The sequence below is a fragment of the Tateyamaria omphalii genome (genome assembly GCF_001969365.1).
GTDB lineage: Bacteria > Pseudomonadota > Alphaproteobacteria > Rhodobacterales > Rhodobacteraceae > Tateyamaria > Tateyamaria omphalii_A.
In genome coordinates this window covers 1075859-1131993 of the sequence record NZ_CP019312.1, presented here as the reverse complement: position 1 = coordinate 1131993, position 56135 = coordinate 1075859, and the positions used below count along the sequence as shown (strand labels likewise).

57 protein-coding genes and 1 pseudogene (2 of these 58 running past the window's edge) are annotated in these 56135 nt (G+C 62.3%); 29 read left to right on the top strand and 29 right to left on the bottom strand.

What is annotated here, in order from left to right; all coding sequences use genetic code 11:
- Nucleotides 1-252, bottom strand: the start of a protein-coding gene (locus BWR18_RS05595; RefSeq protein WP_076627081.1) for a sigma-54-dependent transcriptional regulator. The gene continues 978 nt to the left of window position 1, outside the view; 252 of the gene's 1230 nt are visible here — the first part of the coding sequence; its start codon is at nt 250-252; the stop codon falls past the left edge of the window.
- On the bottom strand, nt 249-1982 hold the full coding sequence (locus tag BWR18_RS05590) for a sensor histidine kinase (RefSeq protein ID WP_076627080.1): 1734 nt from the start codon (nt 1980-1982) through the stop codon (nt 249-251). Before BWR18_RS05590 ends, BWR18_RS05595 begins: the two co-directional genes overlap by 4 nt.
- Nucleotides 1983-2048: 66 nt before the next feature.
- Between BWR18_RS05590 and BWR18_RS05585 the strand changes: the two genes are divergently transcribed.
- Nucleotides 2049-3212: a cytochrome P450 gene (locus BWR18_RS05585; protein ID WP_076627079.1), complete on the top strand. Its 1164-nt coding sequence runs from the start codon at nt 2049-2051 to the stop codon at nt 3210-3212.
- A gap of 222 nt (nt 3213-3434) precedes the next feature.
- Here BWR18_RS05585 and BWR18_RS05580 read toward each other — a convergent pair whose 3' ends face one another.
- Nucleotides 3435-3902, bottom strand: coding sequence for an Lrp/AsnC family transcriptional regulator (locus tag BWR18_RS05580; RefSeq protein ID WP_039687413.1), 468 nt, complete (start codon nt 3900-3902; stop codon nt 3435-3437).
- A gap of 140 nt (nt 3903-4042) precedes the next feature.
- Between BWR18_RS05580 and cysG the strand changes: the two genes are divergently transcribed.
- The 6 genes from cysG to BWR18_RS05550 all read left to right on the top strand — a co-directional run bounded on the left by cysG (nt 4043) and on the right by BWR18_RS05550 (nt 9550).
- Nucleotides 4043-5458 carry a siroheme synthase CysG gene (gene cysG / locus BWR18_RS05575; RefSeq protein WP_076627078.1) on the top strand — a complete coding sequence of 472 codons (1416 nt, stop codon included), beginning with the start codon at nt 4043-4045 and terminating at the stop codon, nt 5456-5458.
- Nucleotides 5458-5757, top strand: a complete 300-nt coding sequence (locus tag BWR18_RS05570) for a DUF2849 domain-containing protein (RefSeq protein WP_076627077.1) — start codon at nt 5458-5460, stop codon at nt 5755-5757. The genes cysG and BWR18_RS05570 overlap by 1 nt, the downstream gene beginning before the upstream one ends.
- Nucleotides 5757-7421: a nitrite/sulfite reductase gene (locus BWR18_RS05565; RefSeq protein ID WP_076627076.1), complete on the top strand. Its 1665-nt coding sequence runs from the start codon at nt 5757-5759 to the stop codon at nt 7419-7421. The genes BWR18_RS05570 and BWR18_RS05565 overlap by 1 nt, the downstream gene beginning before the upstream one ends.
- A gap of 66 nt (nt 7422-7487) precedes the next feature.
- A complete protein-coding gene (locus BWR18_RS05560; protein WP_076630146.1) occupies nt 7488-8186 on the top strand; it encodes a phosphoadenylyl-sulfate reductase in 699 nt (232 codons plus the stop codon).
- A complete protein-coding gene (locus BWR18_RS05555; RefSeq protein WP_076627075.1) occupies nt 8183-8593 on the top strand; it encodes a DUF934 domain-containing protein in 411 nt (136 codons plus the stop codon). Before BWR18_RS05560 ends, BWR18_RS05555 begins: the two co-directional genes overlap by 4 nt.
- A gap of 105 nt (nt 8594-8698) precedes the next feature.
- Entirely contained in the window at nt 8699-9550 is an 852-nt protein-coding gene (locus BWR18_RS05550; protein ID WP_076627074.1) for a ferredoxin--NADP reductase, read from the top strand.
- Nucleotides 9551-9563: 13 nt separating this feature from the next.
- On the opposite strand, the gene BWR18_RS05545 is transcribed toward BWR18_RS05550, so the two are convergent.
- Nucleotides 9564-10412: an aminoglycoside phosphotransferase family protein gene (locus BWR18_RS05545; RefSeq protein WP_076627073.1), complete on the bottom strand. Its 849-nt coding sequence runs from the start codon at nt 10410-10412 to the stop codon at nt 9564-9566.
- A gap of 110 nt (nt 10413-10522) precedes the next feature.
- Nucleotides 10523-11494 (bottom strand): hypothetical protein, encoded by a 972-nt coding sequence (locus tag BWR18_RS05540; protein ID WP_076627072.1) that lies wholly within the window; start codon nt 11492-11494, stop codon nt 10523-10525.
- A 201-nt stretch (nt 11495-11695) separates the two neighbouring features.
- Here BWR18_RS05540 and infC point away from each other — a divergent pair, with 201 nt between their 5' ends.
- Nucleotides 11696-12244: a translation initiation factor IF-3 gene (gene infC / locus BWR18_RS05535; protein ID WP_076627071.1), complete on the top strand. Its 549-nt coding sequence runs from the start codon at nt 11696-11698 to the stop codon at nt 12242-12244.
- A gap of 90 nt (nt 12245-12334) precedes the next feature.
- Here the strand turns inward: infC and BWR18_RS05530 are convergent, their stop codons facing one another.
- On the bottom strand, nt 12335-12715 hold the full coding sequence (locus BWR18_RS05530) for a phasin family protein (protein ID WP_076627070.1): 381 nt from the start codon (nt 12713-12715) through the stop codon (nt 12335-12337).
- Between the two features lie 176 nt (nt 12716-12891).
- On the opposite strand from BWR18_RS05530, the gene BWR18_RS05525 reads away from it, so the two are divergent.
- Nucleotides 12892-13641 (top strand): SDR family NAD(P)-dependent oxidoreductase, encoded by a 750-nt coding sequence (locus BWR18_RS05525; RefSeq protein WP_076627069.1) that lies wholly within the window; start codon nt 12892-12894, stop codon nt 13639-13641.
- Here BWR18_RS05525 and BWR18_RS05520 read toward each other — a convergent pair.
- The 6 genes from BWR18_RS05520 to BWR18_RS05495 all read right to left on the bottom strand — a co-directional run bounded on the left by BWR18_RS05520 (nt 13638) and on the right by BWR18_RS05495 (nt 20157).
- A complete protein-coding gene (locus BWR18_RS05520; RefSeq protein WP_076627068.1) occupies nt 13638-14132 on the bottom strand; it encodes a hypothetical protein in 495 nt (164 codons plus the stop codon). The two genes, BWR18_RS05525 and BWR18_RS05520, sit on opposite strands and share 4 nt — an antisense overlap.
- A complete protein-coding gene (locus BWR18_RS05515) occupies nt 14129-14917 on the bottom strand; it encodes an FAD binding domain-containing protein (protein ID WP_076627067.1) in 789 nt (262 codons plus the stop codon). Before BWR18_RS05515 ends, BWR18_RS05520 begins: the two co-directional genes overlap by 4 nt.
- Before the next feature lie 100 nt (nt 14918-15017).
- A complete protein-coding gene (locus BWR18_RS05510) occupies nt 15018-17378 on the bottom strand; it encodes a xanthine dehydrogenase family protein molybdopterin-binding subunit (protein WP_076627066.1) in 2361 nt (786 codons plus the stop codon).
- Between the two features lie 227 nt (nt 17379-17605).
- Nucleotides 17606-18091 carry a (2Fe-2S)-binding protein gene (locus BWR18_RS05505; protein WP_076627065.1) on the bottom strand — a complete coding sequence of 162 codons (486 nt, stop codon included), beginning with the start codon at nt 18089-18091 and terminating at the stop codon, nt 17606-17608.
- Nucleotides 18092-18199: 108 nt separating this feature from the next.
- Nucleotides 18200-19192, bottom strand: coding sequence for a molybdopterin-binding protein (locus BWR18_RS05500; protein WP_076627064.1), 993 nt, complete (start codon nt 19190-19192; stop codon nt 18200-18202).
- A complete protein-coding gene (locus BWR18_RS05495) occupies nt 19189-20157 on the bottom strand; it encodes an XdhC family protein (RefSeq protein WP_076630145.1) in 969 nt (322 codons plus the stop codon). Before BWR18_RS05495 ends, BWR18_RS05500 begins: the two co-directional genes overlap by 4 nt.
- A 162-nt stretch (nt 20158-20319) precedes the next feature.
- Between BWR18_RS05495 and BWR18_RS05490 the strand changes: the two genes are divergently transcribed.
- Genes BWR18_RS05490 through grxD form a run of 3 tightly spaced genes read left to right on the top strand, consistent with a single transcriptional unit; the run spans nt 20320 to nt 21231 of the window.
- On the top strand, nt 20320-20559 hold the full coding sequence (locus BWR18_RS05490) for a BolA/IbaG family iron-sulfur metabolism protein (protein WP_076630144.1): 240 nt from the start codon (nt 20320-20322) through the stop codon (nt 20557-20559).
- Complete coding sequence (locus BWR18_RS05485) at nt 20559-20867, top strand: hypothetical protein (protein WP_076627063.1); 309 nt, start codon at nt 20559-20561, stop codon at nt 20865-20867. The genes BWR18_RS05490 and BWR18_RS05485 overlap by 1 nt, the downstream gene beginning before the upstream one ends.
- Before the next feature lies 1 nt (nt 20868).
- A complete protein-coding gene (grxD, locus tag BWR18_RS05480) occupies nt 20869-21231 on the top strand; it encodes a Grx4 family monothiol glutaredoxin (protein WP_076627062.1) in 363 nt (120 codons plus the stop codon).
- 96 nt (nt 21232-21327) lie between these two features.
- Here the strand turns inward: grxD and BWR18_RS05475 are convergent, their stop codons facing one another.
- Nucleotides 21328-21732: a cell division protein ZapA gene (locus BWR18_RS05475; RefSeq protein WP_076627061.1), complete on the bottom strand. Its 405-nt coding sequence runs from the start codon at nt 21730-21732 to the stop codon at nt 21328-21330.
- Complete coding sequence (locus tag BWR18_RS05470; RefSeq protein WP_076627060.1) at nt 21725-22216, bottom strand: hypothetical protein; 492 nt, start codon at nt 22214-22216, stop codon at nt 21725-21727. Before BWR18_RS05470 ends, BWR18_RS05475 begins: the two co-directional genes overlap by 8 nt.
- Before the next feature lie 277 nt (nt 22217-22493).
- Here BWR18_RS05470 and tkt point away from each other — a divergent pair, with 277 nt between their 5' ends.
- A complete protein-coding gene (gene tkt, locus BWR18_RS05465) occupies nt 22494-24509 on the top strand; it encodes a transketolase (protein WP_076630143.1) in 2016 nt (671 codons plus the stop codon).
- A 407-nt stretch (nt 24510-24916) separates the two neighbouring features.
- Here the strand turns inward: tkt and BWR18_RS05455 are convergent, their stop codons facing one another.
- The gene (locus BWR18_RS05455; RefSeq protein ID WP_076627058.1) at nt 24917-25891 is read right to left on the bottom strand and encodes a DUF808 domain-containing protein; all 975 of its coding nucleotides are present in this window, start codon (nt 25889-25891) and stop codon (nt 24917-24919) included.
- Between the two features lie 205 nt (nt 25892-26096).
- Here BWR18_RS05455 and gap (BWR18_RS05450) point away from each other — a divergent pair, with 205 nt between their 5' ends.
- From gap (BWR18_RS05450) to BWR18_RS22020, 5 genes are all read left to right on the top strand, one after another.
- Nucleotides 26097-27098, top strand: coding sequence for a type I glyceraldehyde-3-phosphate dehydrogenase (gene gap / locus BWR18_RS05450; RefSeq protein ID WP_076627057.1), 1002 nt, complete (start codon nt 26097-26099; stop codon nt 27096-27098).
- Nucleotides 27099-27170: 72 nt separating this feature from the next.
- Complete coding sequence (locus BWR18_RS21870) at nt 27171-27314, top strand: hypothetical protein (RefSeq protein ID WP_172839358.1); 144 nt, start codon at nt 27171-27173, stop codon at nt 27312-27314.
- 143 nt (nt 27315-27457) lie between these two features.
- A complete protein-coding gene (gene gap / locus BWR18_RS05445; protein WP_076630142.1) occupies nt 27458-28462 on the top strand; it encodes a type I glyceraldehyde-3-phosphate dehydrogenase in 1005 nt (334 codons plus the stop codon).
- Nucleotides 28463-28590: 128 nt separating this feature from the next.
- The gene (locus tag BWR18_RS22025; protein WP_254684936.1) at nt 28591-28884 is read left to right on the top strand and encodes a hypothetical protein; all 294 of its coding nucleotides are present in this window, start codon (nt 28591-28593) and stop codon (nt 28882-28884) included.
- Nucleotides 28885-29172 (top strand): hypothetical protein, encoded by a 288-nt coding sequence (locus BWR18_RS22020; protein WP_254684935.1) that lies wholly within the window; start codon nt 28885-28887, stop codon nt 29170-29172. It begins immediately after the preceding gene.
- A 9-nt stretch (nt 29173-29181) separates the two neighbouring features.
- On the opposite strand, the gene coaD is transcribed toward BWR18_RS22020, so the two are convergent.
- From coaD to BWR18_RS05425, 3 genes are all read right to left on the bottom strand, one after another.
- Nucleotides 29182-29673 (bottom strand): pantetheine-phosphate adenylyltransferase, encoded by a 492-nt coding sequence (coaD, locus tag BWR18_RS05435; RefSeq protein ID WP_076627056.1) that lies wholly within the window; start codon nt 29671-29673, stop codon nt 29182-29184.
- An 81-nt stretch (nt 29674-29754) separates the two neighbouring features.
- The gene (locus BWR18_RS05430) at nt 29755-30189 is read right to left on the bottom strand and encodes a CBS domain-containing protein (protein WP_076627055.1); all 435 of its coding nucleotides are present in this window, start codon (nt 30187-30189) and stop codon (nt 29755-29757) included.
- 173 nt (nt 30190-30362) lie between these two features.
- Nucleotides 30363-31274, bottom strand: coding sequence for a LysR family transcriptional regulator (locus tag BWR18_RS05425; RefSeq protein ID WP_076627054.1), 912 nt, complete (start codon nt 31272-31274; stop codon nt 30363-30365).
- Between the two features lie 106 nt (nt 31275-31380).
- Here BWR18_RS05425 and BWR18_RS05420 point away from each other — a divergent pair, with 106 nt between their 5' ends.
- The 6 genes and pseudogenes from BWR18_RS05420 (at nt 31381) to mmsB (ending at nt 36780) form a co-directional block, all read left to right on the top strand.
- Entirely contained in the window at nt 31381-32880 is a 1500-nt protein-coding gene (locus tag BWR18_RS05420) for a CoA-acylating methylmalonate-semialdehyde dehydrogenase (protein WP_076630141.1), read from the top strand.
- 1 nt (nt 32881) lies between these two features.
- The gene (locus BWR18_RS05415; RefSeq protein WP_076627053.1) at nt 32882-33319 is read left to right on the top strand and encodes a hypothetical protein; all 438 of its coding nucleotides are present in this window, start codon (nt 32882-32884) and stop codon (nt 33317-33319) included.
- Between the two features lie 61 nt (nt 33320-33380).
- The gene (locus tag BWR18_RS05410; RefSeq protein ID WP_076627052.1) at nt 33381-34523 is read left to right on the top strand and encodes an acyl-CoA dehydrogenase family protein; all 1143 of its coding nucleotides are present in this window, start codon (nt 33381-33383) and stop codon (nt 34521-34523) included.
- The gene (locus tag BWR18_RS05405; protein ID WP_076627051.1) at nt 34520-34870 is read left to right on the top strand and encodes a RidA family protein; all 351 of its coding nucleotides are present in this window, start codon (nt 34520-34522) and stop codon (nt 34868-34870) included. Before BWR18_RS05410 ends, BWR18_RS05405 begins: the two co-directional genes overlap by 4 nt.
- A pseudogene (locus BWR18_RS22345) lies at nt 34867-35814 on the top strand (enoyl-CoA hydratase/isomerase family protein); the annotation flags it as partial. The gene BWR18_RS05405 and the pseudogene BWR18_RS22345, both read left to right, overlap by 4 nt.
- A 93-nt stretch (nt 35815-35907) precedes the next feature.
- Complete coding sequence (gene mmsB / locus BWR18_RS22340; RefSeq protein WP_368073648.1) at nt 35908-36780, top strand: 3-hydroxyisobutyrate dehydrogenase; 873 nt, start codon at nt 35908-35910, stop codon at nt 36778-36780.
- Between the two features lie 3 nt (nt 36781-36783).
- Here the strand turns inward: mmsB and BWR18_RS05395 are convergent, their stop codons facing one another.
- From BWR18_RS05395 to BWR18_RS05350, 10 genes are all read right to left on the bottom strand, one after another.
- The gene (locus BWR18_RS05395) at nt 36784-37038 is read right to left on the bottom strand and encodes a hypothetical protein (protein ID WP_157598659.1); all 255 of its coding nucleotides are present in this window, start codon (nt 37036-37038) and stop codon (nt 36784-36786) included.
- Nucleotides 37039-37185: 147 nt separating this feature from the next.
- Nucleotides 37186-37893, bottom strand: coding sequence for a head GIN domain-containing protein (locus BWR18_RS05390; protein WP_076627048.1), 708 nt, complete (start codon nt 37891-37893; stop codon nt 37186-37188).
- Nucleotides 37894-37966: 73 nt separating this feature from the next.
- Nucleotides 37967-40849, bottom strand: coding sequence for an excinuclease ABC subunit UvrA (uvrA, locus tag BWR18_RS05385; protein WP_076627047.1), 2883 nt, complete (start codon nt 40847-40849; stop codon nt 37967-37969).
- A 103-nt stretch (nt 40850-40952) separates the two neighbouring features.
- Nucleotides 40953-42104 (bottom strand): MFS transporter, encoded by a 1152-nt coding sequence (locus BWR18_RS05380; protein ID WP_076627046.1) that lies wholly within the window; start codon nt 42102-42104, stop codon nt 40953-40955.
- Nucleotides 42105-42213: 109 nt separating this feature from the next.
- Nucleotides 42214-42531, bottom strand: coding sequence for a hypothetical protein (locus BWR18_RS05375; RefSeq protein WP_157598658.1), 318 nt, complete (start codon nt 42529-42531; stop codon nt 42214-42216).
- A gap of 159 nt (nt 42532-42690) precedes the next feature.
- Complete coding sequence (lpdA, locus tag BWR18_RS05370; RefSeq protein WP_076627045.1) at nt 42691-44088, bottom strand: dihydrolipoyl dehydrogenase; 1398 nt, start codon at nt 44086-44088, stop codon at nt 42691-42693.
- Between the two features lie 144 nt (nt 44089-44232).
- Nucleotides 44233-44811: a DUF924 family protein gene (locus BWR18_RS05365; protein ID WP_076627044.1), complete on the bottom strand. Its 579-nt coding sequence runs from the start codon at nt 44809-44811 to the stop codon at nt 44233-44235.
- 89 nt (nt 44812-44900) lie between these two features.
- On the bottom strand, nt 44901-46169 hold the full coding sequence (locus tag BWR18_RS05360) for an MFS transporter (protein ID WP_076627043.1): 1269 nt from the start codon (nt 46167-46169) through the stop codon (nt 44901-44903).
- 94 nt (nt 46170-46263) lie between these two features.
- The gene (gene queA, locus BWR18_RS05355) at nt 46264-47316 is read right to left on the bottom strand and encodes a tRNA preQ1(34) S-adenosylmethionine ribosyltransferase-isomerase QueA (protein ID WP_076627042.1); all 1053 of its coding nucleotides are present in this window, start codon (nt 47314-47316) and stop codon (nt 46264-46266) included.
- Between the two features lie 21 nt (nt 47317-47337).
- Nucleotides 47338-50751, bottom strand: a complete 3414-nt coding sequence (locus tag BWR18_RS05350; RefSeq protein WP_157598657.1) for a hypothetical protein — start codon at nt 50749-50751, stop codon at nt 47338-47340.
- 72 nt (nt 50752-50823) lie between these two features.
- Between BWR18_RS05350 and bcp the strand changes: the two genes are divergently transcribed.
- Nucleotides 50824-51285: a thioredoxin-dependent thiol peroxidase gene (gene bcp / locus BWR18_RS05345; RefSeq protein ID WP_076627040.1), complete on the top strand. Its 462-nt coding sequence runs from the start codon at nt 50824-50826 to the stop codon at nt 51283-51285.
- Between the two features lie 24 nt (nt 51286-51309).
- Here the strand turns inward: bcp and BWR18_RS05340 are convergent, their stop codons facing one another.
- Nucleotides 51310-52452: a Hint domain-containing protein gene (locus BWR18_RS05340; protein ID WP_083957644.1), complete on the bottom strand. Its 1143-nt coding sequence runs from the start codon at nt 52450-52452 to the stop codon at nt 51310-51312.
- Nucleotides 52453-53057: 605 nt separating this feature from the next.
- On the opposite strand from BWR18_RS05340, the gene BWR18_RS05335 reads away from it, so the two are divergent.
- The 4 genes from BWR18_RS05335 to BWR18_RS05320 all read left to right on the top strand — a co-directional run.
- A complete protein-coding gene (locus tag BWR18_RS05335) occupies nt 53058-53867 on the top strand; it encodes a ferritin-like domain-containing protein (protein WP_076627038.1) in 810 nt (269 codons plus the stop codon).
- Nucleotides 53868-54050: 183 nt separating this feature from the next.
- Complete coding sequence (locus BWR18_RS05330) at nt 54051-55382, top strand: M23 family metallopeptidase (protein WP_076630139.1); 1332 nt, start codon at nt 54051-54053, stop codon at nt 55380-55382.
- Nucleotides 55372-55890 carry a bactofilin family protein gene (locus BWR18_RS05325; RefSeq protein WP_076627037.1) on the top strand — a complete coding sequence of 173 codons (519 nt, stop codon included), beginning with the start codon at nt 55372-55374 and terminating at the stop codon, nt 55888-55890. Before BWR18_RS05330 ends, BWR18_RS05325 begins: the two co-directional genes overlap by 11 nt.
- A 12-nt stretch (nt 55891-55902) precedes the next feature.
- On the top strand, nt 55903-56135 hold the 5' end (the start) of the coding sequence (locus tag BWR18_RS05320) for an MFS transporter (RefSeq protein WP_076627036.1). It continues 1234 nt past the right edge of the window; only the first 233 of its 1467 coding nucleotides appear in the window; its start codon is at nt 55903-55905; the stop codon falls past the right edge of the window.

The following is a 56135-nucleotide window of genomic DNA, read 5'->3' as shown; positions in this document are numbered from 1 at the left end:
ACCCTCGCCCGTGAGCAGGATCACAGGCAGGTCGGCGTCGATCTTGCGGGTGTGGGCCAGAAGGTGGAAGCCATCGCGGCCCGGCATGCGGATGTCGGACAGGATCACGCCGTCGAAGTCGGAGGCGATGTGGTCCTTGGCCACCACGAAGGACGCCGCAGGGATCGGTGTCAGGTCCGCCAGTTCCAGCGTTTGGGACAGCGCGTCGCGCACGGCGGCGTCGTCATCGACCAACAGAACGTGGGTGGTCATGCGGCGGCCTCTTGCGTCCAGGGTTGCAGGGTGACGGTGAATACGGCGCCGTCTGGGCCGTTGGACCCGTGAATTTCGCCGCCAAAGCTTTGGATGATGCCGTAGGAGATTGACAGGCCCAGCCCCATCCCTTCGGACGCGCCGACCTCTTTCGTGGAGTAAAACGGGTCGAACACGCGGTCGGGCGTTTCGATGCCGGGGCCGGTGTCGGCGATGGTGACGGAGGCGGTGTCGACCATGATGGTGAGTGTCCGGGTGTCCTGCCCCGCCATCGCGTCGATGGCGTTCGAGATCAGGTTGACGAAGACCTGGCCCAGACGCACTTCGCCGCCCGAGACCCAGATGGGCGTGTCGGGTGTGTCGAGGTGAAGCGTGACGTCTTCGTTTCGGATGCGTGGCGCGGTGAGTTCCACGGCGCTGCGCACGACGTGGGCAAGGTCTACGCGGACCGCCGGTTCGCTTTCCTGTCGCGAAAAGGCGCGCAGGTTCTTGATGATGCGGCCCATGCGGCGGGCCATGTCGGCGATGCGGCCAAGGTTGTCCTGCGTGCGGTCAGGTTTGCCACGGTCGAGGAAGGCCTGGGCGTTGTCGGCATAGGTCTGGATCGCCATAAGGGGCTGGTTGAGTTCGTGGCTGAGGCCCGCGCTCATCTGACCCAAAGCGCTGAGTTTGCCCGCCTGGACAAGGTCGGCCTGGGCGCGTGCGAGGGCGGCTTGCGCTTCCTCGCGTTCCTCGGCCTCGCGCCGGAGCCTTGCGTTGGTGTGCGACAGTTCGGCGGTGCGTTCGGTCACCCGCGCCTCAAGCTGGGCGTTTGCCTCCGCCAATGTGCGGCGGCGTTCGGTGGCGAGGAAGAGGAGCGCGCCGAAGGCGAGGCAGAGGCCCGCGACGGCAGCGGCTTGCAGGGTGGCGAGGCGGCGGGCGGGGGCGACGTCCACGAGTGCTTCGCCCGTCATGCCGATGACCGGGAGGGGCCGAACGAGGTGCAGTGCGTTTTGCGGCAGGTATGGCCCCCAGCCCAGTTGCCAGACCTCATGCCGGCCCAGTTCGTAGCTGTCGAAGGGCAGTGCCGGGCCGTCTGTGGGCTTGAGTTCCGCGCCCGTTTCGGAGCGTTGCCAGTAGACGATTTCGGAGCGGTTGGTGATAAAGACGCGGTCGCGTGCGTCGGTGAAGAAGACGGCGGGGTTGGAGCCGACCCAGTCCCATTCGATGCCTGCAAGGTCGACGGTGACGACGACCGTGCCGATCACGTTTGAGCGGTTGTTGAAGACGGGGGCGGCGTAGGCAAAGACACGCGTGCCTTGGGCGGTGCGCCCGTTGCCCCAGCCGAGCGCGCCTTGGGCCGCGCGTTTGACCAGAGCGCTTGCGTCAAGGCTGGGCACATCGGGGCGCGCGGCGGCGAGGATGAGGCCATCTGCGTCTGTCAAGCGGATGTCCTGTGCTGCTGTCTTGTCTGCGATATCGAGGAACAGCGCTTCGGCTTGGGTGATGTCTTCGCCAGCGAGGGCTGCGCTGACGCGCGGGTGGTCGGCGACAAGGACAGCGAGTTCGCGGTAGCGTTGAAGTTGCCCCGTGAGCCGGTCGGAGGCAAGCGCGAGGTCCGATTGCCCTTGGCGGGCCAGTTGGTCGAGCGCCTGGAAGTAGCCGTAGCGCCAGACGCCCGCGGATGCGGCGGCAACGAGGGCAATGAAGCCCAGCACCACGCTGATCCGTCTGACATATCCGTTCGACATGGCGCGCACCCTAGCCTTGGGCGTTGGCCCTTGCCAAGCAGTCCGGGGGTTGAGAGATGTTGCCGCATGTTGATCCAGTCGCCCCATGATCCTGCCTTTGTCCAGGACCCGTATCCGTTTTACGACCGCGCGCGGGACGAGGGGCCGGTGCATTATTGGCAGGACTACGGGATGCACGCCGCCTTTGATCACGCGACGGTGCATGCGCTGTTGCGCGACAAGCAGTTGGGACGGGCCGTGCCGGGGCGTGGGGCGGCGGCCCCGCATCTGGCGGACTTCGATGCGGTTGAGCGCTATTCGCTTTTGGAGTTGGAGCCGCCGGAGCATACCCGGCTGCGTCGGTTGGTGCTGCATGCCTTCACCTCGCGCCGGATTGCCGGGCTGGAGGGGGATATTCGTGACATATGCGCTGAGTTGATTGCCGGGTTACCGGAGGGGCCGTTTGACCTGATCCCGACCTATTGCCAGCTGGTGCCGGTGCGGGTGATTGCGCGGCTGTTGGGCGTGCCGGAGGAGATGGGGCCGGACCTTCTGCGCTGGTCGGCGGCGATGGTCGCGATGTATCAGGCGGGGCGTGACCGGGCGATTGAGGACGCGGCGAATGCGGCGGCGGGGGAGTTCTCGGCCTTCTTGCGCGGGTATATCGAGGAGCGGCGGGGTGATCCGCGCGATGACCTGATCACCGAGTTGATTGCTGCGGAGGATGGGGGCGAGACCCTGAGCCGGGAAGAGATGATCGGGACGTGCGTGCTGCTGCTGAATGCCGGGCACGAGGCGACGGTTCATTCCCTGGGCAATGCGGTGAAGGCGTTGGTGGAGCACGGAGCGCAAGAGGCGCTGGCGCATCCCGAGCGGTGCATTGAGGAGGTGCTGCGCTACGACCCGCCGCTGCATATGTTCACACGCCACGTTTATGAACCGATTGATGTGGGTGGTCATTCACTGGGCCCCGGCGATGAGATTGCGCTGATGCTGGGGGCCGCGGGGCGTGATCCGGCGGCGTTCGACCGGCCTGACCGGTTCGATCCGGCGCGCGTGAAGAACCCGCATGTCGCGTTTGGCGGGGGTCTGCATTTTTGCGTGGGCGCGCCGCTTGCGCGGCTTGAGATGCAGATCGCGCTGCCGATGCTGTTTGACGCAATGCCAGACCTCAGGATCGCGGAAACGCCCGAATACGCCGACAGCTACCACTTCCACAAACTCGATCGGCTGATCGTCTCGGCGACGTGAGTCGGGACCGGGTCAAGGATCGCGCAGCGACGGCGCCTTGCGCCGCTTGTCCTTGACGCGGGCGCGACTCGCATCACCCTCGAACGGGTCTGTTTAGGACGCATTGCGCCCTAAACGACCTCTCAGCAGACATCCCAAACCGATCAACCGGCACATACCCCAAAAGCAAAGCGTCGCCTTACCACTTGCTGTATATGGAATGCGCGGCAGCGCGCAATTTGGTCACGTCTCCAGGGGAAGCATCGTGGTGGACTTGATCTCTTCCATCGACAAGAGGGCCGTGACGTTGTGCACGCGCACCTCGGAAATCAGGGCCTGGTAGAACGCGTCATAGGCGCGGGCATTTTTCACGCGCACTTTGAGAATATAGTCGATGTCGCCAGCCAACCGGTGCGCTTCCTGCACCTCGGGGCGGTCGCGCAAGGCTTGCAGGAACTTGGCTTGCCAGTCGGCTTCGTGTTCGGACGTGCGGATGAGGACGAAGAAACACGCCTCGAACCCCAGCGCCTCGGCATCCAGAACCACGGTCTGCTGACCCACCACTCCGGCTTCGCGCAGCTTGCGAATCCGGTTCCATACGGGCGTCTTCGATGAGCCCACGGCCTTGGCGATATCGTCGAGTGACTGGCTGGCGTCGCGCTGCAACTCGGCCAGAATTTTGCGATCCACGTCGTCGATGCGAACAGACATTCCAAAGGGCTCCAATTCGGGAAACAGGCGTTCTGCACCTGCAAGCAGAGAGAACAATCATCCTTATCTGCGCCGATGTCTAGCGCCAAACCGGGAAATTTTCCTATATTGAGGGTCAGTTTTCGCGGAACGAGGCCAAGATGAACCATTTTCCCATCTTCCTGAACACGGCGGGTCGCCGGATCGTGCTGTCGGGTGGCGGCGATGCCGCACTGGCCAAGTTGCGCCTGCTGATGAAGACCACGGCGCATATCACCGTCTTTGCGCCCGACGCGGATGATCAGATCAAGACATGGGCCAAGGACGGCAAGCTCCGCCTGATTGACCGCGCAATCGAGCCGGGCGATGCGATGTGCGCGGCGCTGTTCTATGCCGCTGATGAGGACGCTGCTGAAGACAAACGCACCGCTGCTATCGCCCATGCGGACGGGGCGCTGGTGAACATCGTCGACAACCTGGCCGACAGCCAGTTCATCACCCCCGCCATCGTGGACCGCGACCCGGTGACCGTCGCAATCGGCACCGAGGGCGCGGCCCCCGTGCTGGCCCGCGCCATCAAGGCCGATCTGGAAGAACGCCTGCCCACGTCGCTGGGCACCCTGGCCCGCATCGGCAAGGCCTTCCGCAAGGCCGCCGACGCCCTGCCCTTTGGCCGTCCGCGCCGCGACTTCTGGCGCGACTATTACTTCAATGCCGGTCCCAAGGCGATGAGCACAGGCGAAGAGGCTGTGCAGCCCGCTCTGGATGATCTGCTCGCCGATCACCTGATGAAGGACGCGCGCAAGGGTCATGTCGCCTTTGTTGGCGCAGGTCCGGGTGATCCGGAGCTGCTGACGCTGAAGGCCCGCAAGGCGCTGGATGAGGCGGATGTGGTGATCTACGATCGCCTTATTTCCAAGGAAATCCTGGAACTTGCCCGCCGCGAAGCGACCATGATCGACGTGGGCAAGGAGGCGTTCGGCCCCTCCACACCGCAAGAGACCATCAACGAGTTGATCGTCGAACATGGGCTGACGGGGGCACAGGTCGTGCGCTTGAAATCTGGCGACGCCACTGTCTTTGGCCGTCTGGACGAGGAAATCGAGGCCGTGACCGCCGCCGGTGTGGACTACCACATCGTGCCGGGCATCACTGCCGCGTCTGCCGCTGTGGCCTCCATCGGGCAATCCTTGACCCGGCGGGGTCGCAATTCCTCTGTCAGGTTCCTGACCGGCCATGACACGCGTGGCTTTGCCGATCACGATTGGAAGGCGCTGGCCCAACCCGGTGAGGTAGCAGCGATCTATATGGGCAAGAAGTCAGCCCGTTTCATCCAAGGGCGCCTGATGATGCACGGGATTGATCCCGAGACGCCCGTGACCTTTGTCGAAAACGCCAGTCGTGCCGACCAACAGGTCCTGTCCACCACCGTGGCCGAGATGGAGCCGACGCTGACGGAGGCCGGTCTGGGCGGCCCTGCCCTCACCTTCATCGGCCTTGCCCCGCGTGCAGCCCTTGCCGCCATTCCCGAAATTCCCTTGCCCCGAGCGCCCGAACAAATGCAGGAGGCACAGTGATGCCCAAAGCCTTTACCCCCAAAGTTGTCACCGCCAACCATCTGCTGGCGGGCGACGTCATCTACCAGACCGCCGATGGCTGGAGCCGCAAGCTGGAAGAGGCGGAGGTGCTGACCGATGAGGCCGACGCCGATCTGCGCCTGATCGAGGCTTCTCAGCAGGTTGATGAGGTCGTGGGCGCCTATCTGGCCGATGTGGCCGTCGAGGATGGCGTGCCCGTCCCCACCCATTTCCGCGAAGAGTTCCGGGCGACCGGCCCCAGCAACTACGCCCATGGCAAGCAAGTGGAGTTGTCCTGATGTACAGCTATTCCGAGTTCGACACCGCCTTTCTGGCTGAACGCAACGCCCAGTTCCGCGCCCAGGTCGAACGCCGCATTTCCGGTGCGCTGACCGAGGACGAGTTCAAGCCGCTGCGCCTGATGAACGGTCTGTATCTGCAACGGCACGCCTATATGCTACGCGTGGCGATCCCCTATGGCACGCTGAACGCCGCCAAGATGCGCAAGCTGGCCGAGATTGCGGAGCGGTGGGACAAGGGCTATGGCCACTTCACCACGCGCCAGAACATCCAGTACAACTGGCCCGAGCTGAAGGACGTGCCCGATATGCTGGACGCGCTGGCCGAGGTGGGCATGCACGCCATCCAGACCTCCGGCAACACGATCCGGAACGTGACTGCCGATCACTTCGCAGGGGCTGCGGCGGACGAGATTGCGGACCCCCGCCCGGTGGCCGAGTTGATGCGCCAGTGGTCCACCGACCACCCTGAGTTCCAGTTCATGCCGCGCAAGTTCAAGATCGCGATCACCGGTTCCCCCAATGACCGCGCCGTGACACGCGCGCATGACATCGGCATCCGTATGGTCGAGCGGGATGGCGCGCGTGGCTATGAAATTATCGTTGGCGGCGGCCTGGGTCGTACACCGATGATCGGCAAGGTCATTACCGACTTCCTGCCGGAAGCGGACCTGCTGCCCTACCTTGAGGCCATCGTGTCCGTCTGGAACCAGATCGGGCGGCGCGACAACAAGTACAAGGCGCGGATCAAGATCACGGTGCACGAGCATGGTATCGACGAAATCCGCCGTCTGGTCGAAGAACGGTTTGTCGAGACGCGCAAGACCTTTTCGGGCGTGGACGTGCAGATGCTGCGCGAGATCGAGGGCCATTTTGCCCCGCCCGCTTTTGTGCAGGCGGACACCGCGCCCTACGCCCGCGCTTTGGAAACCTACCCGGCCTTTCGCGCCTGGACCGACACAAACGTGACGCCGCACCGCGATGCGGACCACGCCATCGTGACCATCAGCCTGAAAAAACACGGGGACACACCCGGCGATGCCTCTGCCGCGCAGATGCGCCTGATCGCCGATCTGGCCGAAACCTACGGCTATGACGAAATCCGCATCAGTCACGAGCAGAACGTGATCCTGCCGCATGTGCACAAGGCGTCGCTGCCGTCGATCTATTCCGCGCTACGCGCCGAAGGGCTGGCAACGGCCAATATCGGGCTGATCAGCGATATCATCGCCTGCCCCGGCATGGATTATTGCGCGCTGGCCACGGCCCGGTCGATCCCGATTGCGCAAGAGATTGCGACGGCCTTCGATGACCTGAAGCGCGAGCACGAGATTGGCGCGCTTAAGATCAAGATCTCGGGCTGTATCAACGCCTGCGGGCACCACCATGTCGGCCATATCGGGATCCTCGGCCTCGACCGCGCTGGCGTCGAAAACTACCAGATCACCCTGGGCGGCGATCACACCGAACAGGCCAAGGTCGGCGACCGTGTCGGGCCCGGCTTCTCGGCGGACGAGGTGGTGCCTGCCATCGAACGGATCGTGGACACCTATCTCGACCTGCGCACCAGCCCCGAGGAAGAGTTCATCGACACGTACCGCCGCACGGGGCTCGCCCCGTTCAAGGCGGCCCTCTACCCCGAAACCAAGGTGGCAGCGGAGTAAGATCCCATGCTTCATTTCGCCAGGAAAACCGCCCCCGGAGGGCCGGCCTGCCCGGAGGCCGACGTGATGGTCAGCGCGCTGAACGCGCAGCTGACCCATCACGGCGCAACGGATGTGCTGCGCGCGGCCTTCGAGGCGGTGCCGGACGTGGCACTTGTGTCAAGCTTCGGGGCGGAATCGGTGGTTCTGTTGCACCTCGCGGCAATGGTGAAGCGGGACGTGCCGGTGATCTTTATCGACACCGAGATGCTCTTTGCCGAAACGCTGGTCTACCAGCAGGAGGTGGCGGAGCGGTTGCGGCTGGAGAATGTGACTGTGATCCGGGCCGATGACATCGCCACCAAGGACCCGGACGGGACGCTGCACAGGCGCGATACAGACGCGTGCTGTGCGCTGCGCAAGACGGTGCCGCTGCAAAAGGCGCTGGCGCCCTATTCTGGTTGGATGACGGGGCGGAAACGGTATCAGTCGCAGACGCGGACGAGCCTCGAATTTTTCGAGGTTGAGGACGCCACCGGTCGGATAAAGGTGAACCCCCTGGCCCGGTGGTCACCGGAAGACGTGCTGGAATACATGGACGAAAACCGCCTGCCGCGGCATCCGCTGGTGGCGCACGGCTATCCCAGCATCGGCTGTGCGCCCTGCACGTCGAAAGTGGCGGATGGCGAAGACCCCCGCGCGGGGCGTTGGCGGGATCAGGATAAAGACGAATGTGGCATCCACTTCGTTGATGGGAAACTCGTCAGAGTAGGACAAGAGACATGACAATCGTAGTGACCGATCAGGGCTTTGGCCCGGACACTTGGGATGGCGGCTATACTCCGCTGGGCGAAGCGGCCAATGATGCGGCGGCGCTGGATGTGCCCAGCGATGCCGACCCCGACCAGATCCCGCTGAATGCGGACATCATCCGCGTGGATTTCCCCAGCTTTGCCGATGGGCGCGGGTTCACCATTGCGCGGATGCTGCGTTTGCGTGGCTACCGGGGCCGTCTGCGCGCCAAGGGGCACGTGATCTCGGATCAGTATGCGATGGCGCGCCGGTCAGGCTTTGACGAGGTCGAGATCAGCCAGGCGCTGGCGGCGCGCCAGCCCGAAGACCAGTGGCAGTTCCGGAGCGATTGGCAGAGCCACGACTACCAGGCGCGCCTGCGTGGGGCGTCCAATCACTAGACGCTGCTGACATACATCAAGGCGCGCGACCATTCGCGCCCTTATCAATGACAAAAATCCTTCCCAAATGGAGAGGCGCAGGTGTAAACCTGCGTTGACATATTCATGACCGAGCAAAGCCCCGTGAACGAGACAACCGCCGTCAAGGCGACCCCCACCCTGCCCGACGCCCAGACGGTCACAGAGATCGAGCACTATACTGATCGGCTGTTCCGCTTCCGCTGCACGCGGCCTGCGTCGCTGCGCTTCAGGTCAGGCGAGTTTGTGATGATCGGCCTGATGGGCGATCCGCATCCCGAAACCGGCAAGATCAAACCGATCATGCGCGCCTATTCCATTGCCTCGCCATCCTGGGACGAAGAATTGGAATTCTATTCCATCAAGGTGCAGGACGGCCCGCTGACCTCCAAGCTGCAGCACATCCAGCCCGGCGACCAGATCATCCTGCGCCCCAAGCCCGTCGGCACGCTGGTCCATGACGCCCTGCTGCCCGGCAAGCGCATCTGGTTCTTTGCCACCGGCACCGGCTTTGCCCCCTTTGCGTCGCTGCTGCGCGAGCCGCAGACCTATGAGGATTATGACGAGGTCATCATCACCCATACCTGCCGCGAGGTGGGCGAGCTGACCTATGGCCGTGACCTGATCGAGAGCCTGAAGCATGATGAATTGCTGAACGAGGTGATCGGCGACGGGTTCTGGAAGAAGATCAAGTATTACCCCACGACGACCCGCGAGGAGAGCCCGAAGATGGGCCGCATCACGGACCTGATGAAGTCGGGCGAGGCGTTCAAGGATCTGGGTGTCGCACCGCTCAACCCCGAAAGCGACCGGGCGATGATCTGCGGCAACCTGGCCTTCAACCTCGAGCTGAAAGCCATGTTCGAAGAATACGGGCTGGAGGAAGGTGCCAATTCGAAGCCCGCGCATTACGTGGTCGAAAAGGCGTTTCTGGACTGACGCTGCGCGCGGCTTAAGCCTCCTGACCCTGGGCAATCAGGGTCAGGCATGTGTCGATCAGGTCCATGTCCTTGGACATTTCCGGGCCGAAGACGCCCTTGTGTGTCCAGGTGAGCGACAATGCGCTGTAGGCGGCCGCCCATGACAGCAAGCGGGTTTGAGAGACGTTTAGCGCAGCCGACCACTGTGCGGCGCGGCGCTGGATCACCCGTGGGTCGGAAAAGAGCGCATCGGCGCCCAGCGGGTTTCGAAACGCATTTGCCAACTCGAATGTCGGCTCGCCCAGCACGCCCTTGGCATCAAAGGCCAGATAGCCGCGATCGCTGCCCCGGACGTTGTCATGGTGCAGGTCGCCGTGCAACGGGCGGATGTTTGTTTGGTTCGCCAGCAGGTGCACGGCCAGTTTGCACGCAGCGTTCACGGTTGCCTGTATGTGTGACGGGCAATCGGGCGTGAATGTCGCCGCAAAGAGCGCCTTGAACCGGTTGGGCAGCGGATCGAGGCCGCGCGGCGGCTCGAACTTGGCCCTGTGGAGCTGTTGCGCCACCTTTCCCAGTATCTGCGTTGCCTGTTCGTCATCCCGATTGCGGACCATGTCACCGAGTGAGGGTCCGTCCAGCCACTCCATCAGGATCGCAGCATCCTGCCTTTGATAGATCCGCGCGGCACCCTGCCCGTTCTGCGCCGCGAGCAGGTCGAAACCGGGCGCTTCGTCGCGCAGATCGTCGTCCTTGTAGCATTTCAGGCACGCCTGTGTTCCGTCAGCGCGCGTGACCCGCCAGAGCGACGCGATGGGCGCGTCGGTGACATGGTGGGGCTGCGTGATCTGGAACGTGGTGAGAAGGTGCGGGTCAAAGTGCATACCACATGCCTAGTGCGCTGCCTGAGGCATGTGAACCCGGCCCGTGCTATGAAAAAGGCCGCGCTCCTGTGTCGGGGCGCGGCCAATTCAGGTTGCAGAGCTTGGGGTGTTCAGAGGCCCATTGCCTGCTTCAGCTGATCCAGCAGACCCTGAAGGACCTCGGGGTTGTTCTGCGCCTCTTCGATGCCTGCCTTGAGCGTGGTTTTCTGAACAATGCTCAGGGCGTCGGAGTTGTCGATCATCTCGGCCACGCGGTCGAAGTCGAAGCCTTCGACTGTCAGCAGTTCGGCGACGCCACCGGCGCTTGCCACCTCTTCGGTGCCATCGGTTGCGGTTTCGGCGGCTTGATCCACGGCCTCTTCGGTGGTGGTTTCGGTGGTGTCGGTTGTTGCTGCGGCTGTGTCGGTTGCCGTGTCTGTCGCCTCGGTTACGGCTTCTGTCGTCGCCTCGGTTGTGTCGGTGACGGCTTCGGTCGTGGCCTCGGCCGCGTCTGTCGCTGCTTCAGTTGTAGTCTCAACAACATCGGAGGCTGTTTCAGTGGTCGCGTCAACGGCGTCGGTTGCCGCCTCTTCCGTCGCTTCGGCGGCGTCCGTTGCCGTTTCTGTCGCGGTTTCGGCGGCGTCTGACGCGCCTTCTGTCAGAGCAGAGACCGCATCATTGACGGTTTCGGTGGCGTCTTCAACGACGGCAGCTGCGGTGTCGGTTGCCGCGTCCACGGCGTTACCTGTCGCTGTGGCGGCATCTTCGGCCAGGTTTTGAACCCCTTCAGCGGCGTCCGACGCGGCTTCGGTAGCGGTGTCTACCGCGTCTGAGGCGGCATCCGCCGCGGCTGTGGCCGTATCTTCGACCACCGCGGCGGCCTCTTCGCCGACGGCAGTTGCGGCGTCCACGGTGTCTGCAACCGCGTCTTCGGTGGCTTCGACGGCGTCCCCAACGGCATCGCTGGCGCTGTCGAGCGCCTCGGGCGCATTGACGGCATCGGCGGCCTGAGTTGCGACCTCCTGCGGGGTCTGGCCGGAATAGAGCAAATATGCCCCGCCTGCGATCACTACCGCCACGATAATCCAGATGAGATTTCTCATTGCCCTGTCCTTTGTACGTCTGTCGGTCAACGCTGTGACCTCTTGATGGGTTCCCGCTCTCAGATGCGGGGCGCAGTAAAAAGGTTCAAGGGGGAAAATCGCCCTTTTCGGCGCAGGATGGCCGATTCATAGGGTTGAAGAAAACCGGGCCAAAGGCTATTTTCTGGCCTCACATTTTGGAACGATCAAAGGACGACCACCATCGCTCGCAGACCCCACAACGCGCCGCCGCAACGCGACACCGGCCCGCGCGTCAACGACAAGATCCGTGCCCCTGAAATCCGCCTGATCGGCGCCGACGGCGAAAATGTCGGCGTGGTCACCCCGAGCCGCGCCATGGACATGGCCGACGATGCCGGGCTGGACCTGGTCGAGATTTCGCCCAATGCCAATCCGCCCGTGTGCAAGATTATGGATTTCGGCAAGTTCAAGTACGAGACGCAAAAGCGCGAAGCCGAAGCCCGCAAGAAGCAGAAGATCATTGAGGTCAAAGAGGTCAAGTTCCGCCCCAACACCGACACCAACGACTACGAGGTGAAGATGCGCAACGTCTTCAAGTTCCTCGAGAACGGCGACAAGGTGAAGGTCACCCTGCGGTTTCGCGGTCGCGAGATGGCGCACCAGAACCTGGGTCGCGAGTTGCTGGAACGGGTGGCGGACGACACCAAGGAGATCGGCAAGGTGGAAAACTTCCCCCGGATGGAAGGCCGCCAGATGGTCATGATGATCGGGCCGCTGCCACAGAAGTGATGATCTGATCGCAGGCATTTCAAAGGGGCGTGGCGATGGCCGCGCCCTTTCTCTTTGACGACATGGCGCCCGCCAACGGCGCGCACTGTTTCAGACGTTGACGTTCTCGTCGGGCGCTTCGTGATTTTCCGCCGTATCGAACAGCTTTGAGCTCAGTTCGATCATCTTGCCGGTCTCGGCCGTGTATTGATCCATGGCCGTCTGCAGGAAGCGCATCTGCACCTGCTGCATCTCTCCGGGCGATTTTGCGTGCATGAGTGCATGTTGCAATGCGACGTCCTCGCGCACACGCTCGGCGACGAAGGTCATCCATTCCGCTCCCATGTCTCCCATGCGTTCGACCGTCGAGGCGCTGAACCAATTCAACGCGCCCAGGCCCGCCGTCTGCCAATTGGTCATCGCGTTGATCATGGTGCCGGTGGCGTCGGATGTGTCTTTGGACTTGGATTTGGTGACTGTTGTCTGAGCCATGATGTCTCCTCCACTGATAGTTGCAGGATAACACGTCTGCGCTCGATTATTGTTGATCCTCCTCAACCTGGGCGAAGCACGGCGGGCACTTGCTGACATCTTGTGCAATTGTCTGTGTCTTGACCTCTGCCCAGTGACACAGGACAAGGTGCGGACCCATCAATCGGAGGTGAGCCATGCCAGAATTCGCGCGTTATCCCAGCCTGGAGGGCACGGCGGTGCTGATCACCGGCGGCGCATCGGGGATCGGCCGATTGACAGTCGAAGCATTTGCCGAGCAAGGCGCCAAGGTTGCGTTTCTGGATCGCGACGCAGAGGCCTCGGCGGAGGTGAGCCGTGCAACCGGCGCCGCCCATGGCTTATGTGATCTGCGCGACATCGACGCGACGCGCGCCGCCATTGCCGATCTGGGCGCACAGATCGGCCCCTTTACCGTGCTGGTCAACAATGCCGCCCGCGATGACCGGCACAACTGGCAGGACGTGACGCCCGAGTATTGGGATGAGCGGATGCAGACCAACCTGCGCCACATGTTCTTTGCCATTCAGGCGGTCGCGCCCGGCATGATCGCGGCGGGCGGTGGGTCGATTATCAACCTCGGCTCGAATTCCTGGTGGGAGGCCGGAGGCGGCTTTCCCGCCTACACCACGGCCAAGGCCGCCGTGCATGGGCTGACCCGCACAATGGCGCGCGATCTGGGCGATCACCGCATTCGGGTGAACACGGTCGTGCCCGGCTGGATCATGACAGACAGGCAGAAGGAGCTGTGGGCCACGCCCGAGGCGCTGGAGGCGCACCGTTCGCGCCAGTGCCTGCCGGATCTGATTGATCCCGTGTATGTGGCGCGGATGGTGTTGTGGCTGGCCTCGGATGACAGCGCCATGTGCACGGCGAACAACTTCATGGTTGAGGCGGGCTCGATTTAGGGCAATGTGACATTCGCATATCGGGCGACTGTGAACACGTCGATCAAACGGCCAAAGGCGGCAACGCTGAGGCATATGCTCTGATCGAAGGCCTTGCTGTGCTGGCTCATGCAACGTGCTTGCGCATCGTCGGGCGCGCGCAAACGCTCCACTATGCTTAGGTAGGATAGTCGCCTGAAACCGTCTGCTTCAACCGTATCGGGCAGATGCGGAAGTGCACTGGCCACATACATGGTCATGTCGCGCGTGATGTCGGCGAGACAATCAAGAATTGGACCGCTCACGGGGGCTTCGCAATGACTGCCTGCGATGACAAGACAGTGGCTTCGCATCTTGGTCCACATGATGTCGTCAAGGTCGTTCACGGCGCGCACACAGGACACGATATCGGCACGCGGCAGTGTCGCGCCCTGACCCGAAGATGGCCCGCAATAAACCAAAAGGGCCGCCATGAGGCAGCCCTTCAGCAACAGTCGCATCGCTTCGGTCACGCAGCAGCCGACACCGCCCGCTTGGTCATCACGCCGCACAGATGCGCGCGGTAGTCGCCGGTGCCGTGCAGGTCGCTGATCATGTCGTCGCCGGACAGGCTGAGCCCGTCTACCGCGTCGGGTGAGAAGTTCGACGACAGCGCCGCCTCGGCCTCGGTCCAGCGGAATACGCCGTTGTTGCTGGCCCCGGTGATGGCAACGCGCACGCCGTCGGCGTATTTGGCGACATATACCCCCACCAGCGCGAAGCGTGACGCAGGCTGGACAAACTTCTGGTAGTTTGCCTTTTCCGGGACGGGAAAGCGCACTTCGGTGATGATTTCACCCTCGTCCAAAGCGGTGTCGAACATGCCCTGGAAATAGTCATCCGCCGCGATCTCGCGTGTGTTTGTCACGATGGTGGCGCCGGACCCTAGCGCAGCCGCCGGATAGCAGGCCGATGGGTCGTTGTTGGCCAGCGACCCGCCAATGGTGCCGCGGTTGCGCACGGCAGGATCACCAATATGAGACGCCGTGGCCGCAAGCGCGGGATAGGCACCTGCCTCCGCTGCAACTGTGGCATGGCTCGTCGCCCCACCAATGCAGATCGACCCGTCATCGCCGGTGCACACGCCCTGCATCTCGGCAATGCCCTTGAGGCTCACCAATGTCGTCGGCATCGCAAGGCGCTGCTTGAGCGTTGGGATCAGGGTCTGCCCACCTCCAAGCGCCTGCGCATCCTCAGCACCCAGAGCTGCGACCGCATCGGCCACTGAACCCGGCTTTTCGAATTCGAAGTTATACATCGTCTTGTCCTTTCATCTGAACCAGAGCGCGAGGTCCCTCTTCTCTGGTTCAAAAAATCCCGGGGGTCCGGGGGCTGGCCCCCGGTCCCGCACTTTCAATTTACTGCATCGCTTCCCAAACCCGGTCGGGCGACAAAGGCATGTCAATATGGGTCACATCCTTGCCCGCCGATTGCAGCGCATCCACGACCGCATTCACGACAGCCGGAGGCGAGCCGATGGCCCCAGCCTCGCCACAACCCTTCACCCCAAGCGGGTTGTGGGTGCAGGGCGTCTGGCTGGAGTGATCCACGTCGAACATGGGCAGATCGTCAGCGCGCGGCATGGCGTAGTCCATGTAAGACGCGCTCAGAAGCTGGCCGTTTTCGTCATAGGCACAGTTTTCCAGCAACGCCTGACCAATGCCCTGCGCAATACCGCCGTGGACCTGCCCGGTCACAATCATCGGGTTGATGATGTTGCCGAAATCATCTGCCGCCGCGAACCGATCTATGGTCACCTTGCCGGTGTCCGGATCAACTTCAACTTCGCAGGCATAAGCGCCTGAGGGATATGTAAAATTCGACGGATCATAGAACGCCGTTTCCTCAAGCCCCGGCTCGATATCCTCGAGCGGGTAGTTGTGAGGCACGTAGGCGGCGAGGGTCACGTCACCCCAAGCGACCGACTTGTCGGTGCCTGCCACGCTGAATGCGCCGTCCTTCAGCTCGATGTCAGCCTCGGACGCTTCCAGCAGGTGAGAGGCGATCTTCTTGGCCTTGTTGATGATCTTTTCCGTCGCGCGGACCATGGCGCTGCCCCCCACCGCAATGGAACGGGAGCCATAGGTCCCCATGCCCATCGGTGTGTTGGCGGTATCGCCATGCACGATCTCGACCATATTCTCGTCGATGCCGATCATCTCGGCCACCACCTGGGCAAAGGAGGTTTCGTGCCCCTGCCCGTGGCTATGGCTGCCGGTCATCACGACCAGACCGCCCGTCGCGTTGACCCGCACCGTGGCGCTTTCATAAAGCCCGGCGCGCGCGCCGAGTTGCCCGACGAGGTTCGAGGGCGCGATACCGCACGCCTCGATATAGCAGTTCACGCCGAGGCCCCGCAGCTTGCCGTTCTTTTCGCTTTCCGCGCGGCGGGCCGCGAACCCGGCGAAGTCGCCCATCTCTTCGAGCTTGTCCATGGTGCCGTGATAGTCGCCGGTGTCGTATTCGACGGCGACCGGCGTGGCATAGGGGAACTCGGTGATGAAGTTCTGCCGGCGCAGCGCGATTGGGTCGACGCCCAATTCGCGCGCGGCCATGTCGACCACGCGCTCAAGTTGGAATGTGGCCTCGGGCCGACCTGCGCCGCGGTAGGCATCGACAGGCACGGTGTTGGTGAAGACCGCCTTGACGTTCACGTAGATCAGCGGCGTCTTGTAGTTCCCGGCCATGAGCGTGCCGTGCAGCCATGTGGGCACGGAGGGCGCGAAGGTCGACAGGTACGCCCCCATGTTGGCGTGCGTTTCCGTGCGGATCGCGGTGAAGTTGTTGTCCGCATCCAGCGCCAATTCGATCTTGGTCACGTGGTCGCGGCCGTGGGCGTCGGAGATGAACGCTTCGGTCCGCGAGGACGTCCATTTGACCGGACGGTTACAGGCCTTGGCGGCGAAGGTGCAGAACGCTTCTTCTTGGTAGTGGAAGATTTTGGTGCCAAAGCCGCCGCCCACATCCGGGGCCACAACACGCAGCTTGTGTTCTGGGATACCGAGGACAAACGCGCCCATCAGGAGCCGGATGACATGGGGGTTCTGGCTGGTCGTGTAGAGCGTGGAGTCGCCTGTGCCGCGGGCGTAGTCGCCCACCGCCACGCGCGGTTCCATCGGGTTGGCGACGAGGCGGTTGTTGACCAGTTCGAGCGACGTGACGTGCGCCGCGTCTTCGAACGCCTTGTTCACGGCGTCCTTGTTCTCTTCGACAAAGCCCCAGTCGTAGCAGAGGTTGTTGTCGAGATCGTCGTGCACCTTGGTGGCGCCATCATGCAGCGCCGCCTTCATGTCGACGACGGCCGGCAGCTCGTCGATGTCCACCACAATGGCCTCGGCCGCGTCGCGGGCCTGTTCATAGGTGTCGGCGACAACAGCGGCGATGGGTTCGCCCACGTGGCGTACCTTGCCTTGCGCCAGGATCGGGTGGGCCGGTTCCTGCATGGGCTGGCCGTACTTGTCGGTAACCTGCCAGCCGCAGGGCATGCCGCCGACCCCTTCGAAATCAGAGCCGGTGAAGATGCGCACGACGCCGGGCATGGCTGCCGCCGCCGCGGTGTCGATATTGGTGATCGTCCCGTGCGCGATATCGGAGCGCAGGAAATGCACATAGGCCTGCCCGCGCATATTGATGTCGTCGGTGTAGTTCCCGGCCCCTGTCAGGAACCGTACGTCCTCGCGCCGTTTGCTGCTGGCGCCGATGCCTCCGTCTTTTGGCATGTTGTTATTCCTCCGTTGAATCTTTGTTCAAACTCCGACGCTTCTGAAAATACTGAGCCATCAAAATCATCAGAAAGACAATTGTAACTGGGGCCATACCCCATAGTTGCCGCTGATGGGCTGGTGGATCGACACGATCCACAACCAACTGGTTCCATGCAAAACTGATCGCAAAGTATGCGACTATGACAATCAGAATTTTCAGGCCGCGCCGCAATGCTCCCCGCCTATTCCGCAGCGATGGCCGTTACGTCCTGGCCGGATGCGGCCATGATCGCCTTGACGATGTTGTGGTAGCCGGTGCAGCGGCAGATGTTGCCTTCGAGGTATTCCCGCACCTCAGCCTCGGATGGCTTGGGGTTTTCTTTCAAAAGCGCCGCCGCCGACATCACCATACCAGGCGTGCAAAAACCGCATTGCAAGCCATGGTGATCCTGAAACGCCTGCTGGATGACATTGAGCGACCCGTCTGCATTTGCTTGTCCTTCGATGGTCGCCACGTCGGCGCCGTCAGCCTCCATCGCCAGCATCGTGCAGGACTTCACCGCTTGCCCGTCCACATGCACCACGCAGGCCCCGCATTGCGAAGTATCGCAGCCCACATGGGTTCCTGTCAGCATCAGCTGGTCCCGCAGGAAGGACGACAGCAACGTGCGCCCCTCTACCTCGCCAGACGCAGCCTTTCCGTTCACGGTCATCGAGACCTGTGCCATGGCATCCTCCCTTTTGGCATTGTTGTTTGCCGAGAGTTAAGCATGGGCATTCGCACTTGAGAACAGAAAACTTCGCTGTTTATGCCAAGTGCTAAATGTTGCAGCGCCTTAGCTGTCTCGTGGGCGGGGCCGCGTCGGGATCTCCTTGAGCAGCCCACCGACCCCCATCCGTGAGATGTCAGATTGGGCCAGCGTCACCCCGCAGATCAGCCGCTCCAGCACCCAATCCGCACCGTTGAGCGCGGGCGAGCGGGCGCAGCCCGGCAGGCCGATCACGGGCTTGTCGCCGAGTGCACCAAAAAACAGCAAGTTGCCCGGATCGACGGGAAGGCCATAGGCGGTGACGGTGCCGCCCGCATCGCGCACCGCGCTGGGGGCTACGTCATGGGTGTCAGAGGTAGCAGAGGCGGTGAGGATGAATACGACCTCGCCCGGTGCATCGGCGACGGCCTGCGCCAGTGGCGTGTCGCGATGCGGCACCACCACGCGGGGCGACAGCGCGATGTCCAGCCGGTCGAGACGTCCAGTGAGCGCGGCGCGGCCTTTGGTGCCGGGTTCGGCGTTGCCCACCTGCGTCTCGATGAGGGTGGCCGTGCTATAGCACGGTGCCAGCACGCGGATTGCGTGCGCCGCATTTGCAGTTGCTGCCTGAAGCGCGGTGTCGGGCACCGCATAGGCGATGATCTTGATCGTGGCAATCATCGTGCCCTCATCCACGCGGTGAAACGGAGGCACCGTGGCGATGGTGATCATCGGATCAACACTGTTGATCGCTGTGATCCGGTCGGCATCAAGGGCCACAACGCCGGGACCGGTGGCATAGAGGTTCACCCGCCCGGCACCTGCTGCACTGATCCGCAGCCCCTGCCCTGCCGGATCAGGCACCACAGCCGCGGCAAGCGTCTGGGCGGCGCTGTTTTCCTCGACATCATCGGGATCAAGTGCCGCGACAGTCAGCATATCGTGCCCGGATGCTTGCAGGTCCGCGACATGTTCAGGCGTGAGAACCGTGCCCTTGGGTACGCGACCGCTGCTGCCTGCGAGCGAGTGGGCGAGGATCGTACCCGCTGCATCTGCTGCGGGGCGTGGGCCGAACTTCATGCGCCTTGCCTGAGCGTCGCGACCATTTGCGCGAGGATCGACACAGCGATCTCGGGCGGGCTGGCCGCGCCGATGTCGAGGCCGATGGGCCCTTTGATCCGGGCGATCTGCTCGGGGCTGAACCCGGCCTCTTCCAGCCTTACGACCCGTTTGGCGTGGGTGCGGGTGGAGCCGAGCGCACCGATGTAGAACGCCTCAGAGCTCAGCGCGATGTGCAGGGCCGGGTCGTCCAGCTTGGGGTCGTGGGTCAGCAGGACCAGCGCGGTGCGGGCGTCCACGCCAACCTCCGCCAGCGCCTCGTCCGGCCAGTCGTTGATCACCCGTTCGCCGGGAAAGCGGGCTTCGGAGCCGAACGCCTCGCGCGGGTCGATGATGTAGGGGTCGTAGCCTGCGAGTTTTGCCATGGGTACTAGGGCTTGGGCGATGTGGACGCCGCCCACGATCGCAAGGCGCAGGGGCGGGTTGTGTATGGCGACGAAGGTCTTGCCATCCTCTTCCATTCCCGTGCGATCCTTGGCAAAGCGGGCCGTGTGGCCGTCATGGTCCAGCCGCCGGTCCCAGGTTTCGGTGTCCACGACATAGGCCGCCTGCTTGCGCCCTGCGCGCGCCTGTACCAACGCTTCAAGCGTGGCTTGGGGCATGGACGCACCTACGGGTTCCACGAGGATCTTGATCGTCCCGCCACAGGCAAGGCCGACGGCAAAGGCATCACCATCGCTAACACCATATTCCAGCATGCGCGGCGCGCCGTCCTCCAGCGCCTCTATCGCCTCGACCACGACGGCGCCCTCTACACAGCCGCCCGAGACAGAGCCCATCATGTCGCCTGTCCCCGACACCACCATCTGGGCGCCTGCGCGACGTGGTGCGCTGCCCCAGGTTTCGATCACGGTGGCGAGGGCCGCACCCTTGCCTTGCTTGACCCACTCGAGGGCCTGTTCCGGCGCAGTTTCAACCGACGGCATGTGCGCTTCCATTTCTGCTGATCTCATCCCGCGCAAATCGTAGGCGCGGGGGCCACGGGAAGACAACCCCGCCTTAAGCACAGGTCACTGCGCGTGCTTATGCTTGCGCCCCCCCCGCCTGCGGCCTACATCATGGGACAAGACCTGCCGGAGACACCATTCATGCCGATGCAAGCGCACGAGATCGAAGACCTGATCCGCGAGACCTTTCCCGATGCCAAGATCACAATCACCGATCTGGCTGGTGACGGGAACCACTATTCGGCGGAGGTGATCGACGCCTCCTTTGCCGGGATGAACCGGGTGCAACAGCACCGGGCGGTGACCAAGGCGCTGAAGGGCAAGATGGATGGCAGCCACGGTGAGTTGCATGCGCTGGCCCTGACGACCAAGGCGCCCTGATGGGACTGTTCGGCCTGATCCGGAGCGCATTTGCGCGTAAGGCGCGGCGTCCGCTTGCGGCGCGCCGTCCGGATCGGGAGGATATGGGCCAGACCAGCCACGTGCCGCTGGGCATGGAGGCCACCGACATGGCCGTGATCGACAAGGTCAACCGGCGCAACGATGCGTTGGAACGCGTGACCCTCGTTCGGACCCGAGGGTCCGCAAATACCTTTGCCGGGCGTGCCAGCACCCATGTGGACGCGATGCCCGAAGACGAAACCTATGCCGCGCGGTTCCACCGCGCCTTCCATAAGAAAGGCAAATGACATGACCGACGCTGCAAGCCGGATCTCCGACACCAACAAGAGCAACGACGTTGTGCTGTATATGAAAGGCACCAAATCCATGCCCCAGTGCGGCTTTTCCAGCCGGGTGGCAGGTGTGCTCAACTACATGGGTGTCGATTTCGCCGATGTGAACGTGCTGGCCGACGAAGAACTTCGGCAGGGCATCAAGGAGTTTTCCGACTGGCCCACCATTCCGCAGCTTTACGTCAAGGGCGAGTTTGTGGGGGGCTGCGACATCATCACCGAGATGACGCTGTCGGGCGAGTTGGACACGCTGTTCGACGAGAATGGCGTGACCTACGACAAGGATGCCGCCGAAAAGATTCGCGAAGCGAACGGGTGATCCCGCCGGGCGCAGGGCCGCTGTCGCCTTGCAGAGAATGAAACAAGCCGCGTCCCTTAAGGGCGCGGCTTTCATCTTGGTGGCGTTTGGTTCGGATTAGTTCGGGCCTTGTGCGGTCTTTTCTTCGACCTCCGCCGCAAGTGCCTCTGCCCGTGCGGCGAGTTCCGCGAGCGTTTCGGTGACGGCCTCGGGCACCACGGGCACCTCGATCCGTTCGGGCTCCGGCGCGCCCATAGTGCGCAACCCTTCCAGTTCAGCCTCGCGCTCGGCCAGGGTCGCCTCGACCTCGGCCACGCGGTCCTCGACACTCGCTGTCTTGTCCGCCAGCATCAGCCCCGCCATCAGAAGCATCCGCGCTTCGGGCATACGGCCCGCCTGATCGGCGAGGACCTGCGCCTCGTCATCGAGCATCTTGGCGGCAGCCTGCAGATAGCTTTCCTCGCCTTCCTGACAGGCCACCTGAAACGGGCGGCCGCCGATGGAAATGGTCACCTCAGGCATCGGCGTCCTCCTCTTCCGGGGCTTCAAGCTGATCGAGCAGGGGCGTGAGCGCGGCAATGATGCTGCTCGCCTCGGCCACATCTGCAGCGCGGGCAGCGCGCAGGCCCTCAAGCTCGGCCATCATGGACTTGTTGATCAGGTGCGGCTCGCCCACCCCTTCCTCGTTCGCGGTGCGCAGCGCGGCGTTGGATATGCGCAACTGGTCATTGGCCTTGCGCAGGCGTTGCAGCTCAAGGTCCAGCTCTTCGACCCGGGCGCGGGCGGCGTCAGCGGCTGCATTCGCCTCTGCTTTGGCGCTCTCCTGCCGTTCGGACAACCGACGCACCCGTTCCGTCAACTGGGCGTTGGCGACCTTTTCATCATCAAGGGCCGCCTGAAGCGCCGCCGTGTCGGTGGCCCCGGCCACATCCAAACCGCCAAGACCCGTCGCGATCCGGTCCATCGCAGCGGTGAGCCGCTGTTGCAATCCGTCAATGTCACTCATGTGCGGTGCCTGTCCCCTTTTTCTTTTGGCGCGCCAGCGCTTTCCCATCCACAAATCGGGAGGATCGAATCGATTTCCCGTTTGGTCACATTCAAGTCTAGCCAAAGCCGTTCTGAAATGCGCCCCCCTTTGCGATCAACCACTTGGCGGGCGGCATTGAAGTCGCGCATCACCGCCGAACCAAATGCGCGCCTTTTTGCCGGTCCGGATCACCTTGATCTTTGGCCTTTGCCTGATATGCAGCCCCAAACCCATATTCCAAAGGACGATCATGCCCCTGGACCTCACTGCCCTTCGCACCGCCCATCCCGACCACTGGTCCAAGGCCACTGCCATCCGCGCCCTGACGCTTGACGCCGTCGCCGCCGCCAAGTCCGGCCACTCCGGCATGCCCATGGGGATGGCAGACGTGGCAACGGTTCTGTTTGAGAAGCACCTGAAATTTGACGCCAAGGCCCCCGACTGGCCAGACCGCGACCGGTTCATCCTGTCGGCTGGTCACGGCTCCATGCTGCTCTACTCCCTGCTACATCTGACGGGGTACGAGGACATGACGCTGGAGCAGGTCAAGAACTTCCGCCAATGGGGCTCGATCACAGCGGGCCACCCCGAATATGGCCATGCCAAGGGGATCGAGACCACAACCGGCCCGTTGGGTCAGGGCATTTCAAACGCCGTGGGTTTTGCCATGGCCGAGGAAATACTGCGCGCGCAATACGGCAAGAAGATCGTCGACCACCACACGTATGTCATCGCCGGTGACGGCTGCCTTATGGAAGGTGTCAGCCAGGAGGCGATCACGCTGGCCGGGCGCCATCAGCTGTCAAAGCTGATCGTGTTCTGGGACAACAACGACATCACCATCGACGGCCCCGTCACCCTTGCCGACGCCACCGACCAGCCGCAGCGCTTCAAATCCGCAGGCTGGGCCGTGATCGAGATTGACGGCCATGACCCCGACGCCATTGATGCCGCCATCACCAAGGCGAAGAGCCAGGGCAAGCCCACGATGATTGCTTGCAAGACGCACATCGCTCTGGGTCACGCGGCGCAGGATACATCCAAGGGCCACGGCGCGCTGACCGACGCGGACCAGATGGCCGAAGCCAAGGCTGGCTATGGCTGGACCACCGGTCCGTTCGATGTGCCAGCGGACATCAAGGCCGCGTGGGAGGCCATCGGCGCCCGTGGCGCAGGCGATCGCAAAGCGTGGGAAGAGCGGTTCGCGTCGATCTCGGGCAACAAGCAGGCGCTGTTCAACCGGACCCTCGCCCGAGAGGTGCCCAAGAAGCTGTCGGCGACCGTCAAGGCGTTCAAGAAGCAGATGTCCGAAAGCGCGCCCAAACTGGCGACACGCGCGGCATCGGAAAAGACGCTGGAAATCATCAATCCGATCATGCCCGAAACCGTGGGCGGATCGGCGGACCTCACCGGGTCCAACAACACCAAGACAACCGATCTGGGCGTGTTTGACACTAACAATCGTGGTGGGCGCTACATCTACTGGGGCATCCGCGAGCATGGAATGGCGGCGGCCATGAACGGGATGGCGCTGCATGGCGGTCTTCGCCCGTATGGTGGCACGTTCATGTGCTTCACCGACTATGCCCGCCCTGCCATGCGTCTGGCCGCGTTGATGAAGATCCCGACTGTGTTCGTGATGACCCATGACAGCATCGGCCTGGGCGAAGACGGCCCAACCCACCAGCCGGTCGAGCATCTGGCGATCAGCCGGGCCACACCCAACACTTACGTGTTCCGCCCGGCAGATGCCGTGGAAACGGCGGAAAGCTGGGAACTGGCGCTGTCGTCGACCCAGACTCCATCGGTGCTGTCGCTGACCCGCCAGGGCCTGCCCACGGTCCGGACAGACCACAAGTTGAAGAACATGACAGCCCAGGGCGCCTATGTGCTGGCCGAGGCCGAGGGTAAGCGGCAGGTGATCCTGATCGCCTCAGGTTCGGAAGTGTCCGTTGCTCTGGAAGCACGCGACACGTTGCAAGAGGCCGGGATCGGAACGCGCGTCGTCTCCATGCCCTGCATGGAGCTGTTCGCAGAGCAGGACGAAAGCTATCGCCGCAAGATTTTGCCGGCGGGTGCCGCCCGCATCGGGATCGAGGCCGCCATGCGCCAGGGCTGGGACCGCTGGCTGCTGGGCGAGCGTGGCAAAGCAAGCAAAGCTGATTTCGTCGGCATGGACGACTTCGGCGCATCCGCTCCGGCAAATGTATTGTTCGAAAAGTTCGGCATCACGGCTGAGGCTGTTATAGAAAGGGCGAAGGCGCTTATCTAGTTGAAGGACAGGAAGTGTATGGACGTTTGACATACCTGCCCCTTTAACCAGTGTCTTTCTGGCGAAGCGTCACTGAACTCGTGCGGGTTCAGTGATCTATTTGGGGCCATATGTGCTTGGCATAGTGATCTTATCCACTGTTTTGGCCGCTGTTGCTGCGGTCGTGGCCTTGCTGTGGGGCAGTGGCCCCTGGATTGCCTTGCTCATTTATTCCATTGGCGGCGCGACCACGGTGTGCGTCCTAGCATTCGTGGTTGCAAGGAGATCCAAGGTGGAGGCACGCCATTCTCTCTGTGACGACCCAGACACGATTTCCCCGGACGCGTCCCAGAGCAAGACAAGCGTGTCAAAAGCACAAGCCGACTAGCCGGGCGAACTTTGCGCGCTTACACTCGGCCCGTTTTTGCTCAGGTCCGTGACACATTCGATGAGACCGCCCGCCATACGGGCGTGATCATTTTTTCACCGACAGGGATAAGGGCAAAGCCGATCGCCAGCCCCAACACGCCGTCAACAGCTGCCTTGGTCAACCATGATGCAAAACCTGCCGCGCCCTCGAATAGCGCGCCTACGGACTTGCCAAGGGCATAGATCGCCTCTTCGGGTGTGTGCCAGCCCAATTCGGCCAGACCATGGACAATGATCGACCCGCCGACCCAAAGCATGGCCGCCGTGCCCACGATGGTCAGCAGCTTCATGAAGCCCGGCATGACCTTGACGATGCCGCGTCCCAGCGCGCGGGTCAGACCCAGCCGACCACGATCCGCAAGCGCCAGGCCCACATCGTCCGCCTTTACGATCAGGGCGACGGACCCATAGACGGCAACCGTGATCATGACGGCAACCGCCGCCAGCGTCGCCGCCTCCATCCAGAAATTGCTTTCGGGGATGGCCGCCAGCGAGATGGTCATGATTTCAGCGGACAGGATAAAGTCGGTTTTGATCGCGCCTCGGGCTTTTTGCTCTTCCAGATGCGCGGGGTCCTCTACCTCTTTGTCCTTGCCGTCATAGTCCTCGTGCCCGTGTCCCCACCCTAGGGCATGGGCCACCTTTTCGGCCCCTTCGAAACACAGATACGCGCCGCCCAGCATCAGGAGCGGCGGAATGGCCCACGGCGCGAAATTCGCCAGCAAGAGGCCGATGGGCAACAGGAACACCAGCTTGTTCTTGAGCGACCCCTTGGTGATCCGCCAGATGATCGGCAGTTCGCGGTCTGCCGAGAACCCGGCGACATATTTTGGCGTCACAGCGGCGTCGTCGATCACGGCCCCCGCGGCTTTGGACCCGGCTTTGGCCGCCTGCCCGATCACGTCATCGACCGATGCGGCCGCCACTTTGGCGATTCCCGCCACGTCATCCAAAAGCGCCAGAAGTCCGCTCATTCCGCCCGTTCCTTCATCCTGTCGTTACGTTAGCGCATAACACAGCCCGTTCGTTCCGCATACTGTTAGCGCGAACTGCATACGATGGAACACGTTTATCGCTAACACTCTGATTTTCTGATGATTTCCCCCTTCTCACGCTGCAGTGCGGCGGCTATCTAGCTGGCAACAGTTTAACTGCCCCAGCGGAAGGACAACCGGGACCATGACCATCAAAGTCGGAATTAACGGGTTTGGACGCATCGGGCGTTGCACGCTCAGCCACATTGCTACATCGCTCCGCAACGACATCGACGTCGTCGCAGTGAACGCCACCGGCCCGCTTGAGACAGCGGCGCACCTGATCAAATATGACAGCATTCACGGCCGCTTCCCGAACGAGGTGAAGCTCACCAATGATACCATGGACCTGGGTCGCGGGCCGATCCGCATGATGTCGACCTACAACATGAACGAACTGGACTGGACCGGCGTTGACGTGGTGCTGGAGTGCACCGGCAAGTTCAACGACGGTGAAAAGGCGAAGGTCCACTTTGACCGTGGCGCCAAGAAGGTGCTGTTGTCGGCCCCCGGCAAGAACGTGGACAAGACAGTCGTCTTTGGTGTGAACGACGAAAAGCTGGCCGCCAATGACCGCATGATCTCGAACGGATCGTGCACGACGAACTGCCTTGCACCACTGGCGAAGGTGCTAGACCGCGCCGTCGGCATCGAACGCGGCGTGATGACCACGATCCACAGCTACACGGGCGACCAGCCGACGCTGGACCGCCGCCATAAAGACCTTTATCGCGCGCGCTCTGCGGCCATGGCGATGATCCCGACCTCGACCGGGGCGGCCAAGGCGCTGGGTGAGGTGCTGCCGAACCTCGCAGGAAAACTGGACGGCACCGCGATGCGCGTGCCCACCCCCAACGTGAGCGCCGTTGACCTGACCTTCGAAGCCACCCGCGACGTGACCGCCGAAGAGGTGAACGCCGCCGTAGCCGAAGCCGCCGCAGGACCAATGGGCCGCGTGCTGGCCTATGATGACGAACAGAAGGTCAGCATTGACTTCAACCACACCGAACATTCGTCGATCTTTGCCCCCGACCAGACAAAAGTGGTGGGCAATAGGCTGGTGCGTGTGCTGGCCTGGTACGACAATGAATGGGCGTTCTCGGTCCGCATGGCCGACGTGGCCGTCGCCATGGGCCGCCTGAACTGACCCACGCCAAAACTTGCAAGCGTCGGGCGGGGCTGTCACAACGGCCCTGCCCGTTTCTTATGTGACGCCCGAATGACCAACAGCATCGCCCTTGTTCTTGCCCTGCTGATCCTTGGCGCCATCGCGGCAGATGTCATGCTTTATGGCACCGAACACCTTATTTTCCTCGGCAAGAAATTCGCCGAATTGCTGGAATGGATCGCCTTCTGGCGCTGATCCCTGGCCGACATGCCACGCACTCGTGACCGGCATTCCCGGTTGACAACAGCGCTGCTTTGCATTTGTTAGCGGTAACGGCGCAACCCCGTCACGCGGGGCCGCGTTCAGACAGTATTCTGACACCAGACATGGGGGACACCATGGCCATCAAAGTAGCAATCAACGGCTTCGGGCGCATCGGGCGCAACGTGCTGCGCGCGATCGTGGAAAGCGGTCGGACAGATATCGAGGTGGTCGCGATCAACGACCTCGGCCCCGTCGAGACGAACGCCCACCTGCTGCAATATGACAGCGTGCATGGCCGTTTCCCAGCCAAGGTGACGGTCGCAGGCGACAGCATCGACGTGGGCCAAGGTCCCATCAAGGTCACGGCCGAGCGGAACCCAGCGGACTTGCCCTGGGGCCATGTGGACATCGTGATGGAATGCACCGGCATCTTCACCTCGAAAGAGGCGTGCCAGGCGCATCTTGAAAACGGATCGAGCCGCGTTCTGATCTCCGCCCCCGGCAAGGATGCGGACAAGACGATCGTTTATGGCGTGAACCACGACGCGCTGACCGGCGATGATGTCATCGTCTCCAACGCCTCCTGTACCACCAACTGCCTGACGCCGGTGGCCAAGGTCCTGCACGACCAGTTCGGGATCAAGCGCGGGTTCATGACGACCGTGCACAGCTATACCGGCGACCAGCCGACACTGGATACGATGCACAAGGATCTTTATCGCGCCCGCGCGGCGGCGATGAGCATGATCCCCACCTCCACCGGTGCAGCCAAGGCCGTGGGTCTGGTGATGCCCGACCTCAACGGCAAGCTTGACGGTGTGGCGATCCGGGTGCCCACGCCGAACGTGTCCTGCGTCGACCTGACCGTCGAGGTGAACGGCGAGGTGACGGCCGATCAGATCAACGCCGCAATGACCGAGGCCGCTGCGGCTGGCCCGCTCAAGGGCGTGCTGGGCGTGACGGACGCCAAACTGGTGTCCATGGACTTCAACCACGACCCGCATTCGTCGATCTTTGCGACCGATCAGACCAAGGTGATGGACGGCAACATGGTGCGCATCCTGTCCTGGTATGACAACGAATGGGGCTTTTCGAACAGGATGGCCGACACAGCGGTCGAGATGGGCAAGTATCTCTAAGAACCTGACATCTCGGCTGTTTTACACGTCGAAAGGGCGTCCGGTCGGGCGCCCTTTATCATTTCCACTGCTCCAATAGCCTTCTACGACCTTTGTAAAAGTGACGCGCGTCGCCGGAACCGTTATGTTTGGCACAGGCGGAGGCGACAAACGTGCAAAGACTGACCCTGACACTGTCCATCATCGCGCTGGCAAGCGCGGCGCTGGCAGAAGACCTGCCGGTTACGGTAGAAGATGAACTGGGCATTCTGAACCCGCAGGACACGGGGCGCGAAATGCTAACCCGCAAGATTGAAATGGGGGTGATCGACTCCGTCACCTGCTCGCTCGGCATTAACGTCACCAAAAACGACAATCCCGAACTGTCGCGAAAGCTGACCCGCCGCTGCGCGGAGGCCGGCTACACCAAGGCGATGACCTAGATGAGCCAACTGGAGAACAACGGCCTGGGCGGGGAATACAACCCAGACGCCTCTGCCGAATGGGACCGCCGCGCGGCCGAGGCCGGTGATCCTGTGGGCCGCTTCAACCATGGTCTGAACCTGATGCGTGGACACGGTATCGGCCAGGACGAAGAGCTGGGCCGCAAGTTCGTGGATCAGGCGGCCAAGGACGGGCTTGAGATCGCCAAACGCCTACAGGGCGCGGATTACGATCTGGACGAGGTCACGCCCGATGCTGACAACTGGCGATACCAGCCATTGTTCTAGCGTTTTGCCCTAGACAAATCGTTCTTTCAGCGCGTCATTCACCAGCGGTGTCACGAACTCGCTGACGTCACCGCCCAGCCGCGCGATCTCCTTCACCAGCTTCGATGCAATCGCCTGGTGCTCGGCCTCAGCCATCAGGAACACGGTTTCGATACTGTCATCAAGCCGGCGGTTCATGCCGACCATCTGGAATTCGTATTCGAAGTCGGCGACGGCCCGCAGACCCCGAAAAATGATCTGCGCACCCACGTCGCGAGCGCAGTCGATCAGCAGGTTTTCAAAGGGGTGTACGACGATCTCTGTTCCGGTCTGCCCGCTCAGCTTGGCGCATTCCGCTTCGATCATGGCGACACGTTCCTCAAGTGAGAACAAAGGCCCCTTGTCACGGTTGATGGCCACGCCAATGACCAGTCGATCCACCATCGGGCTCGCGCGCCTTATGATGTCGATATGCCCCAGCGTGATGGGATCAAAGGTGCCAGGGTATAGGCCGATGCGCATGGGGCGGCTCCGTCAGTCGTCGTGGCCGCAATGCAGCATTTCACGCCCGCGATTGCAAGCGGGCAGAACGCAAGCGTCTGGTCAGTGCCCCATGATCATGCCTTGCAGGGCATCCTTCTCCATCGCCAGCTCGGTCAGCCGCGCCTTGACCACGTCGCCGATGGTGATCAGCCCGACAAGCTGCCCGTCCTCAACCACCGGCATGTGGCGAAACCGCCTCTCCGTCATCGTGGACAGAATGGCGTCGGCATCGTCCTGACGCCCGCATGTCACCAGTTGCGTGGTCATATATGCATCAACCGGTTCCGAAAGCACCGCCCCACCCTTTTGTGCCAGAACGCGGACGATGTCGCGCTCTGACAGAATGCCATCGGCGGTCTGCCCATCGCCCGACACCACGACCGTCCCGATCTTGCGTTCTGCCAGAATCTTGGCCGCGTCGGACACCTTTGTGCCCGGCTTGACGGTGACAACAGCGTCGTCTGATTTTGACTTGAGGATCTGGTGCACAAGCATGGGTGTGGGCCTCTCAAAGATGGAATGTATCACAGCGTCCGCCGCCGATGGGCCTTATGTCAAGAGTATGCAGGTCGTGCGGCAATCTACCGCCAGTTGAAAATTGGCCACACCTAAAGGTCGCCAACGCCGCAAAATAACATCAGCTGTACACTGCAAAGCATTGTTTATATTTAAATCTGATCCTCAAGCCGCGCCACTTCAGCCCGTACGGCCTTCACAAGCAATTCCGCGAACCGGTTCAACCGCGCATCCCGCGTATCTGACTGGTGACGGATCAGATAAAAGCTTCGTGACAGCGACAGGTCATTGCGCAACACGCGGCGCAAACCGGGCGCAAATGGCAAGGCAAAGTCGTGGACAACGCCAACACCGCCCCCCTGCCGCAGCAGGTTCAACTGCACCGCAACCGAGTTCGACGCCAGCGCCACACGCGCCACGCCCGCATCGGCAAGGTAATCCAGTTCGCGGTCAAAGATCATGTCGGGAATGTACCCCACCACCCTATGCCGTTGCAGGTCCTCCAGCGTGGTCAAAGGGGCAGATTGTTCAAGATAGGTTTCGCTCGCCGCAAAATGCAGCCGGTAGTCCGTCATGCGCTGGACCGTCAATTGCCCGGCGGTCGGTGCGCTCACCCCGATGGCCAGATCCGCCTCGCGCCGAGAGAGGTTGAACACACGCGGCAAGGCCACGATCTGGACATCAAGGCCCGGATGGTCGCGACCAAGCGCGGCGCAGACCTGCGGCAGCACGTAGTTCGCGCACCCATCGGGCGCACCGATGCGCACCTGCCCAGTCAGACCCGCATCAGCTTCGGGCCGCCCCGCCCCGCCGATACCTTCGGTCGCGGCGCGCATCGCAGCCTCTGCCGCCTCGGCCTGGTCGCGCAATCGCAGCCCGGCCTCGGTCAGCGCATAGCCTTGCGGCGACTTTCGGAACAGAACGACATCCAGATCCCGTTCGAGCCGCGCCACCCGCCGACCCAGGGTCGCAGCATCCTTCCGTACGGTCTTGGCCGCTGTCGACAGTGTCTCGGCCCGAGCCACGGCCAAAAACAGGCGCAAATCGTCCCAATGCGGCAGCATCGCACCCCCATATCATGCAAAAATGCAGAGCGGTTTTGCCTAACTGCCCCTTTTACACGCTATTTTGCAAGACTATCCTGCGCCCAACAGCGATCAGGAGGATCCCATGCAAGAGCTTTCCCACTATATCGACGGCGCCCATGTCAGCGGTACGTCAGGCCGTTTCGCTGACGTCATGAACCCCGCCACGGGCGAGGTGCAGGCGCGCGTCCCGCTCGCCTCCACCGATGAAGTGGCCAAGGCGGTCGAGATTGCAGCCGCCGCCCAACCCGCATGGGCCGCCACCAACCCGCAGCGCCGGGCGCGCGTCCTCATGAAATTCGTGACCCTTTTGAACCGCGACATGGATAAGCTGGCCGAGGCGCTCAGCCGCGAACATGGCAAGACGCTGCCCGATGCCGCCGGCGACGTGCAGCGCGGGCTTGAGGTGGTCGAATACTGCATCGGCGCGCCACACCTGCTGAAAGGCGAATACACCGACAGCGCGGGCCCCGGCATCGACATGTACTCCATGCGCCAGCCCTTGGGCGTCACGGCGGGCATCACCCCGTTCAACTTCCCGGCCATGATCCCGATGTGGATGTTCGCGCCCGCCATCGCCTGCGGCAACGCCTTCATCCTCAAACCGTCCGAACGCGACCCGTCGGTGCCCCTGATGCTGGCGGAACTGATGGAGGAAGCAGGGCTGCCGAAGGGCATCCTGCAGGTGGTGAACGGCGACAAGGAAGCCGTAGACGCCCTTCTGCACAATGACACCGTGCAATCCATTGGCTTCGTCGGCTCCACCCCCATCGCGGAATACATCTATGCCACCGGCTGCGCGAACGGCAAACGGGTGCAGTGCTTTGGCGGGGCCAAGAACCACATGATCGTCATGCCCGATGCTGACATGGACCAGGCTGCGGACGCGCTGGTCGGCGCAGGCTACGGCGCGGCAGGCGAACGCTGCATGGCCATCTCGGTCGCCGTGCCCGTGGGCGATGAAACCGCCGACCGCCTAATCGAAAAGCTGGTGCCGCGCATCGAAAAGCTGAAGGTCGGCCCCTATACGGCTGGCAATGACGTGGACTACGGCCCCGTTGTGACTGGTGCGGCCAAGGCCAACATCGAACGCCTGGTGCAAACCGGGATCGACCAAGGCGCTGAACTGGTCGTCGACGGGCGCGATTTCAAGCTGCAAGGCTACGAAGACGGTTACTTTGTCGGACCGCACCTGTTTGACCGCGCCACGCCCGACATGGATATCTACAAGCAGGAAATCTTTGGCCCCGTCCTGACCACCGTGCGCGCCCAAACCTACGAAGAGGCCATCGGCCTTGCCATGGACCACGAATACGGCAACGGCACCGCCATCTTCACCCGCGACGGCGACACAGCCCGCGACTTTGCCAATCGGATCAACATCGGGATGGTGGGGATCAACGTTCCCATTCCGGTGCCATTGGCCTACCATACCTTCGGCGGCTGGAAAAAATCCGTGTTCGGGGACCTGAATCAACATGGTCCTGACGCATTTAAGTTCTATACGCGCACCAAGACAGTGACGGCACGTTGGCCGTCAGGTATCAAGGAAGGCGGAGAATTCTCGATCCCCGTCATGGAGTAAAATGCCAGTACGCTTTCGTATTCTGCCGGACCGCGGCCTTGTCGTGGTTCGGTATACAGGCCACGCGGCCATTGATGACACCATGCGCGCCACACGCGCCTATGTCAGCCATCCGCACTATGCGCCGGGTCAAAAACAGCTCGTCGATTTCAGTGCGATCACGGGATACGAAAAGGATTACGTCCGCTTCATGCAGATGCAGGCCGAAAAGGCCGGGCGCTTTGCCGGGTCGGGCACACAATCGCTTGTCGTCTACATCGCGCCCACGCCGATCAGTCAGGAATTGGCATCGCTCTTCTTCAAGTCGTGGAATGACGTGCATGCCGTTGTCCCCATTGTTCAGGACTCCGAGACAGAAGCCCTGACGCTCCTGGGCGAGACCAAGGAAACGGTGGACACATTGCTGATGCCGACATCCGGCCGACGGGCCTTGCAATAGTCCTGCAAACATCGGAATTTAACGTGCGTTCAATTCAAGGCATGGCGTGACGGGAGGGACCATGGATTTCGCACTGACCGAGGAACAGACGGCTATCTTCGACATGGCCCATGCGTTTGGCCAATCGGAAATCGCGCCCCACGCACGCGACTGGGAAGCGGCGGGCACCATCCCCAAGGATCTGTGGCCCAAAGTGGGCGAGTTGGGCTTTGCTTCTCTTTACGTCTCCGAAGATGCGGGCGGCGCGGGCCTGTCGCGCCTTGACGCGACACTGGTGTTCGAGGCGCTGTCGATGGCCTGCCCCTCCGTCGCCGCCTTCCTGTCGATCCACAACATGTGCGCCAAGATGCTCGACAGCTTTGCCGATGACGCCCTGAAGGCGCGCGTGATGCCGGACGTTTTGAGTATGAACACCGTCCTCAGCTATTGCCTGACCGAACCTGGTTCCGGCTCCGACGCCGCCGCCCTGCGCACCCGTGCGGACCGCACGAACGAAGGCTATGTGCTGAACGGGACCAAGGCGTTCATCTCCGGCGGCGGCTATTCCGATGCGTATGTATGTATGGTGCGCACGGGCGAGGATGGGCCCAAGGGCGTCTCCACCGTCTATGTCGAAGACGGCACCGAAGGGCTGTCGTTTGGCGGACTGGAGGACAAAATGGGCTGGAAAAGCCAACCCACCGCCCAAGTCCAATTCGACAATTGCAACATTTCCAGCGGCAATTTGGTGGGTGAAGAGGGCCATGGTTTCAAATATGCGATGATGGGCCTTGATGGCGGACGATTGAACATCGCCGCCTGCTCCTTGGGCGCGGCCCAGACCGCCTTGAACAGCACATTGCTGTATATGGGCGAGCGCAAAGCCTTCGGCCAGCCCATCGACCAGTTCCAGGGCCTGCAATTCCGCCTTGCGGATATGGAGATCGAGCTGCAAGCCGCCCGGACCTTTCTGCGCCAGGCCGCATGGAAACTGGACACACAGCAACCCGACGCAACCAAGTTCTGCGCCATGGCCAAGAAATTCGTAACCGAGGCCGGGTCGCGCGTTGTCGATCAATGCCTGCAACTGCACGGCGGCTACGGCTACCTCGCCGATTACGGCATCGAAAAACTGGTCCGCGACCTACGCGTGCACCAGATCCTCGAAGGCACGAACGAGATCATGCGCGTAATCGTGGCGCGCGACATGCTGAAGAACCGATGACTGACATCAAGCGCTTCGACACGGACCTTCGGATGAGCCAAGCGGTTGTGCATGCGCAAACCGTTTACCTCGCCGGCCAGTGCGGCACCGCCCATGCACCGATAGATGTCCAAACCCGAGAGGCACTGGCAAAAGTCGATCATCATCTAGCGGCGGTCGGAAGTGACAAGACGTGGCTGCTGACAGTCACCATCTGGTTGGTCTCTATCGTCGACTACGATGCCGTCAACACGGTTTGGGACGCATGGATGCCCCCAGGCGCGGCGCCTGCCCGGTCGTGCGGCGAGGTACAGATTGGTGGCGACGGCTACGACATTGAAATCATCTGCACAGCGGCCTTGCCATGACTGACATTTCTATCAGCGTCACCGGCAAAGCGGGCCGCATTACGCTGCAACGCCCCGAAGCGCTCAATGCCATGACCTACGAAATGTGTTTGGCCATCGAAGACGCGCTGGATAAGTGGGCGACAGATGCCGCCGTCCAACTTGTCGTCCTCGACGCCGAAGGAGACCGCGCCTTTTGTTCCGGCGGCGACATCGCGGAACTCTACGCCACGGGCACCAAGGGCGACTACGCCTATGGCCAGAAATTCTGGGCCGACGAATACCGCTTGAACCACAAGATTTTCCACTATCCCAAACCCGTCGTCAGCTTCCTGCAGGGCTTCACCATGGGCGGCGGTGTCGGCATCGGCTGCCACGGATCGCACCGGATCGTCGGGGACAGCAGCCAGATCGCCATGCCCGAATGCGGCATCGGCCTGATCCCGGATGTGGGCGGCTCGCTCATGCTGGCCCTCGCGCCCGGACGGTTGGGCGAATATCTGGGCACGACAGCAGCGCGCATGAACGCCTCGGACGCCATCTTTGCTGGGTTCGCCGACCACTATATCCCAGAAGCGCAGTGGGCGGACCTCATCAGCACGCTGGAGATGACAGGCGACACCGACTGTCTTGTCGAGGCGGCCACCATCCCTGACCCCGGCCCGCTGCAAGAGGCGATGGCAGACATCAACAGACACTTCCACGGCGTGTCCCTCGGCGACGTCCTGACCACGCTCAAAGGCGAAGACAGCGATTTCGCCCGCGACACGCTCAAACGCATGGGGCGCAACAGCCCCCTGTCAATGGCCTGCACGATAGAGGTGCTGAATCGCCTGCGTGGCCCGTCCCTCACACTGGAAAAGGCGCTCGACCTCGAATACCGCTTTACCGCGCGGGCGATGGAACATGGCGACTTCCTCGAAGGGATCCGGGCCGCCATCATCGACAAAGACCGCGCGCCCAAATGGCAATATGCTGACGGCGCGGTCCCACCCATGGCGGTGAGCAAGATGCTGATGCCCTTGGGAAAAATGGCCCTCAAGCTGGGAGGAACAGGCATGAAAATCGGATTTATCGGGCTCGGCAACATGGGCGCGCCCATGGCGGCCAACCTCGCCAAGGCCGGGCATGACGTGACTGGCTTTGACGTCGCGGGTACTACGGCAGAAGGTGTCGTAACAGCTGAGAGTGTGGGCGAAGCGACCAAGGGCATGGACATCGTGATCACCATGCTGCCCAACGGCGACATCCTGCGCACGGTGGCAAATGACGTGATCCCGGCAATGAAGCCGGGCGCCACGCTCATCGACTGCTCCACCGTCGATGTCGAAAGCGCCCGCGCGGTGGCTGCACAGGCTGATGCGGCCGGTTTGGGCTGCGTTGACGCCCCCGTCTCGGGCGGGATCGGCGGCGCAGCAGGCGGCACGCTCACCTTCATGGCAGGCGGCACAGACGCGGCCTTCGACGCCGCCAAACCGCTTTTCGACATCATGGGCCAAAAGGCCGTGCATTGCGGCGACGCAGGCGCCGGTCAGGCGGCCAAGATCTGCAACAACATGATCCTCGGCGCCACCATGATCGCCACATGCGAGGCGTTCGCGCTGGCCGACAAACTCGGCCTTGACCGGCAAAAGATGTTCGACGTGGTCAGCACATCCTCGGGGTATTCATGGACCATGAACGCCTACTGCCCTGCCCCCGGCATCGGCCCGCACAGCCCCGCCGACAACGACTACCAACCGGGCTTTGCGGCGGAATTGATGCTCAAGGATCTGGGCCTCAGCCAACAGGCTGCTGAGGCGGTGGACGCCGATACGCCAATGGGCCAGCGCGCGCTAGAGCTTTACCGACAGTTCGTCGAAGACGAGGGCGGAAAAGGCAAGGATTTCAGCGCGATGCTGCCCCGGTTCTCGGATCGCGGTCGGGGCTGACCGCTATTTGCCCACCGTGATCAAAAGCAGCACGCCGAACATCACGGGCACAAGACCAACCGCCACGATGATCAACGCGGGATAGCCCCATGTGGCGATCGCAAGGCCCCACAACGTCACAAGCACGAGGACGGCATAAAGAACGCGCGCCTCCACCCCGATCAACGCCGGTGTGATGGTCCGGGCAGCATCGGCAGCCGCCTGCATCCCGCCGCGCAAAAAGGACGTTTGCGGCGGAACATGTGTGGTCGTGGTCATGAAATGGAGTCTCCGTTCAGGTTTCACCTGAAGTATGAACCCCACCAGCGGATGAAATGCGGCATTCTGACCAAAACCGATCACTGGATCCGACAGGTTGACGCAAGCAGCGGAAAAACAGCCGCTCCGCGCTCAATCTGACTGGTTTCAGGAGCCCGGCAGACTCACATCGCCGCCCGAGCTTTCGTTGATCTTCGTGTCCACAGGTGCACCGCCGACATCAATGTCACCCCCGCTCGAGGCCCGCGCCAGCAATGCCCCTGTTGCATAAACCTCGATGTCGGCACCACTCGAGGCTTTTGCCTCAACGTCCTTACACTCGAAATCTTCGGCGTCGATCTCCGATCCGCTGGACGCCTCGACGAGAAGCGATCCGCAGGTCCCGCGCACATCCAGGTCCGACCCGGAACTGGCCGCAAGGATCACATTTGCCGCCTCCAACCCGTCCACATCTACCTCGGCGCCGCTGCTGGTCTTTGCCTGAAACATGTCGGGAAATGTACCTGACGCTTCGACATACACGCCGCGGTTCGCAGTGATGGCAGTCAATGCGGGCAGATGCACGGTCACGGTGTAGTAGTCAGCCATCCCCATCAGGATCATCGACGACCGCCCCTTGCGAGATATCACCAGCGTATCACCGTCCTGCTCGACAACCAGCCGTTGCGCGCGCGCGGTGCCGGACACATCCGACACAACGCTGAAGTCGGATCCGGAAAACACCTCGACCTTCACATGATCGGATGCGACGATTTTCGAAAACCCGGTCAGGTTGTGCACGGTTTCACGTGCGGCCAAGGGGGAGGCCAGCGCAACAGCGCACAGGGCCGACACGACATAACAAGATGGTCTCATCTTCACTCTCCTGACATGATTGTGAAGATGAGATGGTGTTAATCCGATTCACATTCAAGATGTGAAGCGGGAATTACTCTGCCGCAACCTTGCGTGGTGTCAGCATCGGCTTGAGGTACTGTCCAGTATGGCTCTCGGCGACTTCTGCCACTTCTTCGGGTGTACCCGTTGCAACGACCTGACCACCGCCATCACCGCCTTCCGGGCCAATGTCTATGATGTGATCCGCGGTCTTGACCACGTCGAGATTGTGTTCGATCACCACGACCGAATTGCCCTGATCCACCAGTTCATGCAGCACTTCCAACAGCTTGCGCACATCTTCGAAGTGCAGACCCGTGGTCGGTTCATCCAGGATGTACAGCGTCCGACCCGTCGATCGTTTCGACAGCTCCTTCGACAGCTTCACCCGCTGCGCCTCGCCGCCCGAAAGCGTGGTCGCCTGCTGGCCCACCTTGATGTAGCCAAGGCCGACACGCATCAGCGCATCCATCTTTTCCCGGATGGACGGCACCGCCTGGAAAAACGTCTGCGCATCCTCGACCGTCATATCAAGCACATCAGCGATGGACTTGCCCTTGAACTTGATCTCCAGCGTCTCGCGGTTGTAACGTGCGCCCTTGCAGGTCTCGCATTCGACATAGACGTCCGGAAGAAAGTGCATCTCGATCTTGATGACCCCGTCGCCCTGGCACGCCTCGCACCGCCCGCCCTTGACGTTGAAACTGAAACGCCCGGGCTTGTAGCCGCGCGCCTTCGCCTCGGGCAACCCCGCGAACCAGTCACGGATTGGCGTAAACGCCCCCGTATAGGTCGCCGGGTTTGACCGGGGTGTCCGCCCAATGGGCCGCTGGTCGATGTCGATGACCTTGTCCAGATGCTCAAGCCCCTTGATCGTCTCGCAGGGCGCGGGCGTCTGGCGGGCACCGTTCAACGCCATCGAGGCGGTCTTGAACAGTGTCTCAATCGTCAGCGTAGACTTGCCCCCGCCCGACACGCCCGTCACGCAGACAAACTTGCCCAGCGGGAAATCGACGGTCACGTTCTGTAGATTGTTCCCGGTTGCCTTGACGACGGTCAGCTTCTTCTTGCCCTTCTTGCCCTTGCGCCGCTCCAGCGGCAACGCAATCTCGCGCTTGCCGGACAGGTAGTCGCCAGTGATCGAGCCGCTCGCTGCCAGTGTGTCCGGTGTACCATGCGCCACAACCTCGCCCCCATGCACCCCGGCACCCGGCCCAATGTCGAACACATAGTCTGCCTCGCGGATGGCCTCCTCGTCATGTTCGACCACGATCACGGTATTGCCCTGGTCCCGCAGGTTCTTCAGCGTGCCGAGCAGACGGTCATTGTCGCGCTGGTGCAGCCCGATGGACGGCTCATCCAGCACGTACAGCACCCCCGTCAGCCCCGATCCGATCTGCGACGCCAACCGGATACGCTGGCTCTCACCCCCGCTCAGCGTACCGCTGGCCCGGGACATGGTAAGATACTCAAGACCAACATTGTTCAGGAACCCCAGCCGCTCACGAATCTCCTTCAGAATGGCGCGCGCAATCTCGTTATTCTGGTCGGTCAGATATTTCGGAACCTCCTGGCACCAAGCATAAGCCTCGCGGATCGACATTTCGACCACGTGCCCGACATGCAGCAGCTTGTCCGGATCATCTCGCGGCCCGATCTTCACCGCCAGCGCTTCGGGGCGCAAACGGTAGCCGCCGCAATCGCCGCAGGGCCGGTTGTTCTGATAGCGCTCGAATTCTTCACGAATCCAGTTCGAATCCGTCTCGCGATAGCGGCGCTCCATGTTGGGGATCACCCCTTCGAACACGCGCGTCACCTGATAGACACGGCCGCCCTCATCGTAGCGGAACGGGATTTCCTCATCATGCGAGCCATACAGAAACACCTGCTGCACATGCTTCGGCAGGTCCTTCCACTTGGTCTGCGGATCGAACTCGTAATGCTTGGCGATTGCCTCGATGGTTTGCAGGAAGTACGGCGACTTCCCCTTCCGCCAAGGCGCCAACGCACCGTCATAAACCTTCAGAGTCTGATCCGGCACCACCAGCCGTTCATCAAAGAACAGCTCATGCCCCAACCCGTCACAGGATGGGCACGCGCCAAAAGGCGCATTGAAGGAAAACAGCCGCGGCTCAATCTCAGGGATCGTGAAGCCACTGACCGGACAGGCGAATTTCTCGGAGAACGTTGTGCGCTCCGGGTCACCTTCACTCGGCGCCGTCTCAAGAATTGCGATGCCATCGGCCAAGTCTAAAGCCGTGCGCAAGCTGTCCGCCAACCGCGTCTCCAGCCCCTCACGCACGACGATCCGGTCCACCACCACATCAATGTCATGGCGAAATTTCTTGTCCAGCGTCGGCGGCTCGTCGAGTTCATAGAACGACCCATCTACCTTCACCCGCTGGAACCCCTGCTTGCGCAGTTCCAGAAACTCCTTGCGGTACTCGCCCTTGCGGTCGCGGATGATCGGGGCGAGCAAATAGGCGCGCGTCCCCTCGTCCATCGCCATGATGCGATCGACCATGTCCTGCACCTGCTGCGCCTCAATAGGCTTTCCAGTCGCGGGGGAATAGGGCGTGCCGACACGGGCAAAGAGCAGCCGCATATAGTCGTAAATCTCGGTCACAGTGCCGACGGTCGACCGGGGGTTCTTCGACGTCGTCTTCTGCTCGATGGAAATCGCTGGGCTCAGGCCCGAAATATGATCCACATCCGGCTTCTGCATCATGTCCAGAAACTGCCGCGCATAGGCCGAAAGCGATTCTACGTACCGGCGCTGCCCCTCGGCATAGATGGTGTCGAAGGCCAGCGATGACTTCCCCGACCCCGAAAGCCCAGTGATCACAACCAGTTGGTCACGCGGGATATCCACGTCGATGCTCTTGAGGTTGTGCTCGCGCGCGCCGCGCACCTCGATATTCTTTTGCTCGGCCATGTCAGCCCCCCGGATTAACGATCTGTACATAGGTCAGATGGCCCAAACAGCCAACGGAAAAATCAGAACACAGCGTGAACATGCGCGTTGCTGCCGCAACCTGTCAGGAACGGCGCGCCGCCATCCACGCATGGGCCGCAATCCCACAGGCAAAGACAGCGATGCAGGTCCACACCAGGCCCGGAAATCCCGCCACGCTCAGGACAGCCAGCAACACCGGCGTGCCCAGCGTGTTGCCCAGATTGCCGGTCTGCGCCAACCCGCCATAGGCCTGGCTTTGATGGGCCGCCGTGTCGTTCAACTGCGGCACGGCGGCAAAACTCGCCCCCTGCACCAACCCCAGCGCACCCGCCAGCGCCAGACAGGCAACCGGCAGGCCGGGCGCGACCCAAAGCCACAAAAGCGACGCGATGCACAGCGCAAAACCAACCTGCACCAGCATCACCGCAGAGATAAAGCGCAGCAGATAAACGCCAAAGGTCAGCGACACCGCAATGGCCACCAGCGGCATCGCCCCGATCACCCAGGCCCGCCATTCCTGCGCGATATAGGGCGGCAACACCGTCAGGATGGCCAGAAAACAGAATGTGTAAAACATCCACCCCGCCCCCGGCGCCGCGATCCGGGGCGAGCGGTAGATGGTCACATGGTCGCGCAGGATACCCGACAAGGACAACGTGCCTTCTGGCGGCACCTCGATGGGGCGCAAGAACAGGCCCAGGATCACAGCAAAGACCGCCAGCCAAACAGCGTGCGCGACAAACAGTGACGGCAACCCCAGCGCATCAACCAGTGGCAGACCAAGCGCTACCAGCAGCGTAAACGCGACTGAGAAAAACGTGCTCCACAGCGTTAGCGTAAAGCCGCGATGCCGCTCCGCACTCAGCTGCGCGATCAAGGTGGGCGCAGCGACCACCATGGCAAGATGCGAGACACCCTCCAAAGCGCGGCTCGCCAACATCAAAGGCAGGCTCGGCAACGTCGCCTGAAACAGCGACAGCGCAGCCCCGGCCCAAAGCGCCCCGAGCATCGCACGCCGGTAGCGAATGCGCGCAACAACCAGCCCGGCAACGACGCCAAATACGATGCCCAGAAACCCCACCAGGGACACGATAAAGCCCAAGGCGGCCCCGGCATCCGGGTAGACCGCCGGAAGCTGGTCAAAGATGACTGAGATTTTGGCGTATTGCCCCGCCGCACCAAGGCCCGCGCCCCAAAGGGCAAAGACAAGTGGGAAGGAGGTGCGGTCGACCATGCCCACCGGCTACGCCTGAACGCGGGGGGCTGCAAGGCCGCGATATGTGCGCGGCCTGCGCTTTAGATGTGGATCAAAGGTTCCGCTTTAGCACGCGGCACAGCGCTGTTCAGCCCGCCGCCTCATATATCTCGACGCGGCTTACGGCACTGCCATTTCCAAACACACGGACAAGGACAAACCCGACGACGGCGGACCGGATGCGCGCCACCGTGTGATGCGCTTTACTGAATTGACACCGTCCAGCGATCATCGCGCGCCGCTCTGCGGTGGTAAAGAACGGATCAACACTGTCGCCCGCGTCCCGCCGTCCAAACTTGTGCACATTCGCCCGGTCTTGCTGGACGATGCCGCAGACATCGTTCAGCGGCGCCCCCCGCGAATTGTATGTGTCCTGCGGCGTCAGCATCGTATAATATTCGAACATGAGTTGTTGTGCCGATACGGGCTTGGCCAAGACCGACAGCCCGATTACCACAGCAAGAAAAGGTGCAAAGACATTGCGCATGACATCCCCCAGAATCAAAAAACCAATGGCTGCACTGTAGCAGCCATTGGTTCTGCGGAATCAGGAAAAGGAGTGCGCTTACATGTGGATCACGCGATCATATGCATCCAGCACACTCTCGTGCATCATCTCCGACAGCGTCGGGTGCGGGAAGACGGTGTGCATCAAGTCTTCTTCCGTCGTCTCAAGCGCCTGGCCCACGACATAGCCCTGGATCAGCTCGGTCACTTCCGCCCCGATCATATGCGCGCCCAGCAGCTCGCCGGTCTTGGCGTCAAACACCGTCTTGATCATGCCTTCAGGCTCACCCAAGGCAATCGCCTTGCCGTTGCCGATGAACGGGAACTTGCCGACCTTGATCTCGTGCCCGGCCTCTTTCGCCGCTGCCTCGGTCAGGCCGACGCTCGCCACCTGCGGGTGACAATAGGTGCAGCCCGCAATGGAGTTCGGCTTGATCGGATGCACGTCGTTCTTGCCCGCGATCAACTCGGCCACCATGACACCTTCGTGGCTCGCCTTGTGCGCCAGCCACGGCGCGCCCGCGATGTCACCGATGGCATAGATCCCCTCGACGCCAGTGCGGCAGAATTCATCCGTCACCACGTGGGTCCGGTCCACCTTCACGCCCAGTTTCTCAAGGTTCAGCCCCTCGACATTGCCAACAATTCCTACTGCGGAAATGACGGTGTCAAACTCGTGCTTCTCGACCTTGCCGCCCACTTCGATATGCGCGGTCACCTTGCCCTTGGCGCGGTCCAGCTGCTTGACCATCGCTTTTTGCATGATGGTCATGCCCTGCTTTTCAAAGCTCTTCTTGGCAAAGGCACTGATTTCCTCGTCCTCGACCGGAAGCACACGGTCCATGACCTCGACCACGGTCGTGTCGGCCCCAAGCGTGTTGTAGAAGCTCGCAAATTCAATCCCGATTGCACCGGATCCAATGACCAGCAACTTCTTCGGCATGCGGCTTGGCGTCAGCGCCGCCTTGTAGGTCCAAACCAGTTCGCCATCCGCCTCAAGCCCGGGCAACTCGCGCGCGCGCGCACCAGTGGCGAGGATGATGCTCTTGGCCGCCAACTCCTCCGTCCCTTTGTCGGTTTTGACGCTGACCTTGCCCTTGGATGGGATCGTGCCCTCGCCCATGATGACGGTCACCTTGTTCTTCTTCAGCAGGTGCTGCACGCCGCCCGATAACTGCCCCGCGATCTTGCGGGACCGGTCGACAACAGCAGGCAAATCATAATCAATGCCATCGGCTTTCAGACCAAACTCCTTGGCACGGTGCATCAGGTGAAACACTTCGGATGACCGCAGCATCGCCTTGGTCGGAATGCAGCCCCAGTTCAGGCAGATGCCGCCCAGATGCTCACGCTCGACAACGCAGGTGCTCAGACCCAGCTGCGCCGCCCGAATGGCGGCCACATAACCTCCGGGGCCAGAACCGATCACCACCACGTCAAAGGATTTCGCTGCCATATCAAGCTCCTTGCCAAGCGCTGCGTCAGATTTAGTTTACCGTTAAACTATTTCTGGACAAGTCTCAACGAAAGCCGAGCGCGACAAATCGACTGACGCAGGGGAAAGCCCCGCGTCACAAACGCCTCAATCCGGGAAAAGGTTTCAGGCGGCCTCTGCCCCCTGCAATCCACGCACAACCTCGCCATAGCCGCCCGCCTCAAGATGCGCCTTTTCGGCGGCGGTCGTGGCCCGGCCCAGCACTGCGTTGCGATGCGGGAAACGACCGAACTGGCGGATCACCTCGCGGTGAGCGCGGGCATGCAGCAGGAACGTGTCGTCCTCCATCCGCTCGCAGATCAGGCGCACGGCACGCTCCTGATCACACAGGTTCTCCGAATGCTCGAGTGGCATGTAGAAGAACTGCCGTGCCGGCGGATCAATGCGCATGTCCCACCCCTTGCTGATCGCAGACTTGGCAGCGGCCAAGGCCGCGCGGTCGGTGGAAAACGCACCTGCATCATCGCGGAACATGTTGCGCGGCAACTGATCGGTCAGAATGATGTAGGCCAGTGCCCCCGAAGGATAGGTCAACCACAGCGCAAACTTGCCTTCGGTTGCTGCCTTCCAAGTGGCGCCAAAACGGTCACGTATGGCCTGATCAAACAGGGGATCAGACTTGAACCAATCCTCCGGACTGCACTCGTCCAACCAAAAACTCAATACATCGTCCGGACCCATCATGGTTGTCTCTCCCTACCCATGTCCCGCCAAAAAACCGTTACACAGTTTACCTTGGGTCCCAAATCACGAAATACAACAGGTGCGACACATTACGCGGCTCGGTTGTCGTCCTCGCCCTCCAGATCGGTCTCGATGGCGTATTCCTGAGCAATTTCCATAGCCACGGGGGTGGTCGTGGCCTGCGACATGACCACATACGCCCCCGTCTCGTCCACCGGAATGGTCGCACGCTGCGTCGTCCGATAGGCGGCATAGGCGACAAGGGCCGCAAACAGAACGCCGGTGAACATGTAAAAGCCGGATGGCCCAACGCTCTCCATCAGCGCACCCACGATCAACGGGCCAAACACGGCGCCCAAGCCGTTGATAAACACCAACCCGCCTGACGCGGCGGCCATATCCTCGTGCTCCAGAAAGTCATTCGTGTGCGCCAGCAGCAGGGAATAAAGCGGGTTCGACATCCCCCCGACCACAAAGGCCGACACAAGCAGCATCACGAAATTGCCGCCCAGGATAAGACCGATGACCGACCCCACCCCGCCAATGGCCGCCACGATCAGGATCAGCACGCGCCGGTCCATCCGGTCCGAAATCCAGCCGATGGGATATTGCAGCACCACCGCCCCGATAAAAAACGTCGATACAAAGGCCGAGATTTGGGCGATGCTCAGCCCCGCCGCCGTGCCATACACCGCTGCCATCCCGAACTGCGCGGCAAACACACCGCCCAGCAGGAACATGCCCACGCAGCCCAAGGGCGAATAGCCCACCAGCTCGCGCAGGGTCATCGGTTTCGTGGTGTCAAAGGCGGGCACCGGACTGATCGACAGCAGGATCGGCGTGATCGCCAGCGACACCAGCACCGACGGAATCACAAACAGCACAAAACCCGACGGATCAGCGGTCAGCAACAGATACTGGCTGACCACGATGCCGGTGGTCTGCACGATCATGTACAGCGACAGCGCCTTGCCCCGGTTCGAATTGTCCGCCGCATCGTTCAGCCAGCTCTCCGCCGTGACGTAAACGGCGGAAAAGCAAAACCCGATCACGACCCGCCCCACCGTCCACGCCCAAGGGTCAGCAAAGGTCGGGTACAGGATCATCACGGCAGAGATCAGCGAGGCAAGTGCCGCAAACACGCGCACGTGCCCCACGCGCTGGATCATACGGGGCGCCATGCGACTGCCACCCAAAAAGCCCAGAAAATAGGCGGACATCACAATCGACATCTCAGCGGTCGAAAAGCCTTCGATCTCGCCCCGGATGCCCAGCAGCGTGCCCTGCATCCCGTTGCCAACCATCAGCAGCCCCATGCCAAACAGCAGGGCCCACGCGCTTGTCAGTACCTGGAACATCTCGCCAAACTCCTTGCTGGCACGGGTCCCGTGTCACACGGGCACAAAACTCGTGTCGCAGATAAGTGCGACACCTCAACGTCGGTTTCCGGTGTCACGTTTGCGGCAACAAAAGCGACGCGTCCCCATAAGAGAAAAACCGATACTCGGACCGCACCGCGTGATCGTAGATGGCCGCGATCCGCTCCTGCCCCATCAACGCCGACACCAGCATCATCAGCGTCGATTTGGGCAGGTGAAAATTGGTCATCAAACCGTCTGCCACGCCGAAGGTGAAGCCGGGATAGATGAAAATGTCCGTATCCCCTTCCCAAGGTGCAATTCCACCGTCGCGGGCCATCGTCTCGATCAACCGCAGCGCCGTGGTGCCCACGGGAATCACCCGGTTGCCCCGCGCCTTGGCCGCTGCGATGTCCCCAGCCGCCCGCTCAGACACCTGCCCCCATTCGGCGTGCATCTTGTGCTGTGTCACGTCATCGACCTTGACCGGCAGGAATGTCCCCGCCCCCACATGCAGCGTCACATAGGTCGTCTCGACCCCGCGCGCGGCCAGCGCCGCCATCAGCGCGTCATCGAAATGCAGCGATGCGGTCGGGGCCGCAACCGCGCCAGACTTCTTGGCCCATATGGTCTGGTAATCCGTCTTGTCCTTGTCGTCAGCGGGCCGTTTGGCCGCAATGTAAGGGGGCAAGGGCATTGCCCCCGCCTCGGCCAAGGCCGCATCGAAATCATCACCAGTCAGGTTGAACTGCAAATGCCCCTGCCCGTCTGCACTGCCCGTCAGCGTAGCCGACAGGTCGTTGGAAAAGCGCACGACCTCGCCGGGCTTCACCTTCTTCAGCGGCTTGACCAGTGCCGCCCAATTGCCATCGGCGCGCGGCTCCAGCAGGGTCACTTCGATCCGCGCCTCGGTCAACCCCTGCGCACTTTCGCGCGCCCGCGTGCCGAACAGCCGCGCCGGGATCACGCGGGTGTCATTCAGAACCAGCAAGTCGCCGGGGCGCAGCCAAGACACAAGGTCCGTCACATGCTGGTCGTGGATCGCGTCGCCATCCGCCACCAAGAGCCGCGCGGACGATCGCGGCGCAGCAGGCCGGGTCGCAATCAAGCCCTCGGGCAGGTCGAAATCGAAGTCATCCAGTTTCATGCGCGTCCCCTAGCGGCGCGCTCAGCGTTCATCAATACGTTGCTGACGTTCCTGCCGCCGCCGCTCTGCGTCACTTGGTCCGGGGTCCGCCGGGGCAAAGGCTTCGGGCACAACCGGTGCCGGTGTTTCGCCTTCGACCTGCGGCAAATCCGGGGGCGGCGTGCGGAAAATCTCGCGAAACAGGCCCGGCGTGAGTGCCGATAGCGGGTTGACCTGCACGCGCGGGTCGGCGGCCGGTCCGCGCAAGGTGTAGTTGAACCCGATCAACCCCTCGCCCCGCCGGGTAAAGATGCTGCCGATCCCGTTGATCAGAAACAGGGGCGAAATCACACCCTGCATATTCAACTGTCCCCCCGCCACATCATACACACCGTCCATCGACAGCCCCATCGACGGCCCCGTCGCGCTCGCCTGGGTCAGCGTCATGGTCGAAGGCGTCAGCCGGAACGACGCGCTCACGTCCTGAAAGTGAATGCCACTGCCGCCCATCTGCTCGATCAGGCCGACCACGCTCAACGCATTCAGCAGCGCCGCAATCGCTGGCGCATCCTGAATACGCGTCTCCTTGACCGACAGCGTGCCGTCAAAACCCGCGGCGCCGACAGGCAGCAGCGTCAGATCCAGCGTCCCGCCCCGCGCCTGTTTGAGGATCCTGGCCGAAGCCGCAACCCCGCCCGCATCACTCGATGTGATCCGGATGGCGCTGCGCCCGCCTTGCGGCAGCACCTGCCCGCGAATGGGCGTGCCCCCGTTCACCCGCGCGGTAAAGGTGCCATCAAGACCGCCCGACATATTGAACTGACCCGACATCCCGTCCAGCGCGATAGTGTCCGTGATCTGCAAACGGTCCAGCGTCAGGCTCAGTGGCCCACCGCCCTGCTGCCCGCCGGTTCCGGATCCCGAGCCGCCGAAGTCCGCCTCGCGCAAGTCCAACGTCCCGCCACGGACCACAACGGCAGGCGGCGCACCCCGGCCCTGGCCCACCAGTTCCACGGGACCGTTCATCCAGTTGCCCACGCGCACGGAACTGAAGCTGGCACGCTCCAACCCCACGCCCGGTGTCGCGGTGATGCTGCCTTCGGCCTGCAACCCCGGCGCATCGAGCACCAAGCGGTCCACCCGCGGCGCTTCTCCCAACGCGCCGGACAGCGACAGCGATGCAGGTGTTGCAGCAGGTTTCGACCATCCCAACGGGGGCGACGACAAACGCACCCCGCGCAGGTTCGTCGACAGCACAAAGGACGGCACGCCCTCACCCGCAGGCAACGCGATCTCGATATCCCCGCTGCCCCGCCCCGTCACAAGCCCCGCAGGCAGGCCCAGATCAAAGGCGTCAATCGTCCGCTCCGACAGCTCGATGGATCCGCGCACCGTGCTGGGCTGCGGCCCCTGTCCCAAAGGCTGGGCCCAGGTCACGTCAAATGGCACGCCATCCAGCGTCCCTGGCCCCGACACCGCGACACCCGATTGCGAGGCGACGACCTGCAATCGGTCCGCCGCCACCCGCCGCCCCTCGATCAGCGCCGTGCTCAGCACGTCGCGGGCCGTGCCGCTGGCGTCATATTGCACATCCTTTGGCGTCAGGCCCTTTTTCATTGCAAAGGCCAGAGTACCCTCCGCCGCAATCCGCCCATCAGCGATGCTGGGCGACAACCCGGCCCGCTCCATCACGTTGAGCGGCGGCAGATCCAGCAGCGACAAACCGGCCGTCACCGTCCCATCGGTGGCCAACCGAACAACGGCAGGCACGCCCTCGCGCGCGCGCACATCCGGAATGATAAAGGACGACCCACTCACATCAATCCGCCCGCCCTGAGGCGCTGTCACATGGCCCTGATCGACGGACACCACGAACCGACCGTCCAGCAGGCTCGCGCTGCCCCGCGCCTTTTCGACCGGGGGCAAGGTCTTGAGGTACCGCACCTTCGCATCTTCGTAGGCAAAGCTGGTATAGGCGACGACCTCGCTGTCGGGCGTGTCACGCAAGGCGAGCGCAAGATCGCGCATCTGACCCTCAAGCAGGTTGTCCAGAACCCACTTGCGGGCCTTCGGCGCATAGCGATCCGGCCACAGTTCAAGCAACCGCTCGGGCGCCATGCCCGCCATCTGCGCATCCACCTCATAGCTCCATCCACCCGGGTCGGCCAGCAGCGCGCCCCGCGCAATCAGGTCCTGCCCCTCATCCTGAAACAGCGCCTCCCCGATATCCAGCCGGAACGGATCCAGCCGCAACCGGAAGTCCATCTGCGCCGCCTCCATCTCAATCGGCTCGGGATACAGATCATCCGGGTTCGCCCGCAGGGACGAGGCGCGGAACTGCCCCACCAGGTCATCCAGGCCACCACGCGCGTCAATGCCCAGCACGGCCTGCCCGTCGATCTGCGCCGTGATCCACGCACTGTCGACCGACAACTCGTCAAACAGCAGAACAGTGCCCTCGGGATCATAGCTGAAATAGCTGCGCGCCGACCGAAACGGGACAGGTCGGGTCGCGTCGGTGGGTTGGATCACACCTTCGCCGATGTTCAACGCCACATTGATCGGGGCCAGCGTCCCGTCCACGCCGAAAACCCCGCGCACCGCGCCGGAAATCGGCGCACGCACCACATCCAGCCACTCAAAGGCGGGGGCGAGCACGGCAATATCACCCGCATCCACATCATTGACCAACACACCAAAGGTCGCGGCCGAGGCGCCCACGCTGCTCTCGTAACTCGCCTCCAGCGTGGCCACCCCCTGCCCGCCACTCAACAGAGCAAGGTCCGAGGTCACGCGCAGCATGTCGCCCTCGCGGGTCAGACGCATCCGCCCACCATCAACGGTCCAGGCGCGGGCGGACCGCACATCCTCGACCTCAAGGGTCAGCGCCTGAACGTCGGCCTGCGTCAGGGCCGACAGGCCGGGGATCGACACCAAGTCGTCGATGCCTTCGATCAGCTTGGCAAACGTGTCGGCCTGTTGCGACGGCGCGCCCAGGTCCAGGCCCCCCGACAGGATCACCGATCCGTCGATCTCCCGGCGCAGCTTGGCAAAGACGCCCGTGATGCCAATCTCGGTCGGACGGAACGCGCCTTGCACCAGATCGGCCAGCGACAGACCAATCCGCATCTCGGAAAAGCCGACAATTTCGACGCCCGCATCATTCAAAACCTGCACATTGGTCATGCGCACGCGCGGCTTCGTGCTGTCCTCGACCACCAGATCCAGCGCGTCAAAGCGCAGCGATGCCGCCCCCAGCGCCTCGCCCGCCCGCGTCTCGATCCGGTCGCGCAGCCAACCGGGGGCCATCACGGGCTGCCCGATCAGCACGTAAACCGACGCCCCCATCACGGCGGCAAACACCAGGCTCGCGCACATGCTTCCCAGCCCAAGGCGACGCCACAGGCTCTTTTTCCGCGCGGGGGGCGGGTCGGTTACGGGGTCGGCACTGCTCATGTCTTTATTCTTGTCCGCTCAGCCCTATCATGCCAGTCACAACTTTCCCAAGAGTAATGAAAAGGCCAAAACATGCTCGACATCGCTTCGCCCGCCCCTGATTTCACGCTGCCCGACGCGGACGGCAACGACGTGACGCTCTCGGCACTACAGGGCGGTCCGGTTGTCCTCTACTTCTATCCGCGCGACGACACACCCGGCTGCACCAAGGAATCCATCGCGTTTTCGGAACACATGTCCGAGTTCGAAGCCGCCGGCGCCAAGATCTTCGGCATCTCCAAGGACAGCGTGGCCAGCCACGCCAAGTTCGCCAAGAAACGCGAGCTGACCGTGGGCCTTTTGTCGGATGAACACGGCACGGTCTGCGAAGATTACGGCGTGTGGAAGGAAAAGAACATGTACGGCAAAAAGTACATGGGCATCGAACGCACGACTTACCTGATCGACGCGGCGGGCAATGTCGCAATGACCTGGCCCAAGGTCAAAGTGCCGGGCCACGCCGAGGCGGTTCTGGCTGCTGTGAAGGCGCTGTAACGCATCGGGGCCTGCCCACGGGCTTTAAACATCGGCGGGCCCCGTCGCCACCTGACACATCACGTCTGTGGAGGCCCTGTACAGCTCCAACAGCGGCTTGCTGTTTTTCTTGTGTCGCTGAACCAATGCCCTTTGGCGTTTGCCATCCGGTATGGGCAGCGCCGCGACCGGCTCATAATTCGCTAATGCCAGCTCCGGGCGCAGGCGCCGCAACTGCCTCTGTGCCGATGGTCCGACCGCCTCCATGGCCTGTGGCCCCGTATACAGGCTTTCGGTCGGCACACCTTCGGTCAGGATGACGTCATGCTTTTGCAGAAAAATGTGGAAGTATTCGACGCCATCCACCGTGTGGTCGACGTCAATGCCCGGCAGTCCAACCAGTTTATTGGCCGCGATCAGGACGGCGTCAGTGTCAAACATGCGCAACACGATCCTGGATGATACGACCACCCGGTGCTGCCGCGATATCCACAGATCGCGTCTGGGAAAGCCTTCTGCCAGTGCCGATCTTTGGATTTTGACAGGAAACAGCTTTGGCGTCGCCGCCAGCATGGATGCGCTGACCGTGGAATGACCAATCCAGAGAATAGGCTCAAGGCGGTTGTCCATCGTGCGCAGCAACTGCCCGACCTCAAGGTCTTCGACGGCAACATCGCCCGCGCTGGTCGAGATCAGAGTGCCGCGCACGAGACAGGGCACATCCGTGAGCTCACCGGCAAGCTCATCGGTATTGGGCGCATTCGTCGGGACGACGTTCGCGGTTGTGAAGGGATAGTTGACGCCCGGCTGCAGAGGTTCGGAAACGATGTAGCCGACAAACGTGCCCTCCACCTCGACGCGGAACAGGTTGATCGTTCCGCCCGCCGGTTTCGTCAGCGCGTATGATTGCTCGAGGTAAATCCGGCCCGACGCGAATGTCGTGCTGCCGTCCAGACTTGTGACATCGCCCACCTGTGTGGCGTCATCGCCAAGCTCGTTGCTGAACCGGTCCCCATCAAACCGTATTCCCTCGTCCGCCCTGCCGCCCTGAACAGTTCCCCCGGCCTCATCGGTGACATCAAAGACCCGCCGGTCAGTCGCGGGATCGAAAGACGCCGAAAGCGTTATCGAACCACCAGAAAAACCGATCACGCCCGGGTCGTACCCTATGAAGGAATAGTTCGGCACTTACTTACATCTCCATCTCCTTCGCGACGCGTCAGACGTGTAACTTGCCCCGCGACGGATCAGATTATGTCTTGCGCAATCGCAAGCAGTAGGGCGCGTCAAATGTATTGCGAAATACCCGCTCAGGTAGAAAATATAGCGGCTGAGCCAGAGCATACCAGTCCGGCGCCGCATATCATTGGAATTGATGATGGACCGATGCACATTGGTCGCAAATCAGGCAGAGTTAGACCCCGTTACCGCCATCCGGCCTCCATCCATTGGCACATGCGCCGGGCACGCATCAGCGACACGCCTGAGGGTCGCGAGACCGATGACGCGGCCCAACGACCCGGGTATCGTGGCTGGATCAGAACAACCCGACTGCGTCCTGCAGCCACGTCTTGCAGGCCGATCAAGCACTGACAGCCGCCTTCCTAAAGCGGCTGGATCAGGCTCATTTTTCCGCTTCGACCTTGTAGGATGGGAACGATCCGTGGATACCAGTTCCACAGGGACGCACGCCACGGGCGGCTCAGCGCCGCATGAACTGCCGGGAGCAGGACAATGCCACAGTTTGAAAACGCCGACACCACACTCCTGGCCGCCCGGCCGGCCCGCGCCCCATGATGCCGCTCGCCCAAATGGCCGAGGCCGTGCTGCGCACCGCCGATGGCCGCGAAAAGACCGCGCTGTCGCGCAAACTGGCTGCCGAATGGAAAGCCGCGCGCGCCGATGGCCACACGCCCGAGATCGGCACCGCCGATCCGCCCATGCACCCCGCGCGCCCGGCCCAGCCCGAACTCCTCAGCCCACGCGAGGTGCCCCGCCGCCGCCCCGGCTCGCCCCAAGGCCGCATCGCGCTCCTGCACGCCGTCGCCCATATCGAACTCAACGCCGTTGACCTGCACTGGGACATCATCGCCCGCTTCACGCACATCCCCATGCCCATGGGCTTTTACGACGACTGGGTGAAGGCAGCGGACGAAGAATCCAAGCACTTCAACCTCATGTGCGACTGCCTCGAGGAACTGGACAGCCACTACGGCGCCCTGCCCGCCCACGCGGGCATGTGGCGCGCGGCCGAGGATACAGCCCAGGATTTCATGGGCCGCCTCGCCGTCGTGCCCATGGTGCTCGAAGCCCGCGGGCTCGACGTCACACCGGGCATGATCGACATCTTCCGCACAGCCAAGCTCGACAGCGCCGTCGCCGCGCTTGAAACCATCTATGCCGAAGAAGTCGCGCATGTGGCGTACGGCTCGAAATGGTTCCACTTCCTCTGCGGGCGCGACAACCTCGACCCGAAAGACGCCTTTCACACATTGGTGCAACGCTATTTCCACAGCCCCCTCAAACCACCCTTCAACGAAGAAAAGCGGGCCGAGGCGGGCCTGCCGCCCGACCTCTACTGGCCCCTCGCGGTGGCCGACTGACCAAACCTAACCGTATGGTTAAATGGGCGGTTTTCCGCCAATCTGACACATTTCAGCACCGCTTTTCGCCAGATCGTCACGTCAGACTTGCCGCCAAAGCGGTGTGACTTTATGCACAGGCGTCAAGGCGCCTCGTTTGGGGATATGAGCGCCGACATTGGGATGGGACAAGGGACGAGGATTTTGCGGACACGCCTCGCGATCAAATGGCACGGCCTGCTGGAACACTATTTTCCGGAGCGGCGCGTTTTCCTGAAATCGGACAATGACACCCGGTTCATCCGGCTCCGACCCGGCACCCAATTGATCGCCTTCACTGGCAGCTCCTTCCTCGTTGCGTGGGCGATCATCGCCACCGCAATCCTGCTGATGGACAGCATCGGATCGGGCAATTTCCGCGAACAGGCCAAGCGCGACCAACGCACCTATGAGGCGCGTCTGAACGATCTGGCTGGCCAGCGCGATGCCCGCGCCGAAGAGGCGCTCGCGGCCCAAAACCGCTTCAACGCCGCCCTTGAACAGATTTCAGTCATGCAGTCGGAACTGCTCTCATCCGAAACCCGCCGCCGCGAGCTTGAGACGGGGATCGAGGTGATCCAGGCCACGCTGCGCGGCACGATGAAAGACCGCGAAGCGGCCCGCAACCAACTCGCAACGCTGCAAGAGAAGGTCGAAACCGGAGGGGCGGGCACCGCACTGGCCGCAAACTCTGGTGGGGCACCCATAGATTTCGTGGCTCAGGCGCTCGCCAAAACCGCCGCTGAACGGGACCAGATCGAACGTGACGCGCAGGACGCGCTTCTGGCCGCTGACGAAATGGCGTCCGAAATCGCGCTGATGAAAGAACAGAACGACCAGATCTTCCGCCAGCTCGAAGAGGCGATGACCGTCTCCGTCGCACCGCTGGACAAGATGTTCCGCGCCGCAGGCATGCCCACCGACCGGATCATCGAAGAGGTGCGGCGCGGCTATTCCGGCCAGGGCGGCCCGCTCACGCCGCTCAGCTTCTCGACCCGCGGCGAAGAGCCCAGCCCAGACACCCGCCGCGCCAACCGTCTGCTGAACCAGATGGACACGCTCAACCTCTACCGGATCGCCGCGCAGAAAGCGCCGTTTGCAACTCCGGTCAAAAATTCCTTCCGCTTCACATCTGGCTTTGGCTTCCGCCGCGACCCCAAAACCGGCGGGCGGCGCATGCACAATGGCGTCGATTTCGCCGCCTCGCTCGGCACCCCGCTTTATGCCACCGCCGACGGCGTCGTCACCCATGCAGGCTGGCAATCGGGCTACGGACGACTTGTCAAAATTCAACATGAATTCGGGATCGAAACGCGCTACGCCCATCTGGCACGTCTTCGTGTGAAAGTTGGCCAAAAGGTCTCGCGCGGGGACCGGATAGGTGATATGGGAGCCTCCGGACGGGTCACCGGCGTGCATCTGCACTACGAAGTCCGCGTCGGCGGAAAAGCCGTCAACCCGATGATCTATATCAAGGCAGCCAACGATGTTTTCTAAGAGCAAAATCAACGAACCTGGCCCGAGCACGGACGCGGCCAAACCCGCGGCACCGGCCGCGCCTGCCCCCGCAGCACCCAAATCGCAAAGCGAATTCAAGGCCAGCGCGCCCAAGGCGAAACCGCCCGCCTCGCTGCTGTCTGCCGACCTGCATGTGACCGGCAACATGAAAACCACCGGCGACGTCCAGGTCGAAGGGACAGTCGAAGGCGACATTCGCGCCCACCTGCTGACCATCGGTGAAAGCGCCACGATCAAGGGCGAGGTCGTCGCCGACGACGTCGTGATCAACGGCCGCATCGTGGGCCGCGTGCGCGGTCTCAAGGTGCGCCTGACCTCGACCGCACGGGTCGAGGGCGACATCATTCACAAAACCATCGCCATCGAATCCGGTGCCCATTTCGAAGGCTCCGTGCAGCGACAGGACGATCCGTTGAACGCCGGTGGCAACAAGCCCCGGGCGCAGCCGCCGCAACAACCAGCACCTGCGCCGCAGCAAAACGGCTAAGGGTCTTACCACATGACAGACCAACGGGCGCCCCAGACACCTGCGGCGCCCGTTTTTTATGCGGGCTTTTGTGCGGAACGCAGCCGTCCCTTCATCCTTGTCGCTGCCATCCTCGCCTCGTCGCTCGGCTTTATCGACGGCACGGTTGTCGCCATCGCCCTGCCCGCCATGCGCGACAGCCTCGGCGCCGATTTGATACAGGCGCAGTGGATCCACAACGCCTACATGCTCACGCTCTCGGCCCT

Bases quoted from the DNA above. Each gene is read 5' to 3' on its own strand.
- BWR18_RS05590 (WP_076627080.1), bottom strand. From the start codon at position 1,982: ATGTCGAACGGATATGTCAGACGGATCAGCGTGGTGCTGGGCTTCATT.
- BWR18_RS05585 (WP_076627079.1), top strand. From the start codon at position 2,049: ATGTTGATCCAGTCGCCCCATGATCCTGCCTTTGTCCAGGACCCGTAT.
- BWR18_RS05580 (WP_039687413.1), bottom strand. From the start codon at position 3,902: ATGTCTGTTCGCATCGACGACGTGGATCGCAAAATTCTGGCCGAGTTG.
- cysG (WP_076627078.1), top strand. From the start codon at position 4,043: ATGAACCATTTTCCCATCTTCCTGAACACGGCGGGTCGCCGGATCGTG.
- BWR18_RS05570 (WP_076627077.1), top strand. From the start codon at position 5,458: ATGCCCAAAGCCTTTACCCCCAAAGTTGTCACCGCCAACCATCTGCTG.
- BWR18_RS05565 (WP_076627076.1), top strand. From the start codon at position 5,757: ATGTACAGCTATTCCGAGTTCGACACCGCCTTTCTGGCTGAACGCAAC.
- BWR18_RS05560 (WP_076630146.1), top strand. From the start codon at position 7,488: ATGGTCAGCGCGCTGAACGCGCAGCTGACCCATCACGGCGCAACGGAT.
- BWR18_RS05555 (WP_076627075.1), top strand. From the start codon at position 8,183: ATGACAATCGTAGTGACCGATCAGGGCTTTGGCCCGGACACTTGGGAT.
- BWR18_RS05550 (WP_076627074.1), top strand. From the start codon at position 8,699: ATGACCGAGCAAAGCCCCGTGAACGAGACAACCGCCGTCAAGGCGACC.
- BWR18_RS05545 (WP_076627073.1), bottom strand. From the start codon at position 10,412: ATGCACTTTGACCCGCACCTTCTCACCACGTTCCAGATCACGCAGCCC.
- BWR18_RS05540 (WP_076627072.1), bottom strand. From the start codon at position 11,494: ATGAGAAATCTCATCTGGATTATCGTGGCGGTAGTGATCGCAGGCGGG.
- BWR18_RS05530 (WP_076627070.1), bottom strand. From the start codon at position 12,715: ATGGCTCAGACAACAGTCACCAAATCCAAGTCCAAAGACACATCCGAC.
- BWR18_RS05525 (WP_076627069.1), top strand. From the start codon at position 12,892: ATGCCAGAATTCGCGCGTTATCCCAGCCTGGAGGGCACGGCGGTGCTG.
- BWR18_RS05515 (WP_076627067.1), bottom strand. From the start codon at position 14,917: ATGTATAACTTCGAATTCGAAAAGCCGGGTTCAGTGGCCGATGCGGTC.
- BWR18_RS05510 (WP_076627066.1), bottom strand. From the start codon at position 17,378: ATGCCAAAAGACGGAGGCATCGGCGCCAGCAGCAAACGGCGCGAGGAC.
- BWR18_RS05505 (WP_076627065.1), bottom strand. From the start codon at position 18,091: ATGGCACAGGTCTCGATGACCGTGAACGGAAAGGCTGCGTCTGGCGAG.
- BWR18_RS05500 (WP_076627064.1), bottom strand. From the start codon at position 19,192: ATGAAGTTCGGCCCACGCCCCGCAGCAGATGCAGCGGGTACGATCCTC.
- BWR18_RS05495 (WP_076630145.1), bottom strand. From the start codon at position 20,157: ATGCCGTCGGTTGAAACTGCGCCGGAACAGGCCCTCGAGTGGGTCAAG.
- BWR18_RS05490 (WP_076630144.1), top strand. From the start codon at position 20,320: ATGCCGATGCAAGCGCACGAGATCGAAGACCTGATCCGCGAGACCTTT.
- BWR18_RS05485 (WP_076627063.1), top strand. From the start codon at position 20,559: ATGGGACTGTTCGGCCTGATCCGGAGCGCATTTGCGCGTAAGGCGCGG.
- grxD (WP_076627062.1), top strand. From the start codon at position 20,869: ATGACCGACGCTGCAAGCCGGATCTCCGACACCAACAAGAGCAACGAC.
- BWR18_RS05475 (WP_076627061.1), bottom strand. From the start codon at position 21,732: ATGCCTGAGGTGACCATTTCCATCGGCGGCCGCCCGTTTCAGGTGGCC.
- BWR18_RS05470 (WP_076627060.1), bottom strand. From the start codon at position 22,216: ATGAGTGACATTGACGGATTGCAACAGCGGCTCACCGCTGCGATGGAC.
- BWR18_RS05455 (WP_076627058.1), bottom strand. From the start codon at position 25,891: ATGAGCGGACTTCTGGCGCTTTTGGATGACGTGGCGGGAATCGCCAAA.
- gap (WP_076627057.1), top strand. From the start codon at position 26,097: ATGACCATCAAAGTCGGAATTAACGGGTTTGGACGCATCGGGCGTTGC.
- BWR18_RS21870 (WP_172839358.1), top strand. From the start codon at position 27,171: ATGACCAACAGCATCGCCCTTGTTCTTGCCCTGCTGATCCTTGGCGCC.
- gap (WP_076630142.1), top strand. From the start codon at position 27,458: ATGGCCATCAAAGTAGCAATCAACGGCTTCGGGCGCATCGGGCGCAAC.
- BWR18_RS22020 (WP_254684935.1), top strand. From the start codon at position 28,885: ATGAGCCAACTGGAGAACAACGGCCTGGGCGGGGAATACAACCCAGAC.
- coaD (WP_076627056.1), bottom strand. From the start codon at position 29,673: ATGCGCATCGGCCTATACCCTGGCACCTTTGATCCCATCACGCTGGGG.
- BWR18_RS05430 (WP_076627055.1), bottom strand. From the start codon at position 30,189: ATGCTTGTGCACCAGATCCTCAAGTCAAAATCAGACGACGCTGTTGTC.
- BWR18_RS05425 (WP_076627054.1), bottom strand. From the start codon at position 31,274: ATGCTGCCGCATTGGGACGATTTGCGCCTGTTTTTGGCCGTGGCTCGG.
- BWR18_RS05420 (WP_076630141.1), top strand. From the start codon at position 31,381: ATGCAAGAGCTTTCCCACTATATCGACGGCGCCCATGTCAGCGGTACG.
- BWR18_RS05415 (WP_076627053.1), top strand. From the start codon at position 32,882: ATGCCAGTACGCTTTCGTATTCTGCCGGACCGCGGCCTTGTCGTGGTT.
- BWR18_RS05410 (WP_076627052.1), top strand. From the start codon at position 33,381: ATGGATTTCGCACTGACCGAGGAACAGACGGCTATCTTCGACATGGCC.
- BWR18_RS05405 (WP_076627051.1), top strand. From the start codon at position 34,520: ATGACTGACATCAAGCGCTTCGACACGGACCTTCGGATGAGCCAAGCG.
- mmsB (WP_368073648.1), top strand. From the start codon at position 35,908: ATGAAAATCGGATTTATCGGGCTCGGCAACATGGGCGCGCCCATGGCG.
- BWR18_RS05395 (WP_157598659.1), bottom strand. From the start codon at position 37,038: ATGACCACGACCACACATGTTCCGCCGCAAACGTCCTTTTTGCGCGGC.
- BWR18_RS05390 (WP_076627048.1), bottom strand. From the start codon at position 37,893: ATGAGACCATCTTGTTATGTCGTGTCGGCCCTGTGCGCTGTTGCGCTG.
- uvrA (WP_076627047.1), bottom strand. From the start codon at position 40,849: ATGGCCGAGCAAAAGAATATCGAGGTGCGCGGCGCGCGCGAGCACAAC.
- BWR18_RS05380 (WP_076627046.1), bottom strand. From the start codon at position 42,104: ATGGTCGACCGCACCTCCTTCCCACTTGTCTTTGCCCTTTGGGGCGCG.
- BWR18_RS05375 (WP_157598658.1), bottom strand. From the start codon at position 42,531: ATGTTCGAATATTATACGATGCTGACGCCGCAGGACACATACAATTCG.
- lpdA (WP_076627045.1), bottom strand. From the start codon at position 44,088: ATGGCAGCGAAATCCTTTGACGTGGTGGTGATCGGTTCTGGCCCCGGA.
- BWR18_RS05365 (WP_076627044.1), bottom strand. From the start codon at position 44,811: ATGATGGGTCCGGACGATGTATTGAGTTTTTGGTTGGACGAGTGCAGT.
- BWR18_RS05360 (WP_076627043.1), bottom strand. From the start codon at position 46,169: ATGTTCCAGGTACTGACAAGCGCGTGGGCCCTGCTGTTTGGCATGGGG.
- queA (WP_076627042.1), bottom strand. From the start codon at position 47,316: ATGAAACTGGATGACTTCGATTTCGACCTGCCCGAGGGCTTGATTGCG.
- BWR18_RS05350 (WP_157598657.1), bottom strand. From the start codon at position 50,751: ATGAGCAGTGCCGACCCCGTAACCGACCCGCCCCCCGCGCGGAAAAAG.
- bcp (WP_076627040.1), top strand. From the start codon at position 50,824: ATGCTCGACATCGCTTCGCCCGCCCCTGATTTCACGCTGCCCGACGCG.
- BWR18_RS05335 (WP_076627038.1), top strand. From the start codon at position 53,058: ATGATGCCGCTCGCCCAAATGGCCGAGGCCGTGCTGCGCACCGCCGAT.
- BWR18_RS05325 (WP_076627037.1), top strand. From the start codon at position 55,372: ATGTTTTCTAAGAGCAAAATCAACGAACCTGGCCCGAGCACGGACGCG.